The sequence below is a fragment of the Dactylosporangium sp. NPDC051541 genome, assembly GCF_044454505.1.
Classification (GTDB): Bacteria; Actinomycetota; Actinomycetes; order Mycobacteriales; family Micromonosporaceae; genus Dactylosporangium.
On record NZ_JBITDU010000006.1, the window covers coordinates 1 to 57,010 of the forward strand.

The window sequence follows — 57,010 nt, forward strand, 5'->3', positions numbered from 1 at the left end:
TGCGTGCGCAGCGCGGGAGGTCGGATACCGGGGTTGTATCCGGCCTTTCGCGATGTGTGCGCAGGCGGGATCTGGGCCCGCCGCAGCCCTGCCTCGTTTCTGAAACAGGGCCTAAGGCGTGCGGACCGCCGCCATCTGCTTGTTGTAGGAGCGCCGGCCGACCGTCTTCCACAGCAGCCGGACCGGGAACGGCAGCCGGGCCATGAACCGGGCCGTCTCCTCCGGTGTGGCATCCTCCAGCAGCGCACCCAGCATGAGCAGCTGCTTCTCCTTCGGGGTCTTCGAGCGCGCGTGCTCGCCGAGGGCGTTCCACTCCGCGACCGTCAGGTGCTCCTCGATCAGCGGCAGGACGTGCCGCTCCTCCTCGTCGAGGTGCTCCAGCAGGTCGCGGCGGTGCTGGGCGAGCGCGCCGACGAGGGCGTCGCGCTGCGGCTCGGCCGGCGTCCCCGCCCACGCGGCCAGGAGCCGCTCGAGCTCCCGCAGGCCGGCGTCGACCACCTGGTGCTGCTGCTCCATCCGCAGTACCAGCTCGGCGTCGAGGTCGACCCGGGCCAGCAGCTTCGGCCAGAGCAGCTCGTCCTCGCTGGTGTGATGGTTGTGCAGGCCCTCGATGTACTCGCGGGCCAGCCCGGCCAGCAGCCCGGCCCGCGCCGTGTCACCGGGCCGGACGGCGCCGATGAGGTCGTGCAGGTGCCGCGACTCCCGGCGGAAGATGCGGTGCACGACCACCATCTCCTGGACCCAGGGCCGCTCGGTGGTGACGGTGCCGGTCATATCGGTGACTCCTTCGCGTGTTCGTGTCGGTGCACACACGGTCGCCGGACTGTCTTGTAGCGGTCTTGGAGAGCGCTTGGTGGCGATTACCATGGCGCCGTCATGCTGCTGCGGGTGCTCGGCCCCTTCGCGGTCGAAACAGGAACGGCCGTCGACCTCGGCGGTCCCCGCCAGCGCGCCGTCCTGGCGAGGCTGCTCTCGGCCCGCGGCGACGTCGTCTCCGTCGACCGGATGATCGAGGACCTGTGGCGCGGCGAGGCCCCGCCCCGGGCCATCGCGTCCCTGCAGGCCTACATCTCCAACCTCCGCCGCCTCCTCGAGCCCGCCCGCGAGCGCCGCACGCCGGCCCGCCTCCTGGTGAGCGCTCCACCCGGCTACGCGATCCGCCTCCCACCCGACGCCGTCGACGCCTGGCGGTTCGAGTGCCGCTTCACCGAGGCCCGCGCGCTCCCGGACGACCCGCACCGGGCCCGGCGGCTGCTGCGCGAGGGCCTCGACCTGTGGCAGGGCGACGCCTACGCCGAGTTCGCCGGCGAGTCCTGGGCCGAGCCGGAGGCGGCCCGCCTCGAAGAGCTCCGCCTGGCCGCCCGGGAGCTGCTCCTCGACGCGACCTTGCGCACGGGGGCCACGGCCGAGGCGGCGGCCGAGGCCGAACTGCTGACCCGGCAGGCGCCCCTGCGCGAGGAGGCCTGGCGGCTGCTGGCCCTGGCCCTGTGGCGGAGCGGCCGCCAGGCGGACGCGCTGGCCGCCCTCCGGCGAGCGCGCACGGTGCTCGCGGACGAGCTGGGCCTGGACCCGGGCCGCCCGTTGCTGGACCTGGAGTCGGCGATCCTGACCGGCACGGTTGACGACAGCGCCAGCGCGAGCGCGTTTGGCGCCGGCGTTGGGGCTGGCAATGGCTCTGAGCAGGCCGAACGTGGAGAGCTGTCCGTCGGGCGGGATGGGGAGCTGTTCGTCGGGCGGGAGGGGGAGCTGCGCTCGCTCCTGGAGGCGGCGGATGGGGCGCCCAAGGTGGTGTTGGTCAGCGGGGAGGCCGGGGTCGGGAAGAGCAGCATCCTTGGGCGGTATCGGCACGAGCTCACCCAGCGTGGCTGGCTCGTCGTTGTCGGGCGGTGTCCGGAGGTTGAGGGGGCGCCGCCGGCCTGGGCCTGGGTTGAAGCCCTGCGGCAGCTGGCCGCGGTCGAGGCGCCCGGGGAGTTGAGTGCCGAGCTGCGGCCATTGCTCAACGAGGACGCCGGTGGGATCTCGTCCGGGGAAGACGTCGCGGCGGGGCGGTTTCGGCTGCATCGGGCCGTCTCGCGGTGGCTGGCGTCGGTGGCGGCGGCGCGGCCCGTGGCCGTGGTGCTCGACGATCTGCACGCGGCCGACCAGGAGACGCTCATGCTGCTCGCCGGCGTCGCCGAGCTCGTCGGGCCCGGTGGGCCGCGGCTGTTGCTCGTGGGGGCGCTGCGGCCGGCCGACAATCGGGAGCGGCTGGCCGGGACGATGGCCGTGCTGGCGCGGCGGTCGCCTGTGCGGGTACCGCTGCAAGGGCTTGGCCGTGGTGACGTCGCGCGGCTGGTCGAAGCGTTCGCGCGCACCCCGGTGGACGCGGGGACGCTCGCCGCGCTGGCCGAGCGGACCGGCGGGAATCCGTTCTACGTGCGGGAGTCGGCGCAGCTGCTCGCGTCCGAAGGGGCCCTCGTCGCCACGTCCGAGGTGCCGGAAGGGGTGCGCGACGTGCTGCGGCGGCGGCTGTCGCGGCTGCCACCGGCGGCGGTCGCGGTGCTGCGGCTCGCGGCCGTGGTCGGGCGGGAGGCCGACGTGGAGACGCTGGTCGAGGCGGCCGACGCCGACGAAGGAGCCGTGCTCGACGCCCTTGAGGCGGGGCTCATCGCGGGGCTGCTGACCGAGCCGGCGCCGGGGCGGGTGCGGTTCGTGCACGGGCTCGTGCGGGACACGATGTACACCGACCTCTCCCGGCTGCGCCGGGCCCGGATGCACGCGCGGGTGGCGGCGGCCACGCGGCGGGACGACTATCCGGCGCTCGCCCACCACTACGCCCGGGCCGCGTCCTCCGACACCGCCGCGCTCGCCGTGGACTTCGCGATCCGGGCGGCGGAGCTGGCCGAGCGGCGCTACGCGTACGACGCGGCGGCCGAAGTGCTGGGCGGGGCGCTCGATGCCGCCGCCACCGCCCCCGGCGACCGGGACGCGTGCCTGGTCGACCTGCTCGGGCGGCTCCTGCGGGCCCAGGCCAGCGCGGGCGCGGTGGCGGCGGCCCGGCAGACGCGGCACCGGGCGGTCGACGTGGCCGTCGCGTCCGGGCGGGAGGAGCTGCTGGTCGCCGCGTTCACGGCGTGGACGGTGGCGACGCCGTGGCAGATCCACGAGTACGGCGTGGTCGACGACCGGCTGGTCGACGTACTTACCCGGCTGCTGCGCCGCGACGACCTCGATCCGGCCGACCGCTGCCGGCTGCTCGACGCGCTCACCAACGAGCTCGACGGTGAGGGCGACGAGCGCGGGGTGGCGGCCGGTCGCGAGGCCCTCGCGATCGCCCGCGGACTCGACGACCCGTGGCTGCTCGCGCTCGGGCTGGCCGCGCGGGGGCGCACGATGCCCTACGACAAGGACGTGCCGGCCCGCCGCGCGGTCGCGCTGGAGCTGCGGGCCCTCGCCGCCGAGAACGGGTTCGTGGCTCACCACTGGCTCGGCGAGCAGCAGCTGGGCAACTGTGCGGCGGCGCTGAACGAGCCCGAAGCGCTGCGGGCCGCGATCGACCGGCAGGGCGCCATCGCCGCGGCGTACCACCTGGCCGAGCCGCACGCGATCCACCTGGCCGCCCGGGCCACGTTCGCGCACATCGCGGGCGATCTGGTCGGGGCGTTCGCCCTCTACGACGAGTGCCACGAGCACATGCGCCGCCAAGGGTCGCTGCACGGCGACGCGTTCCACTTCTTCGCCACGTTCAGCGTGCTGATGAGTGCGGGGCGCACCGCCGAGTTCGTCGAGCCGACCCGGATCGTCTGCGAGCAGCTCGGGGCGATCGGCAACGACGCCTACGCGCTCGCCCTCGTCGCGGCCGGGCGGGTCGACGAGGCGCGGGCGGTCCGGATCTGCGAGCACCCGATCCGCCCCGACTACTTCGCCTCCGCGTTCTACACGGTGCGGGCCCTGGCGATCGTCGCGCTCGGCCGGGCCGACCTGGCCCAGCCCGTCATCGAGGCCCTCCGGCCGGTCCGTTCGCAGCTCGCCGGGGTGTCGAGCACCTCGATCGCCATGCAGCCCGTCGCGCTCAGCCTCGGTGAGCTGTACCGCCTCCAGGACCGCCCGCAGGAGGCGTCGGACTGTTTCCAGCTGGCCGCGGAGGTGGCCGCTCGCTGGAGCTCGCCGCACTGGCTGGCCCGGGCGAAGTCCTGCCTCTGAGCGCGCACGCCGCGACCAGCAGGACGGCCCCGGCCGCGAACCCGGCGTTGCCCTGCCACCGCACCGGGTCGTGCGGCTCCATCAGCGCGGTCAGCGCGAAGCCGCCCCAGGCGTAGGTCAGGAGCGCCCCGGCCGCCAGCGCCATGACGTGCCGAGGGGTCCACCGGGTCCGCAGCAGCCACACCGATGCGGCGGCCAGCCAGGCGACCCCGAACCAGAAGCCGGGCCACGTCTCCGGCCGCGCGAAGAACACGGAGCTCACCACGAACGCGATGACCCCGGTGAGCCAGACCTTCGGCGGCTTTTGCGAGGCGGTCGGCCACTTCGCGGCAAACGCCAGGCCGATGAGGAGGACCGCGGCGGCCGCCGCACCGGCGCGCTGGGCCGGAGTCGCGACGAACTGCTCGCTGTCCCTGATGTCGCTGTAGACGATCCAGCAGCCCAGGCAGTACACCAGGAGGAAAGCGGTTGATCCCTTCCACCCGAGCCACGGCTCGCGGTCGCCGGCCAGGTGCTCGACCAGGACGATCGGGACGGTGATGCTCCAGATCGCGTGGCCGGCCACGAAGGACAGGGTGCTCGCCGCGCTCAGGCCCCCGAGCGCCGGGACGGGGGTGACGGCCAGGAAGTCGTGGCCCTCGAACGTGGGGTTGAACAGCGACTGGTCGACCAGGCCGGCCTCGAGCACCCCGTAGGCGGCGCCCAGCAGCAGGATCGCCGGCCAGCCGCGGCCGCTGCGGCGGGCGATCTCGCGGATGAGCAGGGCGCCGCCGCCGTACATGGGGACCAGGAACGGCAGGGCCGGGAGGATCCGGACGCTCAGGTTGCCGAGCAGGAACTCGCCGACGAGCGGGGCGAGCAGCAGCAGGCCGGTGACGGCCAGGAATCGGCGCATACCTCAGTGCACCGGCTGCGTCACCGGTCGCTCTAGCGGCGAAAGTCGACGGCCGGGGTCGCTGTTAGTGGACTCCAAGTCGGCTGAAAGCGGTACGGGGGAGCGTGTCGGCATGTCTCGCTTGCTTGGCCGAATCGGCGGTGCGGCCGCCGCTCACCCCTGGCGCACGATCGGCGCCTGGCTCATAGTCCTGGTCGGTTTCACGGCGCTCTCCGCCGGCTTCGGCGGCACCCCGCACGACGACTACAACGTGCCCGGCACCGAGTCGCAGGCCGGCACCGAGTTCCTCCGCGCCAACTTCCCGCAGATGTCCGGCGCCGACGCCCGCGTGATCGTCCACGACGGCCGGCGGCTCGACCCGGCCGTCCTGGAGTCGCTGCGGACGCGGCTGGCGGCGATGCCGTCGGCCGGGATCGTCGCCCCGGCCCGGCTGTCCGCGGACGGCGACACGGCGCTGATCGGCGTGCAGTACGACATCCCGGTCACCGACTTCGCGGGCACCTCGGCCATGGACGCCCTGCGCGCCGCGGCCGAACCGCTCGAGCGCGAGGGCCTGCAGGTCGAGTTCGGCGGCCAGGTCGCCGAGAACATCTCGGCCCCGAGCGGCACCGCGGAGGCGGTCGGCATCGTCGCCGCCCTGCTGATCCTCGTCCTCGGCCTCGCCTCGGTCGTCGCCGCCGGCCTGCCCCTGGTCGTGGCCATCGCCGGCCTGGGCGTCGCGACCGCGGTCATCGCCCTGCTGGAGAAGGCCACCGACATCAGCAACACCGCGCCGACGGTCGCCACGATGGTCGGCCTCGGCGTCGGCATCGACTACGCCCTGCTGCTCGTGGCCCGGCACGTCGAGGGTCTGCGCCGCGGGCTGTCGCCCCGCGCGGCGGCCGCGGAGGCGAACGCGACGGCCGGAGCGTCGGTCGTGGTGGCCGGGCTCACGGTGCTCGTCTCGCTGTTCGGCCTCCGCCTGGCTTCTTTGCCGGTGTACTCCTCGTTCGGCTACGCCACCTTCGCCGCCGTCGTCGCCGTGATGGCCGCGGCGCTGACGCTCGTGCCCGCGCTCTGCGGCCTGGCCGGCCACCGCGTCCTGCCCCGCAAGGTCCGCCAGGGCCGGCCGGTCGCGTCGGCGTCGGGCTTCACCGCCCGCTGGGCCACCCGCGTCGGCCGCCGCCCGGTCGTCGCCGCGCTCGCCTCGCTCATCGTCCTGGCCGCGCTGGCCGCGCCGATGCTGGGGATGCGGACCTGGCCGCAGGACGCCGGGAGCCAGCCGACGTCGAACACCACCCGGCTCGCCTACGACCTGACGTCGGCCGAGTTCGGCCCCGGCGCCAACGGCCCGCTGCTGCTCGCCGTCGACACCACCAAGGTGTCCGATGTGGACGGTCTGGTGGCCCGCCTGCGCACGGTGCCCGGCGTCGCCGCGGTCGCCCCGCCGGTCGTCAACGGGACGGCCGCGGTCATCTCGATCGAGCCCACGACCGGGCCGCAGGACGAGGCGACCAGCGAACTGCTCACCCGCCTGCGCGGCTCCGTGCTGCCGGACGGGGTGCGGGTCACCGGCCTGGTCGCGGTGTTCTCGGACATCTCCGACCGCCTCGCCGACCGGCTGTGGATCGTGGTCGCGTTCGTCGTCGCGCTGTCGTTGATTTTGTTGACGGTACTGTTCCGGGCTCCGGTCGTCGCGATGAAGGCGGCGGTGATGAACCTGCTGTCAGTGGCTGCGGCGTATGGCGTGATGACCGCCATCTTCCAGACCGACTTCGGTGCGCGGCTGGTCGGCCTGCCGCACGCGGTGCCGGTGTCGAGCTGGGTCCCGATCCTGCTCTTCACCGTCCTCTTCGGACTGTCGATGGACTACGAGGTGTTCCTGCTGTCCCGGGTCCGCGAGGACTGGCTGGCCACCGGCGACGCCCGCGGTTCCGTGGTCCGCGGTCTGGCCGCCACCGGCCGGGTGATCAGCAGCGCGGCCGCCATCATGGTCGCGGTCTTCATCGGCTTCGCCCTCGACCCGGACGTGACCGTGAAGATGATCGGCGTCGGCATGGCGGTCGCGGTCTTCGTCGACGCGACGCTGGTCCGCCTGGTCCTGGTCCCGGCCACGATGGCGCTGCTGGGCCGGGTCAACTGGTGGCTGCCCGGCTGGCTGGACCGCCTCCTGCCGCACGTCGAGGTGGAGCGCCCGGCTCCGGCCCCGGCCGATCCACGGCCCGCCCCGGTCGCCTGACCGGCGCCGCGGCCGCCCGGTTACCCGCCGGGCGGCCGCGTGTTGCCGCGCTTCTACCCTATTGGCGTCAGTCGATCAAGTCATTGACGTTTATCGCATTGATCGGAGATCATGAAGCTCCGCATGCAATGCCTTGACGGGGAGGGCAACGATCGATGCTGGGTAAGTTGTTCACGCGCGCCAAAAACGCCAGGCGGGTAATGCTGGCGATAACCGCGGCCGCGGCCGGTGTGATGGCACCGCTGGGCCTTCCGGCCGGAATGGCACACGCCGCCGCGCCGAGTGCGCCGGTCAATGTGCGAGCGTTCACCGGCGGCAACAGTATCGCACTGACCTGGAACTACGCTACCGGTCAAGTGCCAACGCAATATGACATCTACCGAAACAATGCGTTGTTCACCACGGTTGCGGCGCAGGCCGGATTCGCATCCGGCGACGTCACGCAGCGCTGGCTCGACACCGGTGTCGCCAATGGCACCGCGTATTCCTACAAGGTCGTCGCGAAGAATGCCGCGAATGAGGCCTCGGCGGCCAGCGCATCGGTCTCGGTGACGCAGCCGGCCAGCCCGTTCCCGGTGCCGACGATCACCATCAACCCCGCCGTGACGGGAAACTACCTGCAGTATCTGACGGCGCTCAAGGGGCTGCTGGAGAAGTGGTACCCCAAGATCGTCACGTTCCTCGGGTCGCAGGCGAACGCGCCGACGACCATCACGCTCAACACCGACCCCAACACCGGCGCCGCGTATGTGAGCGGCAACGGCATGTTCGTCGGCACGTCCTGGATCGACGCGCACCTCAACGACCCGGACCTGTCGATCGCCATCCATGAGGTCACGCACATCGCGACCACCGGCATGAACGGGGGCTTCACCCCCAGCTGGGTCACCGAGGGCTTCGCGGACTACGTGCGCTACTGGATGTACAGCAGCAACATGCCGGTCGCCAACCCGGCCACGTTCACGTATCTGCACGGCTACGAGCACGCCGGCTACCTCTACAACTACATCGCGACCACGTTCAACAAGCCGAACTTCGCCCGCGACCTCTATGCCAACCAGGTCGCGGCCGGCGACCTCAACGCCTTCATCAAGGCCCAGACCGGCAACGCCAACGGGTACCTCACGCTCGGCGAGTCCTGGTACAACATGACCAGCAAGAAGGTCAGCTCGATCCTGACGCTGAAGAACGGCACCACCAGCTCCTGCGCCGACGTGCTCAACTACGCCGACACCGACAACAACACGGTGCAGATCGTCGGCTGCACGGGCAACATCGCGCAATGGTGGACGTTCACCCCCATCAACGACAACAGCGTCAACGGCACGATCCGAGCGAACGTCGGCGGCTCGGTGGCCGGTAGCCCGCTCGGCGACGGCAGTGAGCGCTGCCTCTACCCGAAGAACGGCGGCGCGACGAGCACCACCCCGGTCGTGATCTTCAACTGCGACCCGAGCAACACCAGCATGCAGTGGTACTTCCAGACCAACGGCCTGGTCCGCAACGCCGGCTCGGGCCTCTGCCTGGCCCCGGCCGGCGCCAGCACCGCCAACAACACCCCGCTGCAGGTCGTGACCTGCAACAGCGCCGCGGCCACGCAGAACTGGAACGTCCGCCCCCTCGACATCATGCAGAGCAAGGGCAGCACCACCACCGCGATCAACTACTGCCTGGGCTCGTCGACCGACGGCACCGTCCCGGCGACCACCAGCTACCTGCAGGACCGCACCTGCAACTACAACAACGGCCAGCGCCTGGTCTTCGTCCCGTCCGGCTCGGCCGGCACCTCCGGCTACTACAAGGTCTACGCCGACACGGGCAACGCGGCCGACACCCGCTGCCTGGACCTGGAGAGCGGCAGCACCGCCGCCAACACCCGGGTCATCCTGGCCGTCTGCAACGGCAGCACCAAGCAGCAGTGGATGCGCTACCCGAGCGAACGCCTGGCCAACGTGGGCGCCGGCGGCCTGTGCCTGCAGCTCGAGGGCAACTCGACGGCCGTCAACGCCTACACGGTGATCAACACCTGCAACAGCACCGACTTCCAGAAGTTCAAGTTCGCCACCATGTGATACCCGCACCACAGGAGTACCCGAGAGCCGGCGCGCCTCCGCGTCGGCTCTCGGGCGTTTGCAGTGCCAGTGCGGGGTCAGCGCAGGCCGAGGGTGGCCAGGACGCGGCGGGTGGTGTCGGCGATCGGGCGGAGGACCCAGGTGTGGACCCAGCGGGCCGGGGGGACCACGCAGTAGCGCCACACGAAGGCGACCGGGATGACCACCAGGTAGCGCCAGAGCAGGACGACGGAGTGGTTCCAGGCCCACGCGATCGCCTGGCCGATCGGGATGACGACCCAGCGCCAGACGAAGGCGATGGCCCGGCCGATCGGGGTCAGGAGGTAGCGGTACAGCATGGTCATCGCCCAGCCGACGGCCTTGCCGACCTCCAGGAGGATGCGGGCCAGCAGGTGCCAGAACGGGGCGGTGGCCTTCAGGAGCCAGACGAAGCCGTCCCACAGCGGGGCCAGGACGTGCTTCGCGAACCAGACCAGCGGGCGCCACAGGATGTGGACCGTGATCCACGCCAGGGGGCGCCAGAGGATGTAGATCGCGATCCAGCGCAGGGGCACCCAGATCACGTAGTAGAAGAACGGGGCCAGGACGTACTCGGTGAGGGGCGAGCCCACGTACTTCCACAGGGCGCGGGTCAGCCAGACCAGGGCGTCCCAGGCCAGGCGGAACGGGACCACGAAGATGACGGCCAGGACCCGGATCGGCCAGGCCAGCCACGGTGGAAGGGGCTGGACCTGGCTGTTGCGGGCGGTCACGCGCCCGCGGCCAGGTCGTGGCGGGCCCGCATGAGGGCGAAGCCGAGCAGGTTGAGGCCGCGCCACCGGTCCGGGTTGGCCGCGGCCTCGTCGTCGGCGGCCAGGCCGATGCCCCAGACGCGGTCGAGGGGGCTGGCCTCGACCAGGACGCGGGTGCCGGTGCCGAGCAGGTAGGTGCGCAGCTCGTCGGTGGAGGAGAACTTGGCCCGGCTCACGTCCGTGACGATCGCGAAGCGCTCGCGTTCCCAGACGGCGTCGTCGAAGCCCTTGACGATCCGGCCGAGGGCCTTGGCCTGGTTCGGGTGGCCGACGGAGAGCACCCGGTCGGCGGTCGCGGTGTCGCCGAAGAGCCGGGCCTTGCGCCACATCATGTAGTGCTCGGCGGTCGGGTAGTGGACGCCGTCGACGTCGAACGGGGACGGCCACCACTGGCTGAGGCAGCTGGGGCCGAGCGTGCCGTCGAGGCGGGGCTGGTTGCCCCAGAAGTACAGATATTTGACGCGCGACCCGGCGTTCACCAGGCGGCGGAGATCTTCCAGGTTGGTGGGCGGTGCGGACATGACCCCGAGTGTGCCGGATCTCCGCTCGTTGTCATGTCGGATATTCGCTGCTCGCGGCGGTGGGCAGGATCACGGTCACGGTGAGGCCGCCGCCGTCCCGGGGGTCGGCGAAGACCTTGCCACCGTGTGCACCGGCAACCGCGCGGACGATCGACAGGCCCAGGCCGGCGCCGGAACCGGCGGCGCGCTCCGGGCCCAGGCGGCGGAACGGTTCGAAGAGGTTCGGGATTTCGTACCGCGGGACCACCGGCCCGGTGTTGCTGACGGTCACGAACACGCCGTCGGGGCGGGTGCCGGACTCGGCGCGGACCCAGCCGCCGGCCGGCACGTTGTATCGCACGCCGTTCTCGACGAGGTTGTGCACCAGCCGCTCCAGGAGCACCGCGTTGCCGGTCGTCGGGGCCTCGTCCGCCACAACGGTCAGCTTCACGTCCTCGCCCGGCTGCTGCGCGGTGACGTGCGTGACGATGTCGGCCAGGTCCACGTAGGAGGCGTCGCCGATCGCGCGCTCGGAGCGGGCCAGGAGCAGCAGGCCGTCGATGAGGCGTTCGTGGCGGTCGTTGACGGCCAGGAGCGTCCGGCCCAGCTGTCGCAGTTCGGGGGAGGCGGCCGGGTCGTCGGTGGTGACCTCGAGCAGGGTGCGGTTGAGGGTCAGGGGGGTGCGCAGTTCGTGGGATGCGTTGGCGATGAACCGGCGCTGGACGTCGAACGACTTGTCGAGCCGGGCGATCATCTGGTCGAAGGTGTCGGCCAGCTCCTTGACCTCGTCGTAAGGGCCGGTCAGGGCGATCCGCTCGTGCAGCCCGCGGTCGGGGGCGCCGGCGATCCGCCGGGCCGTCTCGGTGACCTGGTGCAGGGGCTGCAGGAGGCGGCCGGCGATGAGCCAGCTGAACGCCAGGCCGAGCAGGACGACCGCGGCCAGCGCGACCCCACCCTGGGTGAGCAGGACGTTCAACGCGTCGGAGCGGATCTCGCCGGAGATGCGGTTGAGGGTGCCGGGGCCCGCTTCGCCGCCGACGGCCAGGTCCGGCGGCGGCGCGCCCTGCTCGGACTTGAACGCGTAGAGCTTGTCGCCCAGCCGCTGGGAGACCAGCGCGTAGGTGATGCCGATGAGCAGCAGGCCACCGGCGAGGAGCAGGCCGCCGTAGACCAGCGTCAGCCGAGTGCGGATGGTCATCTTCTTCACGGGATTCGGTACCCCACCCCGGGCTCGGTCAGCACCACGGCCGGCTCGCCCAGCTTCCGCCGCAGCTTCAGGATCGTCATCCGCACGGTATGCGTGAACGGGTCGGCGTGCTCGTCCCAGGCCTTCTCGAGGAGCTGCTCGGCCGAGACGGCCGCGCCCGCCGCCCGCAGCAGCTCGGCCAGGACCGCGAACTCCTTGCGTGACAGCGGCACGTAGCGGCCCTCCCGGTACACCTCGCGGCGGTGCGGGTCGAGCCGGATCCCGGCCCGCTCCAGCACCGGCGGGGCGGCCGGCCGGGCCCGGCGGCCGAGCGCGGCCACCCGGGCCGCGAGCTCGCGGAACGCGAACGGCTTGGGCAGGTAGTCGTCGGCACCGAGGGCGAGGCCCTCGACCCGGTCGTCGACGTCGGCGGCCGCGGTCAGCATGAGCACCCGGGCGTCGGACTCGCGGCGGGCCAGCTCGCGGCACACCTCGTCGCCGTGCAGCACCGGCAGGTCGCGGTCGAGGACCACGACGTCGTAGTCGTTGACGTCGAGCCGCTCGAGGGCGGCGGCGCCGTCGTGGACCACGTCGACGGCGTGCGCGTCGCGGCGCAGGCCCTGCGCGACCGTCTCGGCGAGCAGCCGCTCGTCCTCGACCACCAGAATCCGCATGCCTCCATCGTCCCGCGCCCCGGTGTCAACTCGGCGTCAACGTTTTCGCTAACGGTCAGTTGACGGGCGGCTGGCTTGACTGCACAGGCAGTACACCTAAGGAGGCATTATGCGTTTCAGGACGAGCCTCGCGGTCGGCCTGCTGCTCGTGCTCACGGCCGGCGGCTGCGCCAAGGGAACCGGCGCGGACGATGGCGTGGCTTCGGCGGGCGATGGCAAGGCGTCCCCGACGGCGAGCGCCAGCAGCGGCACCGGCAGCCGGGACCCGAAGGACGACCAGGAGGCGTTCCTCAAGTTCGCCCAGTGCATGCGCGACCACGGCGTGCCGATGGAGGACCCGAACTTCGACAGCGGCGGCGGCGGAGTCGGGCTGACGATCACCGGCGACGTCGACAAGAACAAGGTCGACGCGGCCCAGGCCGAGTGCAAGTCGCTCATGCCCAACAACGGTCAGCCGCCCAAGCTCGACGCGGCGCAGCTGGAGCAGATGCGCAAGTACGCCCAGTGCATGCGCGAGCACGGCATCCCCAACTTCCCGGACCCGCAGGAGGAGGGCGGCTTCATGATCGACGGCAACGAGCTCGGCATCGACCTGCAGAGCGAGCAGATGAAGAGCGCTCAGGCGGCGTGCGAGCAGTACGACCTCGGGCCCAAGGGCGGCGACGGCGGCCCCGGGACGCATACCGAGAACCACAACGACGGGGGCGGGGCGTGAGCAACCGCCGCCGGCGCGGGGGCGCCGGAAAGGTGATCTTCGGGGTGGCCGCGGTCGCCGCCGTCGGAGCCGCCGCCGCGGCCGGGCTCGGGCTGCCCCAGACCGGCAGCCAGGCCGAGGCGGCGAAGAGCTCCGGGCCGGCCAAGACGGTGACGGTCACGAAGCAGACCCTGGTCGACACCCAGAACGAGGACGGCAAGCTCGGCCACGGCGACAGTCGCACGCTCAACGGCCGCGGCGGCGGCACGCTCACCGAGGTGCCCGCCGTCGGCACCACCGTCCAGCGCGGGCAGGCGCTGTATCGGACCGACAACACGCCGGTGGTGCTGCTCTACGGCGCGATGCCGTCGTACCGCAACCTGACCGTCGGCGACGAGGGGCCCGACGTCAAGCAGCTGGAGGAGAACCTGGCCGCGCTCGGGTACACCGGGTTCACCGTCGACGACACCTACTCCTCGTCGACGGCGAGCGCGGTGAAGAAGTGGCAGGGCGACCTCGGCATCACGAAGACGGGCACGGTGGAGGCCGGGCGGATCGTCTACGCCACCGGCGCCGTCCGCGTCGACGAGCACAAGGCCGAGGCCGGTGACCCGAGCGGCGGCGCGATCCTGGCCTACACCAGCACGACCCCGGTCGTGACGATCGACCTGGACACGTCGGACCAGCGGCTGGCCAAGACCGGGGCGGCGGTGAGCGTCAAGCTGCCCGACGGCAAGGGCGTGGCCGGGAAGATCTCGGTGGTGCAGACGGTCATCCAGCCGGCCCAGGGCAACACGGCGGCCACGACCAAGTACCGCGTGACGATCACCCCGGACGACGCCAAGGCCTTCGACGGGCTGGACCAGGTGACGGTCACGGTCACGTTCACGGCCGGCAAGCGGGAGAACGTGCTGGCAGTACCGGTGCAGGCGCTTCTGGCTCTGGCCGAGGGCGGCTATGGAGTGCAGGTCGTCGCCGATGGCACGACGAAGATCGTGGCGGTCAAGCTCGGGCTGTTCGCCGCGGGCAAGGTGGAGATCACCGGCGACGGGATCAGCGCCGGCACCGTGGTCGGGATGCCGGCATGACGGCGGTCGTCTCGCTCTCCGGGGTGTCCAAGGAGTATCCCGGCGGCGTCATCGCCGTTCGCGACGTCTCCCTGACCGTGTCCGCCGGGGAGTTCGTGGCCATCGTCGGTCCTTCGGGTTCTGGCAAAAGCACAATGCTGCATCTCATCGGTACTCTCGATCGCCCGTCGTCGGGCACCGTGAGCATCGACGGGCATGAGGTCGCACGGCTTCGGGACCGCCAGCTGGCGGCGCTGCGGGCCCGCCGCATCGGCTTCGTGTTTCAGCAGTTCCACCTGGCCGTCGGGCAGCCCGCGCTGGACAACGTCGCCGACGGGCTGCTCTACACCGGCGCCTCCCGGGCCGAACGCCGCCGCCGGGCCGAGGACGCCCTCGTGCGGGTGGGCCTGGCCGACCGGCTCGACCACCTGCCGCACGAACTCTCCGGCGGCGAGAAACAGCGGGTCGCGATCGCCCGCGCGGTCGTCGGCGAGCCGGCCATCCTGCTCGCCGACGAGCCCACCGGGAACCTCGACTCGACCTCCGGGGCCGGCGTGATGCAGCTGCTCGGGGAGCTGCATCACGCCGGCACCACCATCCTCGTCATCACCCACGACCGGCAGATCGCGGCCAGCCTGCCGCGCCAGGTGGCCATGCGCGACGGGGAGGTGGTCTCGGATGACGACGTCGCTGGCGCCCTCGCGGCTGGCCCCCGCTGACGTGGTCCGGGTCGGCGGGGCCGGCCTGCGGACCCGGCCGATGCGTGCGTTCCTGTCCGCGCTGGGCATCGCGATCGGCATCGCCGCGATGATCTCGGTCGTCGGGATCTCCTCGTCGAGCCGGGCCGAGCTCGACCGGCAACTGGCCGCGCTCGGCACCAACCTGCTCACCGTCGCACCCGGCAACGACATCTTCGGCGACGGCGTCTCCCTGCCGGACGAGTCGGTGGCGATGATCGGCCGGATCGGCCCGGTCACCGAAGTGTCGGCGACCGGCAAAATCTCGGGCATCCACGTGTACCGCAACGACCGCATCCCGGCCGCGCAGACCGGCGCGATCGCGCTGCGGGCCGCGGAGCTCTCACTGCTGCGCACCGTGGGTGGCTCGGTCGCGTCGGGCGTGTGGCTGAACGCGGCCACCGGCCAGTTCCCATCGGTGGTCCTGGGCGCCGCGACGGCCAAGCGCCTCGGGATCTCGGCGGCCGGGGACGGGGTGCAGGTGTACATCGGCAACCGCTGGTTCACCGTGATCGGCATCCTGGACGCAATACCGTTGGCCCCTGAGCTGGACTCGTCGGCGCTGATCGGGTGGGAGGCGGCCTCGACGTACCTGGCCTTCGACGGCCACCCGACAACCGTCTACACCCGCACCAAGGACACCCAGGTCGAGGCCGTCCAGGCGGTGCTCGCCCGCACCGCCAACCCGGAAAACCCGAGCCAGGTCAAGGTCTCCCGCCCGTCCGACGCCCTCACCGCCCGGCAGGCCACCGACAAGACCTTCAACGGGCTGCTGCTGGGGCTGGGCGCGGTCGCACTGCTGGTCGGCGGCGTCGGGGTGGCCAACACCATGGTGATCTCGGTGTTGGAGCGGCGCTCTGAGATCGGACTCCGCCGGGCTCTCGGTGCTACGCGGGCCCAGATTCTGGTGCAGTTCCTGGCGGAGTCGCTGCTGCTGTCCGCCCTCGGCGGTCTCGGGGGCGTGACCATCGGCCTCGGGGTGACCGCCTTGTACGCGACCACCCGCGACTGGCCGACCGTCGTCCCACCGTGGGCAACGGCCGGCGGCGTCGCGGCGACACTGGTCATCGGGGCGATCGCGGGCCTCTACCCCGCGGTGCGCGCGGCCCGCCTGGCGCCGACGGAGGCCTTGGCGGCGCCCTGAGTGTGTGCTGCGTGCACCGCCAGCCCGCCAATGCCATGAGAGCCGGCTCTCGTCATGAGGGTCGGCTCTCGTGACGCGGGCGCGGCTCGCCAGTTCACCGCTATCGGCGCCAGTGGATACCGACGGTTCTGCCCGGCCGGACGTTGTCCGGCTGGGTCACGTATGAGCCCGAGACCTTCGGTACGAGCAGTTCGTTGGCACCGGGTTCGGGGCCGATCGCCTGCTCAGTAGGCTGGTTGATGGTCCATGCGCGCGCCGGCTGATCGCCGATCGGGAAGTCGACGCTGACCTCGACCTCCTCGGCCGGGACCCGGAAGCGCACCCAGCGTCCGGGATCCTCCTCACCGGTCAGGCCATACGCGTAATCCGCCGTGAACGAGCCTGATTCGCCAGGGTCGATCGGTTTGTGGAGCTGCAGCAGGAACACATAGCTATTGCGGCGGGCCTGGATGACCTCGACCGCGGTGACGTCGCCGCAGAGCTGGACGCGCAGATACTCCAGCTCGACCTCGGCTTGCATGCCCACGGTCCAATACAGCCGGTCAAGGCTCGTATCGGTCGCTCGGATCTTGCGGGTGGATGTGCCGGCCATTGTCCGACGGTCCGCCCCGATCCGATACCGGTCGACCGCCCGTTCGATGATATGTGGAATCAGGTACACATTTCGCGGGTCATCCGGCTCCGGTAAAGCCCGCGCAAATGCGCCGTCCGCGGAAATCACCTCGATGTATGGTACTTTCCGGCCGGTCGGCCGAGCCAGCTCACTCGGTGGATAAGGAGCGAGTGCGGCGCTCTGCCGGCGGAGCTTGGCCAGGTTTTCGTCATCGCGGGCGCGGCGCATGAGAAATGCGGTCCGCTCAAGGTCGGCGCCGACCGCTCGGGCGATCTCCATAACAATGTCCGAGCCCGGCAGGCGGAGGCCGCGCTCCAGATCGGAGACCACGGTCCGGCCGACATGACGGATGTCGCTGCGCTGGAGCCCCGCTATCTCGCGGGATGCCTGCATCAGCGTTCCGAGCCGCCGGAGTGGGGAATCTCCGGTATCGGGCTCACCTATGCTGATCATATGCGCCTTTCGGACAATTTCCTCAATACCAGCGCACCATAGCCGTATGGCCGCAGCGGTGAAACTGGGCGCGTGTCGGATACACCCAAGAGGGCTTCCGCGGTAACTGCGGCGCGAACATGTGCGCGTTCGGACCGTTCAGCCGGTGGGGCGGTGCCTCAATGGAGGACGACGCCGGAGGGGTCGTCGACATGGCCAAGGGGAAGGCGTCGATGCTGAACGATTTCGACCGCCGACGGGACGGTGCTGACGGGGTCTTCGGGCAGATCCGGTCCGTGCGGGGCCGCGAGGCGCTGCGCCGGTGGTCGGACCAGGTGTCCGCAAACCTGCTGCCGTCCGGGTGGGTCGGAGCCGGCTTCACAGATGCCCAGCTGCTGGGTGTCTACGTCGAGGGCTACGGCGAGCATCTGCGCGGGGTGATTTTGAAAATCACCGACCGCGAGGATTCCGACCGGGAGTACATTCTCCATAATCGGGCGCTCCATGACGCGCCACGCCTGTTCGCCGAAGCGCATCTGACCAGACTGATCGGGTCGCCGATCTCGATTCCCGATGGCGGATCGATCGTGATGCAGAGCATCGCCGGCGGTGGCTTCGACGAGCTGGTCGAGGTCGATCGTCTGCCGCCGCACCTGGTGAAAGACGCCTGCCGCCGACTCGTCGGCGAGCTGTTGACCGAATGGAACACTCGATCGACATCGAAAAAGGTTGACATGGGCATCGTGTTGGAGGAGCTCCTCGGCGAACGTCTCGCCGCGGGCGGATCCATCGATGCCTGGGCCGGTCGGCATCCGGGCCTGCTGACGGATTCCCGGCCCTGGCTCAGCCGCGGCGGCGAGTGTCTGGTCAATCCGTTCGCGTTGGTCGGTCGTGAGCCGGCGCTCCGGTTGATGCCGGTCATTCTTACGTACGGCCTGAGTCATCGCGATCTTCACCCGGGAAACGTGCTGTTCGACCGCCGGGGGGAGCGATACTTCCTCGTCGACCTCTCCCGGTACACCGCTTCGGGTCTTCTGGCCTGGGACTCCACGTATCTCGCACTCACCACCGTCGCGAAGTACCTCGACCGGGTGGATTTCCGCGATCGTGACGCGTTGCTGCAATGGATGCTGAGCCCTACCGATCAGCTGTCGGTGACGGTGCCGCCGGAGCTGTCCCAGCCGGTTGCCGGCATACATGAAGCCGCCACGGAATACGCGCGGAACCAGGGCCAGTGGTCCGCCTGGCGGCCGCAGCACCTCCTCTGCATCGTCGCGATTGCGCTGATGATCACCGGGCGGGGTCGTTTGTTGGCGCCTGACCTGCGCACCTGGTTCTTCTGGCTCGCGGCGCGGGCGGCCACCGAGCTGTTGCCGCGCGACACGAAGCCGGCCGACGATCCACTCGGCCTGCCCGATCCGCTCATTCTCGGCGAGCTGATCGGCCTGGACGCCCACCGGCCGGCGGCAGCGGCGGAACCGGAGCCGGATGAGCGCGTCGGCAACGCGGTGCCAGAGTGGGGCCGGTTCGTGTGCCGGTTGCGCGCCGCTCGACTCGATGCGCTGGACCGGGCGACGCTGGCGATACGCGTCGAACCGCTGCGGGCCGAGCTCGCGAACCTGCGGGATCGCGCCGCCGCGCACGAGAACGCCACGATCGGCCGGTGCGTCGACGAACTGGCCACCGTCCTCGACGCGGCGCTGCGACCCGGCACGACGAGCGCCGAGATCCAGGCCGCGACCGCCCACGCCGACCTGCTGCGAGCATGGCTGCTCGATCTGCTTTCTTGATACCCGGTCGGTGATGGATCCACCGGCCCGGGTCGCCGCGAAAGCCCGCTACCGACTCGATCGGGCCCACCGCCAGGTCGGCCTGGGTATCGACTCGCTCGAGCGGCACTTCGCGGACATCATCACGACGGCCGATGAATTGCGTGGCTCGGTCGATGCGCTCGCCGGTGACGCATCGCCCGAGCTGATCGGTGAGATGGCCAGACACCTGCGCGCGGTGCGTTGGGCCGCGGACGCCGTCGGCGTGCACGTGCGGAGCAAACTCAGGAATAAGCCGGACGAATATCTAATGGCGCTCATCAGCCTGGCCGAGAACCTGGAGGAGAAGATCGACGCGGCCGCGCATTACTTCGGCGAGGTGGAGGGCGGCCCGTCCACACTGCGCAGCGTGTCAGGCTGAGCCGCATCGACGATAAGATGCTCCAGTGCGGCCAGGGCGGCTTGCGTGGAATGCACAAACTCCGTGCGGAAGCGCTTGGACTCTTCGTACGGTCCGACGAAGTCGGCCAGTTCGGGCAGCATACGCAGCTCGACCTCGGCCCGGTCGGCCTGTGGCATGACGTTCTCGTACTCCGTCACCAACGCCCGCAGATACGACTCGGCCCTGATCAGCGCGGCGATGAGATCGTGGTCCGTCGCGAACAGGCTTCCTTCGACGCGCATGGTGCGCGACATGGTCTCGAATGTCAGCTGTGCGTCCAACACCGACTGCAACAGCTCGTCGTATCTGGCGACGCGGACTCGCCGGTTGGCGCGGTCCGGGTCATGCGTGAGCGCCTTCGCCCTCAGCAGGCGGCGGGCCCGCTTGACGCGGTTGTAGTGGCCGATCAGCTCGGAGAGGTACCGCTGCCGGGTTTCCTGAACCGCATCAGCTCGGTGCTCATCCTGTCGCTTCACCTCGGCCTGCCGGTCCACCTGCCGGTTGTACGCCTGATAGAGCAACGACACCGCACCGCCCAGGACGACCACGAGACAGAACTGCAACAGATTCTTGTACGCCTCGATGCCGACCACCCTGGTCATCACCTCGTGCCAAACAGCCAGCACGGCGGCGAGACTCAGGCTCACCACCACAACGGCCGAGATGACGATCGAAAGCCCACGCATGGGGACGCTCCTCGCTGGTGCCTACCCTCCTCAAGTTCTGACGGACCGACCGTTATGAGCGCTGGGGGAGTCGGTCTTCGTGACGGAGGTGTAGACGGCCATCAGGTGGGCCAGGTAGTGCTTTGCTGAGTAGGCGTCGGCGGCGGCTCGGCCGGCCTCCGATACCTCGGTGTGGAGTTTGGGGTCGGTCAGGATTTTGGTCAGGGCGGTGGCCATCGAGTCGGCGTCGGGGGCGGTGCTCAGGCGGCCGGACGTGGTGCCCGGGCGGGTGGCCAAGGCGGCGTCGGCCAAAACGACCGGGAGGCCCGCGGCCTCTGCTTCGATCATGGCCAGGCCCTGGGTGTCGGTGGTGGAGGCGAAGGCCAGGACGTCGGCCATGCGGTAGTACGCGGCCATGCGGGTGTGGGGGACGGGGCGGACCAGGCTCAGGGCGTGGGCGACGCGGGCCTGGCGGGCCTGGCGTTGGACGCTGATGCGGTTTTGTTTCACGCCGACCATCACCAGCCTGGCCGTCGGGACGTGGCGGAGCAGGCGGGCGAAGGCGGACAGCAGAAGGGTCGGGTCCTTTTCCTTCGTCGCGCGGCCTACAGCCAGTACCACCGGAGCGGTTTCTGGAATTCGCAACGAGCGGCGCAGCTCGGCTCGGCCCAGGGGGCAGTCGGCCAGCTGGATCGCGGTCGGGACCGTCCAGACCGGGGGCAGGCGCTCGAACTCGGCCAGGCCGGCGGCGGTCTTCGCGGACGGGGCGATCAGGACCGACGTGCGGTCCATGAACTCCTGGCCCAGCCGCAGCAGCTGGGCCCGCCGTTCGGTGCCGGAGCGGGCCAGGCGCAGGTAGTCGCGCATGGTCCAGCCCAGCGCCAGGCGCTGGGCGGCGTGGGCGGCGCCGAACTGGATCTCCATGAAGTGGGCCGAGTAGGCCAGGAGGTCGGTGTGCCAGGTCATGACCACCGGGAGGTCGTGGGCCCGGGCGTAGCGCAGGCCGCCGATGCCGACCGGGCCGGGGGTGTGGACGTGCACGACGTGCGGTACCGGACGCATGCCCGAGAAGCGCGGCACGCCCACTCGGATGTTGCGCAGCGGCACGGGGACCGAGCGGACTCCGCAGGGCTCGGCCCGGCCGCGCAGCAGCGGCGCCGGCTGGTAGAGCTGGACCTCGTGACCGGCCGAGCGCAGCAGGGACACCGTGGCCGCCACCGAGGTCGCCACGCCGTCGGAGCGGCCCGGGTGGCTGTCGCAGAAGTGCGCGATTCTCACCCCGCACATGGTGCGATACGGCCCCCGGACCAGACGAGAACGAGCGTCTGTTGTACGCCATCTGTTCATGCTTTTGCCAGCGGCGGCAGCCGGAGGCCGGGCTCCGGTGGCGCGTAGATCCGCAGGACGAGGTGGAACTCGCCGTCGGGGGCGTGGACCCGGGTCGGGCTCTCGGGCTCGATCGGGATCGTGGTGATCGGGTGCTGGTCCGCCGCCGTGTACGCGGCCAGCGTGGCGTTGGGCAGCGGGGGCAGCGGCAGCGTGTAGGTGCGCGCACCGGTCAGGCGGTCGCCGTCGGCGTCCTTGTGCAGGGCCGCCTCCACGGTCTCGTACGCGTGGCTGCCCCACAGCCGCGTGCGCGCCGCGACCGCGCGGGCCAGGTGGGCCGCGTCCCGGTCCGGAATCGTCCACTGTGGAGCGTCGATGGTGCCGACCTCGAAGTAGTCGAGGTTGTAGTCGAAGGCGTGCACGTCGTTGGTCCAGCCGTTGACCGGGGCGGCGTGCGCGGTCGTCGCCGCCTCCTCCAGGCCGTCGCGGCCGCGGTCGAGACCCTCCCGGAGGGCGAGCCGCTGCTCCCGCGGCAGCGTGGTGTAGGGCGAGTTGCCGTCCGCGAACACCCCGAGCGGGGTGAACCGGCGCTGGTAGCGGCGTTCGGCCGGGGAGGGCGGGAACGCGGCCAGGCTGCGGCGCAGCTCCTCCAGGAAGCGCACGTCGTCCGGTACCCCGGGCTGGGGGGACGGCAGGCCGTCGAGTGCGACCTGGGGGTACATCCGCTGCAGTGTGATGTCGCTCTTCTGCGGGAAGCGGGCGATCAGCGTCGCGATCATCGTGGGCACGCGGATGACCTCGGCCGCGGGCTCCTCCCGGCCGGCCCACCCGGGCGGGACGAGGAGGTACTCGCGGGGCTCATCGCGGGTGGTACGGCTGCCGACGTAGGCGAAGTTGTGCGTCCACGCGTCGATGAACTGGATCACGTGGTATCGGCCGCCGGTGGCGGGGACGCGCAGCCACAGCGGGCCGCCGGACAGGTCGAGCTGGGCGGTGGACGTGACCAGGTCGGGGTTGGGGCCGGGGGTGTCCACGAACGTGTTGAACGTGGGCGCGCGCCCGACCGCGTGCAGGTCCTGGAGCAGGGGATAGCCGTAGGTGTAGGCCTCGGCGGCCAGCGTGGGCAGGTCGTCTCGCATCGGCAGCCTCCCTCGTCGTGCCTCCAAGCGTCCGGGGTGGCGCCGCGCCGATCGGGTGAGGGGCCGGGTGAGTCACTTCCGGGGCTTGGCCCGGCGGGTCGGTGGCGCGGCCGCCGGGTCCTCCGGCCACGGGTGGCGCGGGTAGCGGCCCCGCAGCTCGGCCCGAACCTGCCGATAGCCGTTGCGCCAGAACGACGCCAGATCCCGGGTCACGGCCACCGGCCGCCCGGCCGGGGAGAGCAGGTGCAGCAGCACCGGGCGGCCCCCGACCTCAGGGGTGGCCGCCAGCCCGAACATTTCTTGTACCTTCACCGCCAGCACCGGCCCCTCGGGATCGCTGTAGTCGAGGCGGACCGTCGACCCGCTCGGCACCGTGAGCCGCTCGGGCGCCAGGGTGTCGAAGTCCTTCGCGGCCGGCCACGGGAAGAGGGCGCGCAGGTCGGCCGGCCCGTCGGCGAGCGCCGCGTCGCTGACGTCCGGCCAGGGGCTCCCCTGGGTACGGTGCAGAAACGCGAGCCGGTGCCGCAGCGCCGTCCACGGGATCTCCCGCACCCGCGGCTTCTCCCGGCGCTCGGTGTAGCTCGGCGGCAGCGTGTCGGTGACCTCCCGGGCGATGTCCTCGTCGATCGCCGCGGCCAGCCGGATCCGCGCGTTGACCCGCCCCGCCGGCCGGTCGGCCACCGCGATCGCCAGCCACGGATGCCCCTGCAGCGACGAGCCGGGCGCGAGCTCGGCCTCGGTCCCGTTGGCCATGAGGTAGCCGTCGCCGTTGCGGCGGCGCCGGGCCACCCGCTCCGGGTAGGCGAGGCCCGCGATGACCCCCGCGGCCCGGTCGGCGCTCGTCTCGCGCTCCTTCGGGTTTTCGATCATTCGGTACAGCAGCGACGCCTCCCGCCGCCAGCCGTCAGTGGTCCGCTTGACGACCGTCACGTCGTCGGACGGATAGGAGTCCTGCGCGAGGACGGCCACCATCTCGGCCGCGTTGCGCGCCCCGACGATCGGCGCACCGTCCAGCAGCGCCCGGGCCAGCCGCGGATGGGCCCCGACCTTCGCGATCCGGCGCCCGCGCGCGGTGACCCTCTCGTGCTCGTCGAGCGCGCCGAGCGCCCGCAGCGTCTGCACCGCCACCGTCATGGCGGCCTCCGGCGGCGGGTCGGGCAGGTTGCCGCGGCTGCCCCAGCAGGCGAGGGCCAGGGCGAAGCCGGTCAGCTCGGCCGTGCGCACCTCGGGCTCCGGATGCGCCGGGAGCCGCTCGTCGTCGGCCTCGGACCAGCACTTGTACACCACGCCCACACCCTCGCGGGCCGACCGCCCGGCCCGCTGCACCGTGCTCGCCTTCGCCGCCCGGACCGTCTGCAGCGACCCGAGCCCGCGGGCCAGGTCGATCCGCGGCACCCGGGCCAGGCCGGAGTCGACGACGACCCGCACGCCGGGGACGGTGAGGCTGCTCTCGGCGACCGCGGTGGCGACGATGATGCGGCGCTGCGGCGGCTGCGTGATGGCCCGGGTCTGCGCCTCCGCCGGCAGCCGGCCGTGCAGCGGGACGGACGGAATGCCGCCGAGGCCCCGCCGCACCTGCTCGATCTCGGCGACCCCCGGGACGAACACGAGGATGTCGTGCTCCGTCTCGTGCCAGGCCTGACGGGTCACCTGGGCGACGTGGTCCATGGTGAGGGGCGGGCGTTTCGGCGGTACCCACCGGACGTCGATCGGGAACAGGGGACTCTCGACCTCGATGACCCGGGCGCCCGGAAGCGTGTGCCCGGGGGTCGCGGTCGCCGCCAGCAGCCCCAGGCCGGGCCGGATCGCCTCGCGCACCTCCAGGAGGAACGCGGTCGCCAGGTCGGTGTCGAGGTGCCGCTCGTGACACTCGTCGAGCATCACCGCGGCCACCCCCGGCAGCTCCGGATCGGCGAGCAGCCGCTGCACGAGCAGCCCGGTCGTCACCACCTCGACCACCGTCCGGCGGCTCGTGCGCCGCTCGCCGCGCACGGAGTACCCGATCGCCTCTCCGACCTCACCCCCGGCCAGCTGCGCCATCCGCTGCGCCGCCGCCCGCGCCGCGATCCGCCGCGGCTCCGCCACGATCACTTTGCCGTCGAGCTTGTCCGCCAGCGCCGTCGGCACCAGCGTGGTCTTCCCGGTCCCGGGCGGCGCGACGAGCACCGTCGGCCCCTCCTGGGTCGCGGCGACGATCTGGTCGAGCACTCGGCCCACCGGCAGGTTCTCCACAGAGGTCATCTTGTACCGTCGGCGGAGTGCCTGAGCTGCCAGAGGTCGAGTCGGCGCGGACCGTCGTCGCGCAATACGCCCTCGACCGGGTCATCACCGACGTCGACGACACCGACACGTGGGTCTGCCGCCCACACGCCCCCGGCTCCATCCGGGCCGCGCTCCTGGGTTCGCGCCTGATCACCGCCAACCGCCGCGGCAAGTCCATGTGGTGCGAAACCGCCGCCGGCCCCACTCTGGGAATCCACCTCGGCATGTCCGGCAAACTGGTCTTCATCGACGAGTCCGGCGACGAACACGACGGCGGCGACTACTGGCAGCGGGGCCGAGCACCCGGCGACCACCGTTTCACGCGCTTCGCATTAAAATTCGCCGATGGTACTGAACTGATGCTGGTCGACCCCCGCCGCCTGGGCCGCGTCCGCCTCGACCCGCCGGTCGAAAAGCTCGGCCCCGACGCGCTGACGGTGACGTTGAAGGCCTTTCGCGCTGCGTTCGCCAAGGGCACGGCACCGGTGAAGGCCCGCCTGCTCGACCAGGAAGCCGTGGCCGGCGTCGGCAACCTCCTCGCCGACCAGGCACTGTGGCTGGCCAAACTCGACCCGGCCCGGCCGGTGCTCGACCTCTCACCCGCCGATGTCGCCCGGCTCCATCGGGCCGTCCGGGCGGCGGTCGCGGCCGCGGTCGAGGGCGGCGGCGTCCACACGCTGTCGGTGATCCCGGCCCGGCACGAGGGCGGCACCTGCCCCCGCTGCCGCACCCTGATGCACCACGCCACCGTAGGCGGCCGCACAACCTGGTGGTGCCCCCGCGAACAGCGCTAGGCCGGCCGCCCGTTCCAGTTGCGGAACTTCGGGCGAACGCACGGTACGACTCGGCATAGACATCGTCCTTATCGGCAACCCGCGCGACCTCGTCAGCCACGATCCGGGCAGCTCGCCGCGTCGCCCCGTCCAGAGCCGCCACGATCGGCAGCAGCACGTACCGCTCGTGTTTCAGGAGCAGTCCCGAGTGCTTGATGCCGGCCGTAAATGTCGAGCGCCTTCTCGACAGGCAGGTGACGAACCCCGATCACCGGGTTGACATGGAGCGTCTCCGGCAGTGACCAGGTCGCCAGGTTCAGTCCGAGCCAGCCGGTGACTCCCGGGTCGGGCCGGGGATGGATGAGCAGCCTGCGGCGCTTGGCGACGAAGCCGCGCCGGCGGAGGGCGGCGGCACAGGCGTCCTGGCTCGCCGCGGTCAGACTTTTCGACATCCGCCCACCTCCGTTGCGACCTTATGGGCCGGCAAGCTCTGGATCCGGGCGCGTCGTCGACTCACGAGACCTGCATGTGACCTCGCTGGTGGAACGGCCCGATTTTTCTTGAGCTCATCCGACTGGGATGTCGTCGAGTGTGGATGGGTCGGCAGATACGTTGTTCGGTCCAATCGGGACGCGCGGACACCGCTAGAAACGATGAAATGACTCGGTGCCGGTGGTCGGTGCGGCCGCACACTTTCAGGTTAGGTCGATCGGATGCGCTGGCAGTCGACCGGAGGTTCGGTGCCACTGACGGGCTGGTGTGGCGCCTTGCAAAGTCCAATCAATCTGACTCGGCAGCGGATCGGCGTCAGCACGAGATTCGGTATTTTTCATCTGTGCTCAATCGAAGCGGGCGTCGCCCGCGGTGGCGCACTCGTCGTCAATGCGACTGATCAGACCTCCGAAAGAGTCAAATGTGAAAAGATTTTCACGATCTAGAATCCCGGTGCGTGCGTTTCTGCTCGCCAGCCTCATCGCCGGAGCACTTGGGGGGCAGATCTCGCCGAGCGACGCTCGGGCGGCGACGGAAACCCACGTCACGAGCAGCGACCTCAAGGTGGTCCGAACGCTCCGGTCGGTTGACCTGACTACGTGTATCAATCAGATCATGGGTTTGTCTCCTGTTCCGGGCCGTACGCTGGCGCAGCGACAGGCTGCGGCGACGGCGAGTTGTGCTGCGCTCAACAGTTCTTCCAACGAATTCCCGCCGAGTTCATTCAACGGGGAAGGCGGGTGGCAACGTTTCGTCGGGACCAAGGAATATCGCGGGTATGCGACCCTGCCAAGATACGACTTGAAATGCCTTGACGGGGCCGTGGCGACCATCGCTACGGCGGGATCTGCCACAAACAGCCCCGGATATACGAAGGACGCCGTTCCCGGAGTAGCGACAGCCTATGCCGCGGCCGAGTCACCGACGAGTGACATCGCGTGGAGCGGCCTGTTCGCGACAGCTCAACCTGTCTACATCGAGGCGTCGGATCATAAGTCGGTGGTCGTGAGCGTGCGAACTGCGGCCCGGATCGCGTATGTTGACCGGATCGGCCAATACGGGGCACTGGGTTATGACGCGCCCTTCATCTGGTTTGCGTTGCACGAAAAATTGAGCTGTGACGGCACGAAACGTGCGACGGTCACGTATTCCGATTTCCCGGGAATCACGGTCTACGCCAACAACAACCAGGTGGACAGGGATCAGCAATCCGTCGAGCTCGGGCGGTTCATCTCCAACGGCGGGCGGCTGCCGACCGCGCTGACTCCGGGTATCGGCCGGTTCGATCCGATCTGCCGGACGTATGCGGTGAACGCCTCGGGCTACACCGTTCCGGCCATTCCGTCGCGGCCCCTGAAGGCGGACTGCACTGTGGGCAAGGAGACCGGTTGGCTCCTCGACCGGCGCGACTACGCCGTCTCCGTGTATCCAAATCAGGGCCTCGCCTCGAGCGGCAACATCACACCGGTAGCGCTGGAACCGCCGCCCCCACCGCCGACGGCAATACCGGCGCCGACGACGCCGACGCCTAAGCCCGCTGCCCCTACGCTGCGCTCCTCCGGCAAGACTTCGACCACGGCGAGTTTGAGCTGGTCGAAGGTTGGCGGCGCAACGTCGTACACCGTGTACGACGGCACCACTTCGGTGGGGACGACGACCGATCCGACGGTCACGAAGACCATCACAGGACTGGCGCCGGCCAGCACGCACCGATACACAGTGCGAGCCAGGAATAGTGCCGGGGAATCCGCATCGAGCAACACCGTCCAGGTGAAGACGCTCGACAGCTACACCTATTCCTTCGTATCGCAGTCTGCGTCCGGTGACCTCGCCCATGCCCGGCCCGGGCAGGAGTTCACCGTCACGCTGAAAGTGAAGAACACGGGGACCGCGACATGGTCGCCAAGCGGCGCCGCCCCGGTTTTCCTGGGCACAACGCGACCGAATGACCGGGCCAGTGCGATGCAGGCCTCCGGATGGATCACGCCGACCCGACCGGCACGGCTGCTGGAAACCAGCGTGACGCCCGGTGGCACAGGCACGTTTGTCTTCCCGGTCCGGACGCCGGACCGGGCCGGAGCGCTGACCGAGTACTTCACGCTTGTCGCAGAGAACACCTCATGGTTCAACGACACCGGCGTCAGCGTCACCATCACCACAATCCCGATCGTCGGAGCGGCCGCGCGGCCCGGGACCAACGGCCAGTGGAACGTCGCCGCCGACGGAGGCGTGTTCGCCGAGGGCGGTGCGCCGTTCTTCGGGTCACACGGCGGTTCGGCACTGAACGCGCCGATCGTAGGAATCGCGGCGACCAGGTCAGGCAACGGCTACTGGCTAGTGGGCGCGGACGGCGGGGTGTTCGCCTACGGCGACGCGTCCTTCCTCGGCTCGATGGCCGGCAAGCCACTCAACCGGCCGATCGTCGGGATAGCCGCTACGCCCTCAGGCCAGGGGTACTGGCTGGTCGGTGGCGACGGTGGGGTGTTCGCCTACGGTGACGCAGTCTTCCTCGGTTCGATGGGCGGCAAGGCCCTGAACGCCGCGGTCGTCGGAATAGCGGCAACTCCTTCGGGCCGGGGGTACTGGCTGGTCGGTGGCGACGGCGGGGTGTTCGCCTACGGTGACGCCCAGTTCGCCGGATCCATGGTGGATAGACCGCTGAACAAGCCCATCGTGGGCATCGCCTCCGACGGCACTGACGGCGGCTACTTCCTCGTGGGAGGGGACGGAGGGATGTTCGCCTTCGGTTCGGCCCAGTTCCTCGGCTCGGCCGGGAGCAGCCCAACGACCCGACCCACCGTCGGCATGTCGGTCCGGGCCGCGGGATACCTGACGATCGACGCTGCCGGTGCGAGCCGCTTCTACAACGGAACCGTATCGGCACCCGCGCCGCCGCCACCGCCTCCGGCGCCCCCGGCCGCTCAGGCCGAGCCGACTGCCTTGTACGCGAACCAGACGCTTGATGCCGGCACGCGACTGGTCTCCGGCAACCAGCAATACGCACTGGTCATGCAAGGCGACGGCAATCTCGTGGAGTACGCGCCCGGCGGACGCCCGGTCTGGGCCTCAGGCACCAATGTGCCGGGCACCGTGCTCGTCAACCAGGGTGACGGGAACATCGTGCTCGTCGCACCGGGCAACCGGGCTATCTGGGCCACCGGCACCAACGGCAACCCGAATTCCGTGCTCGTCGTCCAGGACGACGCGAACGTGGTCGTCTACGCCCCTGGCAACCGCCCGATCTGGGCCAGCGGAACCCACCCCTGACCCTAGCCGCCGGAATGACAGAGGCGGCCTCCCGCAAATCGGGAGACCGCCTCTCTGCCGGCAACCGCAAACGGCTGACCGCCGCTGTCAGGCTCGACAGCGGAGCGAAGATCGGCTCTCCGGGTGAGAGCGGCTGCGCGGGGCTGGTGCACAGGTCTGACCGGGCTGGCCTCGAAGGCCGCGGTGTCGGGCCGGAACCCGAGCATGACGTCGACGATCGGGACGCCGGCGGGTCTGTGCGGCGGCGATTGCCGAGCGCGGGCGGGGTGCGGCCGACCGCAGTGTGGCGCGCGTCCGGGCCGGCTCGGGCCCGAACGCGCGTGAACGGTCCGCACCCGGCGAACCCGATCGGGGTCGCCGGAACGGCCTGGGGTGGGTCAGTCGAGGGTGCGGGCGGCCGGCTTGCAGGAGACCCAGAAGACGTAGTCGGCGCCGTAGGTGACTGAGACCGGGGTGTCGGTGGTGGGGGAGCAGGCGCCGGTCGGGCCTACGCCGCCGGTGGTGTTGACGCGGCTGATGAAGCTGACGCGGTCGAGTTCGCCTGGCTTGGTGTTTTCGTGGGCGGCCACGTGCAGGAGGAGCCAGGCGATCGTGCCGGTTTTCGGGACGGTCTGGTCCACGGCGCCCAGGACGATCGAGTGGTCCGTGTCCGACTCCCAGCGTGGGCCGGCGTAGTGGTGGATCGTGGTCGCCGGGCGGCCGTAGCGCTGCAGGTGTGCCTCGGGGGTCGACTTCGTCGCCCAGGTGCCCGTGCCGTCGGCGTTGGCGGTGCAGGCGTACGTCTGGGTGCCGGTGACCACGCGGTAGGCCGCGCCGATGCGGAAGCCCGCGCCGGGTGTGGGGGCACCGGCCGGGAGGCGGAAGTGGCTGCCGGCGGTGGCGTCGACGGCGGCGGCGTCGGTGGAGGCGGACGCCGTGCCGGTGCCGACGGCGGCGGCGAGGACGGTTGCGGCGAGCACGGCCGACGTCACGCGGTGCCGGCCGACCCATTGCCGGACTGCTGAATACATCACGGCACCCATTCACGCACGCGGGTACACGAATCAGGGGCTTGATCGGCGGTGACAAATGTCAACGCGATTTTATCGATCCAGGTCGGCCTCCGGGCCGTACACGGAGAAAGGCGAGATTCCGCAGACCGGGCACTGCTCGTTGCGGGCCAGGCCGATGCCGTACCAGCGTAGGATGCTCAGCTCGTCCACGCCCGTGGTCATCGGCGTGAGTGTCGCATATTCGGTGCCGGGCTCCCGCCGGTTGAGCCACAGATACAGCGGTGCGACGAGATCCTCATGCAAAGATCCAAGCGTCGTGGGTACTCCCTGGAGCAGTTCGAGCAGCGCCAGTTTCGCGACCTGCAGCGACACCGGCACGATGTCACTGGAGAGTCCGGGCTCGACGGCCACGGGGCGGTCCGAGTAGGCGATCTGGGCGGCGTCGGCGTCGCTGCTGACCTCGCGGTCGCCGGCCATGCCGGGCAGGGCGCTGACGAAGCACTGGTAGCACGGCGACAGGCCGGGCACGACCCGCAGCACCTGCCCGCCGTACGCGCGGCGGAACACACCCGCGTAGATCGCGGGGAGGCCGGCGAGCACGCAGATGCGGTTCACCAGCAGCCGGCTGGCGCGGTTGTCGGTCGCGCAGACGACGACGTCCGGTGCGAACTCGGCGAGCCGGTCGGTCAGGGCGTCGATGGTGGTGTTGCCGATGCGCAGCGGGCTGGTCGTGATCTCGGCGGCGGGGTGGCGGTCGAGGACCATGTCCCGCACGGCGTTCGTCTTCAGCCGGCCCACGTCGGACAGGCCGCACTCGTGCCGGCAGACGTTGCTGATCTCCAGCCGGTCGTCGTCGACGAGCAGGAACCGGCCGACGCCGGAGCGGGCCAGTTCGCGGACGATGAAGCTGCCGCCGGAGCCGAGGCCGAGCACCGCGACCGCCTTGCCGGCCAGGACGTCGGTCTCGAAGATGCCGCGGACCCGGTCGAAGACGTCGGCCCGCTCCGGCACGACGGTCGCGGGTAGGGGCTCGCCGTCGGCGAACCACTCCGGCCGGCCGTCGACGACCCGGCAGACGACACCTGGCCCGGTTTCGTCGCCTCGGGTCACCCGCAGCGCGTCGCCCGGCTCGCCTCCGGGCTCGTCCAGCGCCTCGGCCAGGTCGCCGTCGTCGCGGTACCGAAGCCGCAGCATTGAAATGTGCTCATCGAGCAGCCGCTGGACGGTGGCGGCGCCGATCACGAGGTGGCCCGGGCGGTCAGGCACGGCACAGTCCGGCGAACGACCGCATGTCCTCGGCGGTGATCTCGGCGGCGTCGGGGCCGGTGTTCTCCCACGACGACGCCACCTCGAACTTGCCGGTCTTCGGGTTCAGGACCATCTTCTTGCCGGGGTTGCCGACCCCCTTGGACTCGCGCTCGAGGTAGCTGCGGATCTCATCGTGGTCGTTGGTGCTCATGGTGTCCTCTCTCGGGGGCGCGGCGTCAGCCGTCGATCAGGAACTCGCGGATCATGCGGCCGTCGTCGAGATGGCACTCGTACGCGGTGATCCACAGCATGGATTTGCGCAGGACCTTGACGATGGAGAAGTCGGCGCTCCAGTGCTCCGGCCGCACGATGCAGATCCGGGTCCAGCCGGGCCGGTCGCTTTCCCACGTGTGCATGACGTGGCTGGTGCGCCAGCTCTCGATGGTGCGCAGGCTGCGGTAGCCCAGCAGCGGCGTCGGATAGCTCACGTAGGTGTCCGGCGGCGCGTCCGGATAGGACTCCGGCAGGTGTACCCGGATCTCGTACTGCCGCCGCAGGTTGCTGGTCCACCACCCGCTGACGTACGTGTCCGCCAAGGGATTGAAGAACTCGAACCCGGGCAGGTACTGCCGCAGGTACGCCTTCTCCTGCGCCAGGCGTGTCTGCTGGTACGGTCGCCAGCCCATCGGTCACCGCCTCCTCGACTGGGTCAGAATCTGGTAGCCGGCCTCCACGGCCTCGCTGAGGTTGCGCGGGCCGTCGAGCAGCTCCTGCCGCGGCGCATGCCCCCGTACCGTCGCGACGAGGCTGAACGCGACCGGGGTCTGCCCGTCCCAGCCGAGGTGCACCTCGACCGCCTCCCGGGACGGCGAGCGCATGGTGAGCCGCACCCACTTGCCGCCGTTCGTGGTCGCCATCTCGCAGCGCACGCCGGTCGGAGCCGAGGCCAGCGCCGGCTCCAGGTACGTGTGCAGGTACGACTCCAGATCGGGGATCTCCATCCGGCTCGCCGGTATCTCCGCCGGCTTCTCCTTCCGCCCGAGGAACCGCTGGAGCAGGCCCGGCGCGTCTTCGGAGCGGCCCGACAGGTGGCCCGTCGACTGCTCGTGCTTGAGCGGCGGCGCCGCGCCTGATGGGGCCGCGGTCAGCGCGCCCGGCATCGGCCCGGACCCGGCCTGCAGCGCGGTCCGCACCGGGCTGACGCCGGGCAGCACGACCAGCTGCGTCGGGACGTGCTCGCCCTGCGGCGCGTCGACGTACACGTAGGGCTTGACGGCCACCTCCCGGCCGCCGTCGGTGAAGTAGCACAGCAGGTCGCAGAACCACGGGCGGTTGTTGCGCTCGGCGAAGCGCATCGTGCGCTTCAGGTCGCCGCCGCTGAGCTCGTGCAGGCCGATGCCGTGGTGGGAGTGCCACAGCCCGATGCCCTGGATGCCGTGCAGCTCCAGCAGCCGGTGGTCGAGGTCCCGGTGCAGCTGCAGATCCTGCTCGAACTGGTACTGCTGGCGGATCGCGCCGGGCCCGGGCCGGGTCGCCAGCATGATGGTCGGGTTGCCGCCGACGGTCCACAGCCCGTAGAGGCTGCCGCCCGTTTCGATGCTCAGGTGCGTCGAGGTCTCGTGCCCGATCAGGTCGAGCTCCGATTGGAAGATTCGCACGGATGCCGGGTTCACAGCAGCGCCTCCACGATGTCGGCCAGCGTGCACTCGGGCGTCCAGTCCGCCGCGCCGAGCTCGATGCGGCTGCCGCCGGCGATGATGGTTACGGGCGGAGTGTCGGGATAGTCCGCGTCGACCACGAAGACGACGTCGCCGCTCGGGCCCTCGACGTGCAGGCCGATGTAGTCGTCGGCGATCTCCTCGGCGGTGACGGTGTAGCCGGCCGCCGCCAGCACCGCCGCCTCCCGCTCCAGCCGGGCCGTCCGCTCGGCCGCGGACTCGCCGCGGGTCTGGGCCAGCAGCCCCGGGTCGACGCCGAACTTGACCTGCCAGTAGGAGTCGACGAGGGCCAGCAGGAACCACGTCACCGTGTAGGCGACGACGTCTTCGGCGCTGCGCTCGGGCACCGCGGCCAGGTTGATGTGCCGGTGGGCCGGGCCGCGGCCGTTGTCGTCCCAGCTGTACCGCGCGATCAGGGCGGCCTGCGCGGGTGCCTTGCCGGCCGCGGCGAACCCGGTCGACAGGTGGGCGAGCGCGGTCGTGGTGGCGCCGTTGACGGTCAGGTAGACGACGACGGCCGGCTGCGGCGCGAACCGCTCGGCGGCGGCCCGGGCCCCGGCCAGGCTGCGCACCGGCCCGCCGGCCGTCCGCTCGACCGGCACGACGTCGGCGCGGGCGCCGATCCCGTCGATCTCGCCGAGCAGCCGCCGGACGGTGTCCGGCACCCCGGCCAGCGACGGGTCGGCCTGCGTCGGAACCGCCGCGACCACGATGGCCGGCCGGGCGTCGGTCTGCGACCGTTGCTGCGGCACGGTCGGCCGCTCCGCCTGCTTGAGGCGGAGCGACCGCTCGAAGCCGCGCTGCTCGTGTCGCTCGGCGAGGTCGGCCCGCAGCTGCTCCACCCGCAGGCGGCTGCGGGTCTCCACCCAGGTCAGCACGATCTTGGGCACGACGCTGACCAGGCCGAACACGAATGCGGTCAGAGGGTCCACGGGCCGGTCAATTGACGGGCTGAGCGAAGGACGCCCGCCAGGTGATCGGGCCCACGATGCCGTCGGCCTCCAGGCCGTGCTGCTGCTGGAACCGGACCGCCACGGCCTTCGACTTCGGGCCGTAGATGCCGTCCGCCTCGAGCGTGAAGCCCAGGGCGATCATGCGGGTCTGCCACTGCCGCACGTCATCGCCCCGCATCCGGGGCTGGCCCTCGGTGAACTTGAACCGGCGGCCCGGGAACCCCGGCGCCGCGGACACGCCCTGGGCGCGGCCGAAGAAGCCGCGCAGCAGCGGGCTGTGGTCGGTGTCCGCGGTGTCGCGGAACACGCTGATGTGGGTGTGGTCGACGTGGTTGTCGCCGTCGTAGCGCTCGGCCGGGTACCCCTTCAGCCCGGAGAATTTCTGCTTGTGCACGCCGTCCAGGGAACCGATGATCTCGCGGACCTGGGGGAACGCGCCGTTGCGGCACTGGTTGACGAGCCAGGCCAGCCAGGCCCGGGACGAGGACCAGCTCATGCCCATGTCGTATGCGCAGGCCGCGGTCGGGAACCGGTGGGCGCCGGCTATGTCGCGGGGCTGCTGCATGGAGTAGTCGTCGTCATCGACGATCCGGTCGGGGCCGAGATGGTAGCCCGACCGGTGCGCGGCGTCGCCGACGATGCCGAGGAAGTGCTCCTTGCCGATCTTCTCGTCGGCGAACTGGCGCAGCTGGGTGAGGCCCGGGGCGTTGACGCTCATGGCTCACGCCTCCCCGGTGCGGAAGCCGGCGGTGGTCAGGAGGTCCTGGAGCAGGCGCTCCGCCTCCGGGTCGGGTTCGCCCTGGAGGTCGGCGCTCACCGGTTGACTGTCGCGGGGCGTGGTCTCATCGGCCACGAGCTCAATGGGTTCGGTCATGCCTCTCAGATGCGCCGGTGCGGGCTCTGATACAGCCGATCACGCGGAAATCCATTGCGTCACAACGACTTCGGCGTCGGACACCCGACACTTGAGCCGGAACGGGCCGGGCGCCGGGACCGGCACCGCGAACCGGCCCAGCGCGTCGGACGTCCCGGTCGCGCGGGCGTCGCCGGCCTCCACCTCGTAGCGCACCACAGCGGCCGGCTCGACCCGCACCACCAGCCGGCGGCCGGGCGCGACCTCGATGTCGATCGTCAGCGGCCCGCCCTCGAACGTGAGCAGCCGCGGGCCGCCGGCCGCCCGCGCACCCGTGGCCACCAGGGAGTCGAAGACCAGCCGCGCGAGCTCGGCGTCGACCCGGCGGTCGAAGGCGGCTATCGCGGCCGGCGCGAGGTGTGGGGGTACCGGATCAAACCGGTCCAAAGCCCGCTCGAGGTCGTCCTCGATGTCCCCCATCAGCCGGCCACCTGCGCCCGCAGCCGGTCGAGGCAGCGCGCGCGGTTGGGCCCGATGCTGCCGATCGGGATGCTCAGCAGCTCGGCGATCTCGGCGTAGCTGGGCCGCGGCGCGGTGACGAGCAGGCGGAGCAGCTGCTGGCAGCGGTCGGGCAGGTGGCGGAACGCGGCCCACATGCGCTCCAGGAGCCGCTCGTCGTCGGCCGCCTGCTCGGCGTCGAGGACGGCCCGCTCGGGGGAGCCGTCCTCGACGCCGCGGTCGAGCAGCCACGGGTCGCTCGTGACGGTGAGGCGGCCACCGGCCCGGATCACCATCAGCGACTCGTTGCGGGCGGTGGTGGCCAGCCAGGCCGCGACCCGGTCGGGCTGCTTCAGCCGGTCGATGTGCTCGGTGAGGCGGAGCCAGGTCATCTGGTACACCTCTTCGGCATCGGCCTTCTCGAGTTGATGGGACCGGGCGACCGCCCACACGAGCCGGCCGAAGCGGTCCACGAGCGCGGCCCAGGCCTCGCGGTCCCCGCCCGCGGCCGCGGTCACCAACGTCGCGGTCTCCTCGTTCTGCATTACGGCTGGCGGTCTTCCTCGAACAGTACCGGCAACGGCCGGCCGTCGGCGCCGTCCCGGATCGTGTGCGTGCGGCGGCTCAGCAGGTATTGCGCCGCCTCCCGCGACGTGCGCTTCACCCCGTCGAGGTCCATGCAGCGGGCGATCCGCCCGGCCACGATCGGGGTGGCGAACGAGGTGCCGCTCCAGCGGGCGTACCCGTCGAAGTCGACCGCCGCCCCCTGCACGCCCGCGGTCACGCACGTGCAGCCGGGGTACAGCGGGTTGTAGCCGACGTGATAGCGGCAGTCGCGGGTCACGTCGTGCACGTTCTCGTATCGCCCGGTCGCGAAGATGTTCACGAGCCGCTCGCCGGCCGCGTAGACGCTGACCCACTCGCCGCAGTTGCTGAAGCAGGCCCGGCCCGCCTCGTCCTCACGGAGCGCGCCCACGGCCACGATGGCCCGCGAGTCCGCGTATCGCGGAGCCAGGGCCGCGGGCCAGAACGGCTGACTCGGCTCTCCATCGTTGCCGGCGGCGGCTACCAGTACCGTCTCCGGATGCTCGTCCACGAGCTTGCGCACGAACTCCTCGAGCCCGACCAGCGGTTGATCGTCGACGGTGGGCGCGCCGGCCGACAGGCTGATGATCGCCGGCCACGGCCCGTCCGCCGGCAGCTCGTCCAGCAGGATCCGGCCGAGGTCGAACTCGCTCAGCGAGCCCGCGTGCTGCAGCGCCCCGGACACCCGCAGGTTGACGCCGGGCGCCACGTTGCGCAGGACACCGGCAATGAAAGTGCCGTGGCCGTAGTACTGGGTGATGGTGCCGGGCGGCGGCTGGTCCCGCAGGTCGCCGACGATGTCGGAGATCGGCCCGAACTCCCGGTACTCCGACAGCAGCCCGGTGTCCACCACGAGCACGTCGACGCCCTGGCCGGCTTCGGCGTCGTGGTATGCCGGGGGTGTGACGAGCTCGACGGGGTCGCGCTTCGACCGGGGCGGGAGGGTCGGCTCGTCGGCCGGGCAGCTGTTCACCGGGGTGATCGTGACCAGGTGGTTGTGGAACACGTCGGGGTCCTGGCCGGCCTTCGCGTCCGTCGGCAGGCGAGCCACCCCGGGCGCCCGCTTGATCTCCTCGTCGCCGCGCAGCGTCAGCCGCGACCGCACCGCCGGCAGGTCGGCCTCGCGGACCAGGACGAAGCCCGGCTCCACGAGGTATCGGGGTGTGGCCCGGCGGTCCTGCTCGGTGCCGGGCGGACCGACCTCGACCTGGAAGTCGGCGGCGCGGATGCCTTCGACCTGTTCGTAGAACCGCTGTTGCGGATCGTGCAAGGGACGTGCCATCGGCGAGCCTTTCTCGCGATTGCGTTGGGGTTCGGGTTCGGGTTTTCATCCTCGCGAGTGCGTTTGGGTCTTCAGAGGAGTGATGGCTCAGGTGTCCGTCTGATACACGCCTTGCGGTCCTAGCTTTAGCATCGGCGAATGCCGGATCGCATCGGGCGAGCGGCCGGGATTGCCAGTCCGGCGCTCTTGTTGCCGATGGTCTTCGCGCGCCCGCGGGAGGCGGTGGCCGGGGCGCGGCGCGTGCTGGCCGCGGACCCGTCACCGTTCGACGCCTCGATCGCCCAGCAGGTCCTCGGCCTGGTCGAACGCGACTTCGGCGATGCCGCCGCCGCGGTCGGGTCCCTGCACCTCGCCGTGCGCCTGGCCCGCCGGTCCGGCTCCGCCGAACGGGAGGCCGACGCCCTCGCCGCATACGGCGTCGCATTGATCCACTCTGGACGGACCCGAGCCGGCCTGACCCGCCTCGACCGCGCCGTCCGGCTGGCGGCGGGGGCGGAGGCGGCGAGGGTACGCTTCCGCCGCGCCCGCATCCTGTGGGTCCTCGGCCTCCACGCCGCCGCCCTGGACGACCTCCGCCGCGCCCTGCCCGCCCTGCGCCGCGCCGGCGACACGATCTGGACCGCCCGCGCCCTGACGCTGCGCGCGCTGCTCCGCCTGGCCTCGGGCGCGGCCGCGGCGGCCGAGGACGACCTGGGCCTGGCCGAGCGCCTCTTCGCCACCACCGACCAGGCCCACGACGTCGCCGTGGCCGTGCACAACCGGGGCCTGGTCGCCTTCCGCGCGGGCGACCTGCCGGCCGCGCTGGCCCACCTCGACGACGCTGCCCGCCGGTACCGCCGCCTGGGCACCCCCGCACCGGACCTCACCATCGACCGCTGCGCCGTGCTGCTGACGGCGGGCCTGGCGCGGGAAGCTCTGGACGTCGCCGACGCGGGGGTGCTGGAACTCGAGTCGCTGCGCGGCCAGGCGACCCGCAAGGCCGAACTGCTCCTGGCCGCGGGCCGGGCCGCGCTCGCCGCCGCCGACCCGGTGACCGCCTCGTCCCGGGCCGCCGCGGCCGGCCGGCTCTTCACAGCCCAGCGGCGGGACTGGTGGGCTGTTCATGCTCGGCTGGTACTGCTGCAGAGCCGGCCTTTCTCGCCTGTGCTGGTGCGGCAGGCGGCGGCGGTGGCGGCGCGGCTGGAGGAGCTGCACTCACCGGAGGCCGGCCAGGCCCACCTCCTCGCCGGCCGGGCCGCCCTCGCGCTCGGCCGCACGGCTTCTCCGCTTGGCCGTGCGGGTCCTTCGCTTGGTGGCACGGCGTCTTCGCTTGGCCGTGCGGATTCTTCGCTCGGTGGCATGGGTTCTTCGCTTGGTCGGACGGCTTCTTCGCTCCGGCGCGCCGGTTGGCTTACCGTTGCTGATCGGCACCTCGCGTTCGCGGCTCGCGACCGGGTGCGGGGGTCGGCTCTGGTTCGTGCGACGGGGTGGCTCGCGGAGGCCCTTCGGTGCGAGGCGGCCGGCGACTCCCAACGGACACTGCAGGCGTGCCGGCGCGGGCTTGATGTGCTGCGGCGGTACCAGAGCAGCCTGGGCGGTTCGGAACTGCGCACCCAGTCGACCGCTCGGGGGGCCGAGTTGGCGGCGGCCGCTTTGCGCACTTGCTTGCGGTCCGGCGGGGCGCGGAGCTTGCTGGAGTGGTGCGAACGCTGGCGGGCGATCGCTTTGGCGGTCCCGCCCGCAAGGTCCGACGCGGACCGTGCCGACTCCGACCGTGCCGACTCCGACCGTGCCGACGCTGACTTCGGTCGTGTGGACGCTGACTTCGTTCGTGCGGACTCAGACCGTGCCGACGCTGACTTCGTTCGTGCGGACGCTGACTTTGATCGTGCCGACTCTGACCGTGCCGACGCTGACTTTGATCGTGCCGACTCTGACCGTGCCGACGCTGACTTTGATCGTACCGACTCTGACCGCGCCGACTCGGACCGGACTCCCGCTGATCCGGCCGACGGTGACTTTGATCGGGCCGATTTTGACCGGGTCGATGCCGATCGCGGAATGCGCTCGGAGTTGGTGCGGTATCGAGAAATCACCGCACGATTGGCCGAGGCGCAGTCCGCCGGACAGGCCGCTCCACACTTGCAACGTGCGCAACTCGCCCTGGAACGACGCATTCGCGCAAGATCCTTGCAGCGCCCAGGCGACGGCGGCGGTTTCGTGCAACTGCGCCCCGTCGTCCCGTCGCTGCTGACAAGCCTCGGCGCAACCCAGCTGCTCGAACTTGTCGATATCGAGGGCCGGCTGCACGTTCTGTTGTGCTCCGACGGCCATGTGCGTCGCTTTGTGGCCGGCCCGACCGCCGACGTGGCCGCGGAGCTCGAATTCGCACGGTCCGGCCTGCAGCGTCTCGCGTTCGGCGGCGGCCGCGGTGGTGAGGACGTCCGCGGTGGTGAGGACATCCGTGGTGGCGAGGACGTCCGCGGTGGTGGCGGCGGCGGAATGGAAGGCGGTGGCGGCGGCCGCGGTGGTGAGGAAGGCCGCGGTGGTGGCGGAGGCGGAACGAGAGGCGGCGGAATCGGAGGCGGCGGCGGACGGCGCGCGGCCGCGACGATGGCGGCGCTGGATGCAAACGGCGTGCGGTTACAAGAGCTGCTGCTGGGTGATGCCGCAACGTTGTTGCGCGGCGGCCCGGTCGTGCTGGTGCCGCCCGCGTGGATGCAGGGCCTGCCGTGGGCTTTACTGCCAGTCCTACGCCCCCTGGCCTTCTCCGTAGCCCCCTCGGCCAGGGCGTGGCTGCGCGCGCGCTCGGTCCCTGAGCCCACCCAGCGCGATGTAGTCCTGGTGTCCGGCCCCAACCTGGCCGGCGGACCACTCGAGGTGGCGGCGATCGCGAAACTGTACGAACAGCCAACCGTGCTGGACGGTGTCCAGGCAACCGCGGGCCGGGTGCTCGACGCGCTGGGCGGCACGTGGCTAGCACATATCGCCGCGCACGGAACGTTCCGCGCGGACAGCCCCCTGTTCTCGGCACTGCACATGCACGACGGCCCGCTGACGGTGCACGACTTCGAACGCCTGCGAACCGCGCCCTACCGTCTCGTCCTCTCCAGCTGCGACTCCGCCCGCCTGGCCCCGTCCGGCGCCGACGAACTGCTAGGCCTGGCGGCAGCCCTGCTACCCCTGGGTACCGCCGCGATCGTAGCCAGCGTCGTCCCAGTAGACGACGCCGCGACGGCCGGCCTGATGCAAACCCTGCACCGAGGCCTGACCTACGGCCTGACCACAGCCGCGTCCCTGGCCGCGATGCGCGCAGAGGCCGCCGATGACCCGCTGGCAACCGCCACAGCCTGCGCGTTCACAGCAATCGGCGCCGGCTGACGAGGCCCCTTGCCGTCCGTAGCACGGGTCTCGGCTTCGGCGTTGCCGCTCAAGGTCGCCGGGCGCTTGTGCGGGTCGTTGATGCTTGAGGCATGTTGGTCGATCAGATTCCCGCGCTCGTCGGCGTTGTTCTGGGTGCGGCCGGGGCCATGGCCTCCAGCGCTCTTACTGATCGGCTTCGCTGGCGGCGGGAGCAAGGGGTTCGGTGGGATCAGCGGCGGCTTGACGCCTTCATCGCGTTCGCGGCCACGTTGAAGGAGATCAGTACGATCGCCTTTCGGATGTCGTCCGCCTACAGGCCGCGGTCGGGGGCTTTGCCGTTGAGCCGGGAGGCGGGGCTGGAGCTGCTTGTCGAGGCCAACATCCGGCGCACGCAGGATTGGGAGTCGCTGCTGTTGCTCGGCGATGAGGCGACGGTCCGGGCGGGTGCGCGGTGGCGGGATGCCGTTCGCGACCTGGAAATGCTGGCCCGGGCGGAGACCTGGGATGCCGCCACGTGGCGGCCCGCCGTCGATGTGATGAATGAGGCCCGGGACGCGTTCCATGTGGCGGCCCGGCACGGGTTGGGCATTCACTCCGGCAGCGTGGCTCAGGCCGCCTCGCTGGTCGAGCGGGTCGCCGACGAAGAGGGGACGGTCTGATGTCGATGCGGGCGGTCGTCTATGACCGGTACGGTTCTCCGGACGTTTTGCGTATTGAAGAAATCCCCGTCCCGTCACCGGCCGCCGGACAGGTGCTGGTCAAAGTCGCAGCCACCTCGGTCAATCTGAGTGACTGGGAAACGCTCGTCGGCCGACCGCTGTATGCGCGGATCGGCGGCCTGCGGACGCCCGCCCGGAAGACGCTCGGATCGGATATCGCCGGTTGGGTGGAAGCGGTCGGAGCGAATGTCACGCGCTTCCGGGCCGGCGATGAGGTATACGGCGACAATCTCGCGCTCAAAGGCGGCTTCGCCGAGTTCGCGATCGCGCCCGAGTCGGCGCTGGCCCGCAAACCGCCGGAGTTGACGTTCGCGGAGGCGTCGACAATTCCACAATCAGGAGCCATTTCCTTCGCGGGTACTGCCGGCACCCGCACCGATCACCGCGTGCTGATCAACGGAGCCGGTGGCGGTACCGGGGCCTTCGCGATCCAGTTGGCGAAGCGGCTCGGGGCGCACGTGACCGGGGTCGACAATGCCGGGAAGCTGGACTTCATGCGGGCGGTCGGCGCGGACGACGTCATCGACTACCGGAGCCAGGACTTCACCCGCAGCGGCCCCTACGATCTCATCCTCGACCTGGTAGCACACCGTTCTGTGTTCGCATACCGGCGCGCGCTGGCACCCGGCGGCCGCTATCGGTGCGTCGGCGGCTCCGTGGCCACCCTGCTGCGCGTGCTCACCGCCGGCACGGTCGTCGGAGCACTCACGGGCCGCCGGTTGGGGCGTGCTCGCCGTCAAGGAAGGCCCGTCCCACTTCGCACCTCTGGCCGAACTTTGCGCGGCCGGCGAAGTGCGCATCCACATCGACCGCCGGTTCCCGCTCGAGGAAGTACCCGCAGCGCTGGCGTTTGTCGGTGCGGGACGTGCTCTCGGCAAGGTCGTCGTCACTTGAGAGTGGTCTCAAGGTTCACCACCAGTTTCGACGCTGGCGGGGACCCGCTAGGCGTTGCTTGACGGCGCGGATGATCGCGACGCGATATTCTCTGCGGCATCCACCCTCGGGTGGTTTTGTCAAAGCCTCAAGCGATCTGGCGCAGGTCGTCGCCGTAATCGAAAATGATCCGAAGGCGTGCGCCAAGCGCTTGGGCGTATCGGCTCAGGGTGGCGACCTCGTTCACATCGAGATCTCCGTTCTCGATCTGGCTCACCCGGCCCGGCGTGACGCCCATGATGTCTGCAACCTGCTTCTGCGTCATCCCGAGCCGCTTGCGCTCTTCGGTCAGGTGGAAGGCGCTGACCCAGGCCTCGGTTCGTGCGCGCTCCTCGGCGAGCGCCTCGTCGTCACCGTCGTGCAGTTCAGCTCGGATATCCTGCCAGTCGTGGAACTCGGTCATGAGTCCTCCCTCCGCTTCCTCTCGAACGCCAGCCAGCTCGTACGCGATTTCGGCGGTCGGGATCGCTGATCTGTACCACCCGTCCCAGTCGCCGGCCTTGTTGCCACCGACTAGCAGTATCGCCTGTGACCAGGGATCGAAGACGAACAGGATCCGGATAGACACGTCCCGTCCGGACCTCGGCCGAAGTTCCTTCAGGTTGCCAATGCTCGATCCTCGTAAGGTGTCAACTAGCGGACGGCCAAGCCCGGGTCCGCGTTCGGCCAGGATGTCCACTGCGGTGTTGATCGACCGAAAGGTGTCTGGCTCCGACCTGCGTAGCTCTCGCAGCCACGTCCGGACCTCGTCGGTCGTCTTGATCGCCCAGCGATCGGCAGGTCCTGCGGGCATGAGCCAACTATAGCTCGGGCTAAACTGTGGTCCGCAAGGGCTGGCGTAGACCGCTCAACCGGCGACAAGTCCGGCGATGGCAGACGTTGGTACACCAAGCGAAGGCGCTCGCCGACGAGCGCTTCGATGAGCACCTGAGGGCGTTGAAAGAGGAGGACGGGTCATGATCGGAGCGGCTAATTGGCGAGACGTCAAAGCCAAGGCCCGTGCTGCCGACCCGAGCTGGGACAGCGCTGAGTGGGTCGCTCGTCGCCGTGAGATGCGTGAGCAGATGCTGGCTGCGGTCAGTTGGCCGAAATCCGGCAATCGTAGCCAAGAATGCATTTGACTCGCCGAACTTGAACGAGATGCGGGAGCGAAACTCGGCGCCGGCTAAGAAGCATCTCGCGAAGATTTAACGCACATTTACGCTGGGACTGGTGCGCAGTGTCGCTGCCGGTGCGTTGAGAAGTGAACTATTGGTACGGCGCGCCTCAGTAAAGCGCACCCCTTTGAGGCCGCGACTGGAGGCGCAGATTGTGGGGGCGCGGGTGGAGCGAAGCTCCCCTGCTGGGGAGCGAGCCTGCGAGCGCGAAGAATGACGCGATGCACAACGGCGAACGGCCCCTGCGTGAGCAGAGGCCGCCGATTGAATCTCGTACGCCGCGTAGGACTTGAACCTACAACCCGCAGATTAAGAGTCTGCTGCTCTGCCAGTTGAGCTAGCGGCGCCCGGCTGAACGGTGGTAACCCTAGCACGCACCCCCGGGCGTGCAAAAACGAGATACCCCCGTCCAGCGCGTGATGCCCGCTACTCCTCGTCGTCCTCCCAGAAGAAGTCGGTCTCCGCGGTCTGGGTCGGGTCTTCGGGGAGGAGTTCGGTTTCGTCCAGCTCCTCGTCGGGCTGGTCCCAGGTTGTGGGCGGATTCGGCATCTCGGCTGTCATGTGAGCACCCCCGTGGGAAAGGCCCCGTCGAACAAGGCCCCGTGAACAAGGACAGCGCGCGAGCTACCCGGCGTCTGCCGTCCTAACCGCGGTGGGCCAGGTGGATGCGCGCAGGACCAAGGTGGTGGGCATCAGGAGTTCTTCCGGGGTCCACGAGCCGGCGTTCATGGCCCGCTGGAGCATGCCGGCGGCCAGGACGCCCTGTTCGAAGACGCGCTGGCGGACGGTGGTCAGGTCGAGCAGTGCGCTCAGTTCGTGGTCGTCGAAGCCGATGACTGAAACGTGACGGCCGGTGCGGCGGAGGGCGCTGAGGGCGCCGAACGCGAGCTCGTCGGACTCGGCGAAGACCGCTGTGGGTGGGTCGGGGAGGGTGAGCAGGCGGCGCATGGCCTGTTCGCCGCCGTCGAGGCCGTGGGGGACCGACATGACCAGTTCCTCGTCGACCGGAATGCCGGCCGACGACAGGACGGAAACGTAGGCGTGGCGGCGGGCGTGGGCGACCGGCAGGAACATGCTCTGGTCGTTGTAGGTCGAGATCATGCCGATGCGGCGGTGGCCGAGGGCGAGCAGGTGCTGGACGGCGGAGCCGGCGGCGGCCACGTCGTCGATGCGGACGCAGCCGGCGCCGGGGACGTCGTGGCCGACGGCGACGATGGGGACGCCGAGGGAGAGCAGGGCCGTGGTTTCGGCGTCGGTGAACTGCATGGCGACGGTGAGGACGGCGTCGACGCGGCGGCGCAGGGGGAGGGCGCCGAAGAAGCGTTGCCGGGACGGGATGTCGCCGATGTTGTACAGCAGCAGGTCCAGCGAGTGCGCGCGCAGGACGGACTCGGCGCCGGCGACGATCTGGCCGAAGAACCAGCGGGAGGCGTACGGGACGATCACGCCCACCGTGTGGGTGCGGCCGCTGGCCAGACGGGAGGCGATCGGCGAGACGACATACGACAGCGACGCCGCGGCGTGCAGCACGCGGTCGCGCGTCTCATCGGAGACGTTGGGCAGCCCGCGGAGCGTTCGCGACACGGTCGCGGTCGAGACTCCCGCGAGCCGGGCCACGTCCTCCATGCTGACGGGCGGTGGAACGTCAGCCACACGCGGAAGGCTAGGCAACGGGACGGGTCCACGGCAATATGTCCGGCACGTTGCTAACTCGTTATCGATGAAAGCGGTTTTGGGGCTCGACAACCGACCTTGCAAACGCTTACATCCGAGGAACGCAAGGCACACACCCCAGCACACCGGGTACGCGGGCCAGCTCCGCCGCGGACCGGAAATAGCCAAAGGAGGCTACCCATGGCCGTCCTCTCGAGGCGGCGTCGGGCGTTCATGCTCGCCGGTGCGGCCACGATGGCCCTCGCCGCGTCCGCCTGTGGCGGCTCGGGCGACACCGGCTCCAACAACGCCGACAAGCCCGAGTGCGCGCCGTACGCTCAGTACCGCGTTGACAAGACCAAGCACGTCTCGATCTACGCCACCATCCGTGACGTCGAGGCCGACAAGCTCGAGCAGTCGTGGAAGCAGTTCGAGGACTGCACCAATATCAAGATCGACTACGAGGGCTCGGGCGAGTTCGAGACCCAGATCAAGGTGCGCGCCGACGGCGGTCAGCCGCCGGACATCGCGGTCTTCCCGCAGCCGGGTCTGCTCGCCTCGTTCGCCAAGGCCAACCAGCTCAAGGAGCTGCCGGCGCCGGTGAAGGCCAACCTCGACAAGAACTGGTCGAAGGACTGGGCCAAGTACGCCACCGTCAACGGCAAGGTCTACGGCGTGCCGATGGGCGCCAACGTGAAGTCGCTGGTGTGGTATTCGCCCAGCCTCTTCAAGGAGAAGGGCTACAAGGTCCCGACCACGTGGGACGAGATGATCAAGCTGTCCGACACGATCGCGGGCAGCGGCATCCAGGCCTGGTGCGCGGGCATCGAGTCCGGTGACGCGACCGGCTGGCCGGCCACGGACTGGATCGAGGACATCGTCCTGCGCGACCAGGGTCCGGACGTCTACGACCAGTGGGTCAACCACACGATCCCGTTCAACGACCCGAAGATCTTCTCGGCCGCCGAGCGCGCCGCGTCGATCCTCAAGAACCCGAAGTACGTCGGCAACCCCAAGACCATCGTGACCACCTCCTTCCAGGAGGCCGGCCTGCCGGTCAAGGACAAGAAGTGCGGCCTGCACCGCCAGGCGAACTTCTACTCCAACCAGTGGGCGAAGGGCACGAACGTCGGCCCGGACGGTGACGTCTACGCGTTCTACTTCCCGCCGGTGGACCCGGCCAAGGGCAAGCCGGTGCTGGTCGGTGGCGAGTTCGTCTCCGCGTTCTCGGACCGCGAAGAGGTCGTCAAGGTCCAGACCTACCTCGCCTCCGGCGAGTGGGCCAACAGCAAGGCCAAGCTCGGCGACTGGATCTCGGCCAACAAGAGCCTCGACGTGAGCGCCGTGACCGGCACGATCGACAAGCTCTCGGTGCAGATCCTGCAGGACCCGGCCACCGTGGCCCGGTTCGACGGCTCGGACCTGATGCCCGCGCAGGTCGGCTCGAAGTCCTTCTGGACCGGTATGACCGACTGGATCAACGGCACCAAGGACACCAAGGCGACGCTGGACTACATCGAAAGCACCTGGCCTAAATAACCTGAACTGAGGTCCGGGTCCGGCGTCACGCACCACGGCGCCGGACCCGGCTGGTCGGAGGACACCCCATGGATTACGACTTCTCCGAGGACGTCGCCAAGATTTGGCCGGCGCTCATGTTCATGGCCGGTTTCGTCATCGTCGTCGGCGCGCTGCTGTTCGTGCTCGACATCCTGCCCCGCTGGGGCCGGGGCAAGGAACGGCTGCAGATGGCGGGCTTTCTCGGGCCCGCGCTGATCCTGCTCGCGATCGGCCTGGTGTACCCGCTGATCCGCACGGTGTACCAGTCGTTCCTCGACGCCAGCAGTGACTCGTTCATCGGCTTCGACAACTACAGCTGGATCTTCACCAACGACGACACCCTCATCATGCTGCGCAACACACTGCTCTGGGTGGTGTTCGTCCCGCTGCTCGCCACGGGCTTCGGCCTGCTCTACGCGGTGCTGGTGGACAAGGCCCGCGGCGAAGGCATCGCCAAGTCCCTGATCTTCATGCCGATGGCCATCTCCCTCGTCGGCGCGTCGATCATCTGGAAGTTCATCTACGCCTACCGCGACCCGGGCGTGGAGCAGATCGGCCTGCTCAACCAGATCCTGGTGTGGTTCGGCGGCGAGCCCAAGCAGTTCCTGAGCACCGCACCGGGCAACACCTTCTACATGATCGCGATCCTGATCTGGATCCAGGCCGGGTTCGCGATGGTCATCCTCTCCGCCGCGATCAAGGCCATCCCGGCCGAGATCGTCGAGGCCGCCCGCCTCGACGGTGCGAACCCGTGGCAGATGTTCTGGCGGGTGACGATGCCGAGCATCCGCCCGGCCGTCATCGTCGTCACGGTGACCATCACGATCGCCACCCTGAAGGTCTTCGACATCGTCCGGACCATGACCGGTGGCCAGTTCCGCAGCAGCGTGCTCGCCGTGGAGATGTACAACCAGGCCTTCCGCTCCTACGACGCCGGCAAGGGCTCGGCGCTCGCCGTCCTGCTCTTCGTGCTGGTCCTGCCGATCGTCGTCTACCAGGCCCGGCAACTGCGGCAACGAACGGAGACGCGATGAGCACCGACGCCAGCAGCAAGGGCGACGCCGCCGTCAGCAAGGACGACGCCGCTGTCAGCACGGACGCGGCCGACGTCCCCGAGGCGAGCCCGCTCTACCGGCCCGACACGGGCGGCGAGACGGTGGCCGGCCGGGTGCGCCGCAAGCTCACGTCCCGGGCCGCCAGCGTCATCTCGATCATCATCGCCCTGGTCTGGACGATCCCGACCTTCGGCCTGCTCGTCTCGTCGGTGCGGCCCGAGGGCGACATCAAGACGACCGGCTGGTGGACGTTCTTCAAGCACCCCAGCCTGACCCTGGACAACTACAACGAAGTCGTCTTCGGCACCTCGGCCAGCTCCGGCCGGCTGGCCAGCTACTTCGTCAACTCGCTGGTCATCACCGTCCCCGCGGTGCTGTTCTCGGTGACGTTGGCGGCGATGGCGGCCTACGCGCTGTCCTGGCTCAACTTCCGGGGCCGCGACTGGATCTTCATCGGCGTGTTCGCGCTGCAGATCGTGCCCCTGCAGATGGCGCTCATCCCGATGTTGCAGCTCGTCAAGGACTACACGGGCTGGGGCGGTGGCTTTTTCGCGGTGTGGTTCGCACACACCTGCTTCGGCCTCCCGCTCGGCGTGTTCCTGCTGCACAACTTCATGTCCGAGCTGCCGAAGGATCTCTTCGAGGCGGCCCGGGTGGACGGCGCCGGCCCGGCGATGACCTTCCGGCGGATCGTGCTGCCGCTGATCACGCCGGCCCTGGCCTCCCTGACGATCTTCCAGTTCCTGTGGATCTGGAATGATCTGCTGGTGGCGCTGGTCTTCACCTCCGGGCAGGGCAACCGCCCGCTGACCGCGCGGCTCGCCGAGCTCGCGGGCACCAGGGGCAACGACTGGCAGCGGCTGACCTCCGGCGCGTTCGTGTCGATGATCATCCCGCTGATCGTGTTCCTGTCGTTGCAACGCTATTTCGTACGCGGCCTGCTGGCCGGTGGAGTCAAGGGGTGAGTTCGCTGCTCTGGTGGCGTGATGCCGTGATCTATCAGGTCTACCCGCGCTCGTTCGCCGACGCGGACGGCGATGGAATGGGGGACCTGCGCGGCATCACGTCGCGCCTCGACCACCTGGTCGAGCTGGGCGTCGACGCCCTCTGGATGTCGCCGTTCTACCCGTCGCCGCAGCACGACGCGGGGTACGACGTCGCCGACTATCGCGACGTCGACCCCCGCTTCGGGTCGCTGGCCGACTTCGACGCGCTCGTCGCCGCGGCCAAGGAGCGCGGCCTGCGGGTGATCGTCGATCTCGTGCCCAACCACACGTCGAGCGATCACGTGTGGTTTCAGCAGGCCCTCGCGGGCGGCCCGGGAAGTCGCGCGCGGGACCGGTACCACTTCCGCAAAGGTCTTGGTGTCGACGGCGAACTGCCGCCCAACGGCTGGCAGAGCGTGTTCGGCGGCCCGGCCTGGACCAGGGTGCCGGACGGCGAGTGGTACCTGCACCTGTTCGACACGAGCCAGCCCGACCTCAACTGGGATCTCCCCGAGGTCCGGGCCATGTTCGAGGACGTGTTGCGCTTCTGGCTCGACCGCGGCGTCGACGGCTTCCGGGTCGACGTGGCGCACGGCCTGATCAAGGAGAGCGGCCTGCCGGACTGGACCGAGGCGCAGGTGCCGATCACCTCGCCCGGGGCCGAGCACCGCACGCCACCGATGTGGGACCAGGACGGCGTGCACGAGGTGTACCGCCAGTGGCGCCACATCCTCGACAGCTACCCCGGCGACCGCATGATGGTGGGCGAGGCCTGGGTCGCGCCGGCTGAGCGGCTCGCGCGTTACGTGCGCCCGGACGAGATGCACCAGGCGTTCAACTTCAACTACCTGATGGCCCCGTGGACGGCGGCGGCCCAGCGCGAGGCGATCGAGTCGAGCCTGGCCGGGGTCGAGCCCGTCGGTGCGATCTGCACGTGGGTCCTTTCAAACCATGATGTGGTACGCCACGCGAGCCGCCTCGGCTTCGAGCCGGGGCACTCCACGCAGGGCGGCATCGGCGTGGGCGACCCGCAGCCGGACGAGGCCCTCGGCCTGCGCCGCGCCCGGGCGGCCACGCTGCTGATGCTCTCGCTGCCCGGCTCGGCCTACGTCTACCAGGGCGAGGAGCTCGGCCTGCCGGAGCACACCACCCTGCCGGACGAGGTGCGTCAGGACCCGACGTGGTTCCGCTCCCAGCACGAGGTCCGCGGCCGCGACGGCTGCCGGGTGCCGATCCCGTGGGAGGCCGACGCCCCCGCATACGGCTTCGGCCCGAGCGACAAGGCGTGGCTGCCGCAGCCGGGGGACTGGGCCCGCTTCGCCGCCGATCGTGAGCGCGGCGTGCCCGGATCGACCCTGTCGCTCTACACCGAGGCGCTGCGCCTTCGGCGAACCTACGGGCTCGGCGGCGGTACCGTCGCATGGAACGATGCTCTTGACTTTGTCAACGGCGCGGTCCGGGTCATCACCAACTTCGGACCGGCCCCGGCGCCCCTGCCGCCGGGTGAGGTCCTGCTGGCCAGCGGTGACCTGGCCGCCGACGGCAGCCTGCCCCCGGACACGACGGCCTGGCTGCGGGCGTGACAACGGCGGCTACCGTCGAGACATGACGGCTTTGATCGCATACGTGTACAGCCACCTCAGCCCGGCCTTCCTCAACACCCTGGACACCGGGCTGGAGATCGAGAGGAGCCGCCGCAGCTACGGCCGCGGCGGCATCTTCGGCGGTTGCTGCTGTGCGGTGGTCGTGATCATCGCCATCGTGGTGGCAGTGATCGTCATGCGTCGCCGCCGCCCGCGGGCTTAGTTCCGGCCCTTCCCGGCCGATGGGGGGATTGCAAACCCTCGGGAAGGGAAACATCCGGTAATGGCGCGAGTCCTGCTCATCGACGACGACGCGGAGATCCGCGAGACCACCGCCATCCGGCTGCAGATCGGCGGCCACCACGTCATCTCCGCGGCGAGCCCGCAGGAGGCGCTCACGGTGGCCGCCGGCCAGCCGCGCTTCGACGTGGCCGTGCTCGACCTGCACCTGCCCCGGGTGAACGGCGACGAGCTGCTCGACCTGCTGCGCGAGAACTCCGCCACGGCCGACCTGCCGGTGGTCTTCTACAGCGCCAACGCCCCGCACGCCACGTCGGTGCACGGCCTGTCGCTGGCCGACACCCGGCTCACCAAGGGCCGCCCGCTCAACAGCCTCCTCGCCACGATCAGCTGCCTCTCCGGCTAGGACAGGCCTTGGGTGCGAACCGGGTGCAAGGCCGGGTGATCCGAGTTTTAGCAGCTCAGTGAGGGGTAGTGTTTCGGCTCGGGCGCGGCGCCGCGGCATAGCGGCGACAGGGATGGGGCGCAGTTCGGCTCCGGAACACCGCGCCGACCGAAGGGGGTGTCCGCTTGATGCGGATCGTGTGCGATGCCCAGCGAGGAGCCGACTATGTGGCCGCCTGAGGAAGAGCGATTCGCGGACCGTACGGCCGCAGGACGCGTGCTCGGCGCTGCGATCGCCGAGCACCTGCGTCAGCCCGCAACCGCCAAGACCACCAGGAAGCCGCTGGTGCTGGCCCTGCCCAAGGGCGGCGTGCCGGTCGCGATGGCCGTGGCCGACGTGATCGGGGCCGAGTTCGACCTCGTCATCTCCCGCAAGATCGGGCTGCCCTGGCAGTCGGACCACGGGGTGGGCGCGATCGCCGAGAACGGGCCGGCCGTCTTCGACCTCAGCGCGGTCGCGGCCGTCGGGCTCACCGTCCACGACCTCTCGCCCGCTGTGCAGCGGGAGCGGGTCGAGCTGCGGCGGCGCCAGGAGCGCTACCGCGGATCGCGCCCCGCGCCCGACGTCACCGGCCGCGTGGTCGTGGTCGTCGACGACGGGCTCGCGACGGGGGTGACGGCCCGAGCCGCGGTGCGCGCGCTGCAGGCCGGCCGCCCCGAACATCTGATCTTCGCCGCGCCGGTGTGCGCGGCCGAGTCGGTCGACCTGCTGGCCGCCGACGTCGACACGGTCATCGACATCCACAGCCCCCGCGAGTTCCACGCACTCGGGCTGTACTACCACGATTTCGCGCCGCTGACCGACGCGCACGTCCTGGAGATGTGCTCGCAGATGTGGAGCGACAAACGGATTCCAGCGACCGTCTAAACATTCTGGAATGATTCGCGATCCCGGTGCCGAAAATGACGGTACCGGGATCGCGGTGTTTATAACGTGAGCACCGGGTAGAGCATCACCCCATGAGGGTGGAAGAAGACCAGGTGGCATCGGTGACTCTGCCGCCGCTGCTCGATGCGACGGCGGCGGCCCGGCATCTGGTCGGGCGCGCGTGCTGCCGGTGGGGCTTCGAGCCGGTCCGCGACGTCGCCGAACTCATCGTCACCGAGCTCGTGAGCAATGTGCTGCGGCATGCCGGGACCGAGATGGAGATATCGGTCTCCCGGGACGGCCGGCGTCTGCTCATCTCGGTGTACGACGGCGGGTCGGGAATGCCGCGGCTTGGTGGCCGGGCCGCCCGCGAAATGCTCCCCGAGGACGGCCGCGGCCTGCTCGTGGTGAGCGCGCTGGCCCGGGCCTGGGGCTGCATTCCGGTGCCCGGCGGCAAGGTGGTCTGGGTGACCGTCGGTATTTAAAAAGCGTTCGAAAGGTAATGCCAAAGGCGGCAGAACCTCACCCGCCAACTCATCCTTTCGCTTTGAAAATTGGCCGTGATTGGTGCGTACAGTGATCCGGAAAGCAAATCCGCCTGAGCAGATTAGGGGGAGTCTCCGCCATGGAGACAATGCCTACGGATTCGGTACTCGCACTGGACACCTGGCGGAATGGCGACGACGAGGTTCTGCGTCCGTCCGGCGTCCTCGACTATTCGGCCAGTCTCGGCCTGCGGGTCGCGTTGACCCGGCGCCTGGACGCGGGCCGCCTGAGCCTGACCGTGGACCTGTCGCGGCTGCGCCTGCTCGACTGCGCGGCCGCCGACACCCTGCTGCACGCCCAGGCGGAGGCGGCCGAGCGCGGCGGCGCGCTCCGGGCTCCGGGCGCGTCGGACCTGGTGCTGGACGTCCTCGAGATCATCGGGGCGGCGAAGCAGCTGCGGGCCTACGACGACCCGCCGCCCGGTGCGCCGCCCTCCTTCGCGCCGGAGGAGCCGGCCGACGCGGAGCCGCCGAGCCAGTGGACCACGGTCAACGAGCTGCTGCGCCAGGCCGCGGCCCTAGACCGGGCCGACCCGCGCCGCGGCGCCCTGCGCGACCGCGCGGTGGCCCACAGCCTCCCCCTGGCCGACCGCCTGGCCCGCCGCTTCCACGGCATGGGGGAGTCCCCGGCCGACCTGAGCCAGGTGGCGGCGCTGGGCCTGATGAAGGCGGTCGAGGGCTTCGACCCCGACTACGGCACCGACTTCGGCGGCTACGCGACGCCCACGATCGTGGGGGAGTTGAAGCGGTACTTCCGCGACAAGGGCTGGGGCGTCCACGTCCCCCGCCGCCTCCAGGAGCTGCGGATCGAGATCAACCGGGTCCGGGACGCGCTCGGCCAGCGACTCGGCCGCTCGCCGACCCCGAAGGACGTCGCCGAGCACCTCGGGATCGACGAGGAGCAGGTCCTCGAGGCGTTGGTGGCGTCGTCGGCGTACCGGCCGGTCTCGCTCTTCGCCCCGCTCGGCGGCGACGACGACGCCGGGACCCTCGCGGACGTGCTCGGCGACGACGACCGCGACATCGACGGCGTCGAGTTTCGCCAGGCCGTGCGCCCGCTGATCGCCCGCCTCCCGGAGCGCGAGCGCCGCATTCTGTCGCTGCGCTTCTACGGCAACCGGACCCAGGCCCAGATCGCGGCCGACCTGGGAATTTCCCAGATGCACGTGTCCCGGCTGCTCAGTCGCACCCTCGAGGGCCTGCGCCGGGCACTCCTGGACGGTTGAGAGCGTCGAACGTCGGGTAGTACGCCCCCCGGTTCGACGAAGGGGGAGCCGTGACAGACCTCCACACCGTGGAGTTCGCCGCCGTGCTGCGCCAGCTGACCGCGAGGCTGATCGCCAGCGACGATCTCGACGAGGCACTGGAGGACCTCGTCGAGACCGCCGCCGATCTCGTGGCGGGTGCCTGCTGGTGCGCGGTGACGCTGGTCCGATCGGGCGGCCCGGTCACGGCGGCGGCCTCGCCGGGCCTGCCGGACACGCTGCTGGACACCGGTGCCGGCCCCTCCATGGAAGCCATCCGCGCGCGTGACCTGATTCTCGCCGATGACCTGGCGCTCGACGACCGCTGGCCCTCCTGGCGCCCGCAGGCCCTCGCCGCCGGGGTGAAGGCGGTGCTCGCGGTGCCGGTGGACATCGACTCGCACGCGTTGGGGGCGCTGACGGTGTACGCCGCCGAGTCCGGGCGGTTCACCACCGACGTGGGGCTCACCACGATGCTGGTGGCCGAGCACGCCGGCCTCCTGTTGTCCGCCGTCCTCGACCGCGGCCGCCGCGCCAGCGTGCACGAGGAGCTGACGTCGGCTCTGACCGAGGCCCTGACCGACGGCGAGACGGTGAACCGCGCGGTCGGCATCATGATGGTCCAGCGCGGCTGCTCCGCGGAGGCCGCTCTGGACGTCCTTCGCGGCACGGCCGCCCGCCTCGGCCTTCCGCTGACGACCGTCGCCGAGCGCCTGGTGGAGACCGTCGAGCAGCGGGTCAGCCCTTGACGGTGAGGAGGGGGCGCAGCTCGGCGACCGGTTCGGCCACGCCGGCCGTGCGCAGGCTGTCCACCACCGGGCGGACCTCCTTGTAGGCCCACGGCGCCTCCTGCTTCAGGTCGCGCCGCCACGCGGAGATGATGTCGCGGCGGGTCGCGATCGCCGGGTCGCGGTGGTTGAGCGGGGTGACCACGCGGAACTCGCGCAGGAACGCGTCGAGCTCCTCGTCGCCGCCCTTCGACGCGGTGCCGCGGGGGATGCTGCGGCCGGCCCCGTGGCAGGCGCTGGTCAGCGCGCGTTCGTTGCCGAGGCCGCGGAGCAGGTAGCTGGGGGCGCCCATCGAGCCCGGCACGATGACCGGCTCGCCCCAGCCGTCGGCCGACAGGCCGGCCGGTGTCGCGCCCTTGCGGTGCAGGACCGTGTCGCCCGTCGGCCACAGGAGGTTGTGCGGTGCGTCGTAGACCAGGCGGGCGTCCAGCTCGCCCACGGCGTCGGTCAGGCCGGTGCGCATCATCTGGCTCAGGAAGTATCGATTGCCGAGGGCGAAGTTGGCGGCGTTGGCGAAGCTGGTGCGGTATCGCTGCCACGGCCGGTCCAGCGGGATCGGCAGGATGCCGTTGGCGGGCTGCGGGACGCCGGCCGGCCACAGCTTGCGGGCCAGGTCGCGGCCGGTCGCGCCGGCCTGGTGACCGAGGGCGAGGGAGCCGGTGTGCACCATCGTGACCACCCGGCCCGGGGTGAGGCCCCACGCGTAGGCGGTCGGGCCGTCGTGGACCGCGGCCACATACTGCAGCTCCGCGAAGTGGTTGCCCCCGCCGACGCTGCCGATCAGCGAGTCGTAGCTGGTGCCGCCGCCGCTGGTGACCCAGTCGCGGAACTCGTCGGCGCTGTCCGCCGGGAGGCCGTTGACGTGCAGCCGGTCGGCGCCGTCCTCCAGCCCGGGCAGGCCGAAGCGGAGCAGGCCTTCGCGCTGGGCCGGGGTGAGACCGATGCGCCGGCCGCCCTCGAAGAACAGGTGGCGCAGGCGGCGCTCGAGGTCGTCGAGGCGGGGGCGGACCTGGTCCACCGTGAGGGTGGTCGCCTCCACGCGCATGCCGCAGTTGATGTCGTTGCCGACTGCTTGCGGTACCAATGCGGAACGGGTTTGCAAAACGGTGCCGATCGGAATGCCCGCACCCTTGTGGAAATCGGGAGTGCAGACCACGCGCTCGATGCGCGCGTCCGGGGACAGGGACTCCAGGGTGCGCTGGGTCTGCAGGACCGTCAGGAGCTCGTCGACGGCGGCCGGCTCGATCGGGACGTCCGGCCCGGCGCAGATCTCGACCGGGATGTCGTAGGGGTTGGGCAGCGTCGTCCAGGACTCGTCGAGCCGGACGAGACGGGGATCGGTCCGTTTATGCATCGTGCCCCGAGGCTAAGCCCCGGGGCACGTCGCGATAAACCGAATATCAAACGGTCAAGGTCCAGCTGTCGAGGGTGCCCGCGCCGCCCTTGGCGGTGTCGCGGACCCGGACCTTCCAGACACCATTGCGGTTGTACTTGCTGAGGTTCACCGTGTACAGCACGTTCAGGTTCGCGGCCTTGTCGCGCTTGTTGGCGCTCTTGAGCTTCTTCACCTGACCGTTCGGGGCGATCAGCTCCACGGTCAGGTCGCCGCGCTTCGGGTACACCACGTGCAGCTCGAGCTTCGCGGTCTTCGACGCCTTGCCGCCGCAGCCGGCGATGGCCACGGCCGAGACGGCGGTGCCGCGGTCGCGCAGGATCACGTCATTGCCGTTCGAGGCCACGTTGCACGGCTGGGCCGGCGCGGTGACCGGGGCGGGGGCCGGCGTGACCACCGGGGCCGGCGTGACCGGCGCGCTCTCCGGCGTCTGGTTGACCGGCGTGGCGGCGGTGTCGAGGAGGCGGTTCGGGGAGCCCGAGCCGGTGTTGGCGACGACTCCGGTGACCGAGCCGGCCACCAGCGCGTCGCGGACCTGCCCCGGAGTCGCCGCCGGGTGGGCCGAGAGGTACAGGGCCGCCGCGCCCGTCACGTGCGGGGTGGCCATCGAGGTGCCGCTCATCACCGTGGTCGCCGTGTCGCCGGCGTTGCTGCTGCTGGTGATGCTCACGCCGGGGGCGAAGAGGTCGAGGCAGGAGCCCCAGTTGGAGAACGAGGCGCGGGTGTCGGACTGGTCGGTGGCGCCGACGGTGATGGCCTCGGCGGTGCGGGCCGGGGACACGGTGCAGGCGTCGATGTTCGAGTTGCCGGCGGCGACCGCGTAGGTGATGCCGGCCGCGATCGAGTTGCGCACGGCCTGGTCGACGGAGCCGTCCGCGGCACCGCCGAGGCTCATGTTCACCACGGCCGGCTTCTGCGCGTTGGCGGTGATCCAGTCGATGCCGGCGATGATGCCGGAGTAGCTGCCGGAGCCGTCGCAGCCGAGCACCCGCACGGCGACCAGGTTGACGCCCTTGGCCACGCCGTAGGTG

At 70.5% G+C, this 57,010-nt stretch carries 51 protein-coding genes, 1 tRNA gene and 1 pseudogene (1 of these 53 cut by a window edge); 25 read left to right on the top strand and 28 right to left on the bottom strand.

Annotation, left to right across the window (positions count from 1 at the left end; all coding sequences use genetic code 11):
* Positions 1-111: 111 nt before the first annotated feature.
* Positions 112-774 carry a hemerythrin domain-containing protein gene (locus tag ACIA8L_RS26575; RefSeq protein ID WP_395909054.1) on the bottom strand — a complete coding sequence of 221 codons (663 nt, stop codon included), beginning with the start codon at positions 772-774 and terminating at the stop codon, positions 112-114.
* A gap of 102 nt (positions 775-876) precedes the next feature.
* Between ACIA8L_RS26575 and ACIA8L_RS26580 the strand changes: the two genes are divergently transcribed.
* The 3 genes from ACIA8L_RS26580 to ACIA8L_RS26590 all read left to right on the top strand — a co-directional run bounded on the left by ACIA8L_RS26580 (position 877) and on the right by ACIA8L_RS26590 (position 9,367).
* Positions 877-4,182, top strand: a complete 3,306-nt coding sequence (locus ACIA8L_RS26580; protein ID WP_395909055.1) for a BTAD domain-containing putative transcriptional regulator — start codon at positions 877-879, stop codon at positions 4,180-4,182.
* Positions 4,183-5,189: 1,007 nt separating this feature from the next.
* Positions 5,190-7,295 (top strand): MMPL family transporter, encoded by a 2,106-nt coding sequence (locus ACIA8L_RS26585; RefSeq protein ID WP_395909056.1) that lies wholly within the window; start codon positions 5,190-5,192, stop codon positions 7,293-7,295.
* A 356-nt stretch (positions 7,296-7,651) separates the two neighbouring features.
* A complete protein-coding gene (locus ACIA8L_RS26590; protein WP_395909058.1) occupies positions 7,652-9,367 on the top strand; it encodes a ricin-type beta-trefoil lectin domain protein in 1,716 nt (571 codons plus the stop codon).
* A gap of 77 nt (positions 9,368-9,444) precedes the next feature.
* On the opposite strand, the gene ACIA8L_RS26595 is transcribed toward ACIA8L_RS26590, so the two are convergent.
* Genes ACIA8L_RS26595 through ACIA8L_RS26610 form a run of 4 tightly spaced genes read right to left on the bottom strand, consistent with a single transcriptional unit; the run spans position 9,445 to position 12,518 of the window.
* Complete coding sequence (locus ACIA8L_RS26595; RefSeq protein ID WP_395909060.1) at positions 9,445-10,119, bottom strand: hypothetical protein; 675 nt, start codon at positions 10,117-10,119, stop codon at positions 9,445-9,447.
* Complete coding sequence (locus ACIA8L_RS26600; RefSeq protein ID WP_395909061.1) at positions 10,116-10,679, bottom strand: NADAR family protein; 564 nt, start codon at positions 10,677-10,679, stop codon at positions 10,116-10,118. Before ACIA8L_RS26600 ends, ACIA8L_RS26595 begins: the two co-directional genes overlap by 4 nt.
* A gap of 31 nt (positions 10,680-10,710) precedes the next feature.
* On the bottom strand, positions 10,711-11,856 hold the full coding sequence (locus ACIA8L_RS26605) for a sensor histidine kinase (protein WP_395909062.1): 1,146 nt from the start codon (positions 11,854-11,856) through the stop codon (positions 10,711-10,713).
* Positions 11,857-11,861: 5 nt separating this feature from the next.
* Positions 11,862-12,518 carry a response regulator transcription factor gene (locus ACIA8L_RS26610; RefSeq protein ID WP_395909063.1) on the bottom strand — a complete coding sequence of 219 codons (657 nt, stop codon included), beginning with the start codon at positions 12,516-12,518 and terminating at the stop codon, positions 11,862-11,864.
* A 109-nt stretch (positions 12,519-12,627) separates the two neighbouring features.
* On the opposite strand from ACIA8L_RS26610, the gene ACIA8L_RS26615 reads away from it, so the two are divergent.
* From ACIA8L_RS26615 to ACIA8L_RS26630, 4 genes are read left to right on the top strand one after another with little or no spacing between them, the layout of a single operon-like run.
* Positions 12,628-13,233 (top strand): hypothetical protein, encoded by a 606-nt coding sequence (locus tag ACIA8L_RS26615; RefSeq protein WP_395909064.1) that lies wholly within the window; start codon positions 12,628-12,630, stop codon positions 13,231-13,233.
* Positions 13,230-14,300 (top strand): peptidoglycan-binding protein, encoded by a 1,071-nt coding sequence (locus tag ACIA8L_RS26620; RefSeq protein ID WP_395909066.1) that lies wholly within the window; start codon positions 13,230-13,232, stop codon positions 14,298-14,300. Before ACIA8L_RS26615 ends, ACIA8L_RS26620 begins: the two co-directional genes overlap by 4 nt.
* A complete protein-coding gene (locus tag ACIA8L_RS26625) occupies positions 14,297-14,998 on the top strand; it encodes an ABC transporter ATP-binding protein (RefSeq protein ID WP_395909068.1) in 702 nt (233 codons plus the stop codon). Before ACIA8L_RS26620 ends, ACIA8L_RS26625 begins: the two co-directional genes overlap by 4 nt.
* Complete coding sequence (locus ACIA8L_RS26630) at positions 14,958-16,160, top strand: ABC transporter permease (RefSeq protein WP_395909070.1); 1,203 nt, start codon at positions 14,958-14,960, stop codon at positions 16,158-16,160. Before ACIA8L_RS26625 ends, ACIA8L_RS26630 begins: the two co-directional genes overlap by 41 nt.
* A 100-nt stretch (positions 16,161-16,260) precedes the next feature.
* Here the strand turns inward: ACIA8L_RS26630 and ACIA8L_RS26635 are convergent, their stop codons facing one another.
* Positions 16,261-17,166: a hypothetical protein gene (locus ACIA8L_RS26635; protein ID WP_395909071.1), complete on the bottom strand. Its 906-nt coding sequence runs from the start codon at positions 17,164-17,166 to the stop codon at positions 16,261-16,263.
* A gap of 221 nt (positions 17,167-17,387) precedes the next feature.
* On the opposite strand from ACIA8L_RS26635, the gene ACIA8L_RS26640 reads away from it, so the two are divergent.
* Complete coding sequence (locus ACIA8L_RS26640; protein WP_395909072.1) at positions 17,388-18,995, top strand: hypothetical protein; 1,608 nt, start codon at positions 17,388-17,390, stop codon at positions 18,993-18,995.
* A gap of 13 nt (positions 18,996-19,008) precedes the next feature.
* Positions 19,009-19,395 carry a hypothetical protein gene (locus ACIA8L_RS26645; protein WP_395909074.1) on the top strand — a complete coding sequence of 129 codons (387 nt, stop codon included), beginning with the start codon at positions 19,009-19,011 and terminating at the stop codon, positions 19,393-19,395.
* On the opposite strand, the gene ACIA8L_RS26650 is transcribed toward ACIA8L_RS26645, so the two are convergent.
* The 4 genes from ACIA8L_RS26650 to ACIA8L_RS26665 form a co-directional block, all read right to left on the bottom strand.
* Positions 19,341-20,102, bottom strand: a complete 762-nt coding sequence (locus tag ACIA8L_RS26650) for a hypothetical protein (RefSeq protein ID WP_395909076.1) — start codon at positions 20,100-20,102, stop codon at positions 19,341-19,343. The two genes, ACIA8L_RS26645 and ACIA8L_RS26650, sit on opposite strands and share 55 nt — an antisense overlap.
* Before the next feature lie 30 nt (positions 20,103-20,132).
* Complete coding sequence (locus tag ACIA8L_RS26655) at positions 20,133-21,359, bottom strand: glycosyltransferase (protein ID WP_395909077.1); 1,227 nt, start codon at positions 21,357-21,359, stop codon at positions 20,133-20,135.
* Between the two features lie 65 nt (positions 21,360-21,424).
* A complete protein-coding gene (locus ACIA8L_RS26660; protein ID WP_395909078.1) occupies positions 21,425-22,546 on the bottom strand; it encodes a DUF1254 domain-containing protein in 1,122 nt (373 codons plus the stop codon).
* Between the two features lie 72 nt (positions 22,547-22,618).
* Positions 22,619-24,778, bottom strand: a complete 2,160-nt coding sequence (locus tag ACIA8L_RS26665; RefSeq protein WP_395909079.1) for an ATP-dependent RNA helicase — start codon at positions 24,776-24,778, stop codon at positions 22,619-22,621.
* Between the two features lie 26 nt (positions 24,779-24,804).
* Between ACIA8L_RS26665 and ACIA8L_RS26670 the strand changes: the two genes are divergently transcribed.
* Positions 24,805-25,602, top strand: a complete 798-nt coding sequence (locus tag ACIA8L_RS26670) for an Fpg/Nei family DNA glycosylase (RefSeq protein WP_395909080.1) — start codon at positions 24,805-24,807, stop codon at positions 25,600-25,602.
* Between the two features lie 92 nt (positions 25,603-25,694).
* On the opposite strand, the gene ACIA8L_RS26675 is transcribed toward ACIA8L_RS26670, so the two are convergent.
* On the bottom strand, positions 25,695-26,033 hold the full coding sequence (locus tag ACIA8L_RS26675) for a hypothetical protein (protein WP_395909082.1): 339 nt from the start codon (positions 26,031-26,033) through the stop codon (positions 25,695-25,697).
* Between the two features lie 493 nt (positions 26,034-26,526).
* Between ACIA8L_RS26675 and ACIA8L_RS26680 the strand changes: the two genes are divergently transcribed.
* Entirely contained in the window at positions 26,527-29,340 is a 2,814-nt protein-coding gene (locus tag ACIA8L_RS26680) for an NBR1-Ig-like domain-containing protein (RefSeq protein WP_395909084.1), read from the top strand.
* 377 nt (positions 29,341-29,717) lie between these two features.
* Here the strand turns inward: ACIA8L_RS26680 and ACIA8L_RS26685 are convergent, their stop codons facing one another.
* From ACIA8L_RS26685 to ACIA8L_RS26735, 11 genes are all read right to left on the bottom strand, one after another.
* Positions 29,718-30,350: a DUF3455 domain-containing protein gene (locus ACIA8L_RS26685; protein ID WP_395909085.1), complete on the bottom strand. Its 633-nt coding sequence runs from the start codon at positions 30,348-30,350 to the stop codon at positions 29,718-29,720.
* Positions 30,351-30,422: 72 nt separating this feature from the next.
* Positions 30,423-31,598 carry a HesA/MoeB/ThiF family protein gene (locus ACIA8L_RS26690; RefSeq protein WP_395909087.1) on the bottom strand — a complete coding sequence of 392 codons (1,176 nt, stop codon included), beginning with the start codon at positions 31,596-31,598 and terminating at the stop codon, positions 30,423-30,425.
* A complete protein-coding gene (locus ACIA8L_RS26695) occupies positions 31,591-31,791 on the bottom strand; it encodes a hypothetical protein (protein WP_395909088.1) in 201 nt (66 codons plus the stop codon). Before ACIA8L_RS26695 ends, ACIA8L_RS26690 begins: the two co-directional genes overlap by 8 nt.
* A 25-nt stretch (positions 31,792-31,816) precedes the next feature.
* Positions 31,817-32,266 carry a hypothetical protein gene (locus tag ACIA8L_RS26700; RefSeq protein ID WP_395909090.1) on the bottom strand — a complete coding sequence of 150 codons (450 nt, stop codon included), beginning with the start codon at positions 32,264-32,266 and terminating at the stop codon, positions 31,817-31,819.
* Between the two features lie 3 nt (positions 32,267-32,269).
* Positions 32,270-33,238: a hypothetical protein gene (locus ACIA8L_RS26705; RefSeq protein WP_395909091.1), complete on the bottom strand. Its 969-nt coding sequence runs from the start codon at positions 33,236-33,238 to the stop codon at positions 32,270-32,272.
* An 11-nt stretch (positions 33,239-33,249) separates the two neighbouring features.
* A complete protein-coding gene (locus tag ACIA8L_RS26710; RefSeq protein WP_395909092.1) occupies positions 33,250-34,230 on the bottom strand; it encodes a hypothetical protein in 981 nt (326 codons plus the stop codon).
* A 7-nt stretch (positions 34,231-34,237) separates the two neighbouring features.
* Entirely contained in the window at positions 34,238-34,969 is a 732-nt protein-coding gene (locus tag ACIA8L_RS26715) for a peptidoglycan-binding protein (protein ID WP_395909093.1), read from the bottom strand.
* Between the two features lie 3 nt (positions 34,970-34,972).
* Positions 34,973-35,125 carry a hypothetical protein gene (locus tag ACIA8L_RS26720; RefSeq protein WP_395909095.1) on the bottom strand — a complete coding sequence of 51 codons (153 nt, stop codon included), beginning with the start codon at positions 35,123-35,125 and terminating at the stop codon, positions 34,973-34,975.
* Between the two features lie 39 nt (positions 35,126-35,164).
* On the bottom strand, positions 35,165-35,584 hold the full coding sequence (locus ACIA8L_RS26725) for a hypothetical protein (protein ID WP_395909096.1): 420 nt from the start codon (positions 35,582-35,584) through the stop codon (positions 35,165-35,167).
* Entirely contained in the window at positions 35,584-36,147 is a 564-nt protein-coding gene (locus ACIA8L_RS26730; protein ID WP_395909098.1) for an RNA polymerase sigma factor, read from the bottom strand. Before ACIA8L_RS26730 ends, ACIA8L_RS26725 begins: the two co-directional genes overlap by 1 nt.
* Positions 36,147-37,469, bottom strand: coding sequence for a S8 family peptidase (locus tag ACIA8L_RS26735; RefSeq protein ID WP_395909099.1), 1,323 nt, complete (start codon positions 37,467-37,469; stop codon positions 36,147-36,149). Before ACIA8L_RS26735 ends, ACIA8L_RS26730 begins: the two co-directional genes overlap by 1 nt.
* A 138-nt stretch (positions 37,470-37,607) precedes the next feature.
* Between ACIA8L_RS26735 and ACIA8L_RS26740 the strand changes: the two genes are divergently transcribed.
* The 4 genes and pseudogenes from ACIA8L_RS26740 to ACIA8L_RS26755 all read left to right on the top strand — a co-directional run bounded on the left by ACIA8L_RS26740 (position 37,608) and on the right by ACIA8L_RS26755 (position 42,424).
* Positions 37,608-40,829 carry a CHAT domain-containing protein gene (locus ACIA8L_RS26740; protein WP_395909100.1) on the top strand — a complete coding sequence of 1,074 codons (3,222 nt, stop codon included), beginning with the start codon at positions 37,608-37,610 and terminating at the stop codon, positions 40,827-40,829.
* A 92-nt stretch (positions 40,830-40,921) separates the two neighbouring features.
* A complete protein-coding gene (locus ACIA8L_RS26745) occupies positions 40,922-41,470 on the top strand; it encodes a hypothetical protein (RefSeq protein ID WP_395909101.1) in 549 nt (182 codons plus the stop codon).
* 5 nt (positions 41,471-41,475) lie between these two features.
* A pseudogene (locus ACIA8L_RS26750) lies at positions 41,476-42,156 on the top strand (NAD(P)-dependent alcohol dehydrogenase); the annotation flags it as partial.
* Positions 42,157-42,256: 100 nt separating this feature from the next.
* Positions 42,257-42,424, top strand: coding sequence for a zinc-binding dehydrogenase (locus tag ACIA8L_RS26755; RefSeq protein ID WP_395909717.1), 168 nt, complete (start codon positions 42,257-42,259; stop codon positions 42,422-42,424).
* 127 nt (positions 42,425-42,551) lie between these two features.
* On the opposite strand, the gene ACIA8L_RS26760 is transcribed toward ACIA8L_RS26755, so the two are convergent.
* The 4 genes from ACIA8L_RS26760 to ACIA8L_RS26775 all read right to left on the bottom strand — a co-directional run bounded on the left by ACIA8L_RS26760 (position 42,552) and on the right by ACIA8L_RS26775 (position 45,273).
* A complete protein-coding gene (locus ACIA8L_RS26760; RefSeq protein WP_395909103.1) occupies positions 42,552-43,256 on the bottom strand; it encodes a type II toxin-antitoxin system RelE/ParE family toxin in 705 nt (234 codons plus the stop codon).
* A gap of 638 nt (positions 43,257-43,894) precedes the next feature.
* Positions 43,895-43,967, bottom strand: a tRNA-Lys gene (locus ACIA8L_RS26765).
* Between the two features lie 79 nt (positions 43,968-44,046).
* On the bottom strand, positions 44,047-44,181 hold the full coding sequence (locus tag ACIA8L_RS26770; protein ID WP_395909105.1) for a hypothetical protein: 135 nt from the start codon (positions 44,179-44,181) through the stop codon (positions 44,047-44,049).
* Positions 44,182-44,244: 63 nt separating this feature from the next.
* A complete protein-coding gene (locus tag ACIA8L_RS26775; protein WP_395909107.1) occupies positions 44,245-45,273 on the bottom strand; it encodes a LacI family DNA-binding transcriptional regulator in 1,029 nt (342 codons plus the stop codon).
* A gap of 201 nt (positions 45,274-45,474) precedes the next feature.
* Between ACIA8L_RS26775 and ACIA8L_RS26780 the strand changes: the two genes are divergently transcribed.
* The 10 genes from ACIA8L_RS26780 to ACIA8L_RS26825 all read left to right on the top strand — a co-directional run bounded on the left by ACIA8L_RS26780 (position 45,475) and on the right by ACIA8L_RS26825 (position 54,547).
* Positions 45,475-46,812 (top strand): ABC transporter substrate-binding protein, encoded by a 1,338-nt coding sequence (locus tag ACIA8L_RS26780; RefSeq protein WP_395909108.1) that lies wholly within the window; start codon positions 45,475-45,477, stop codon positions 46,810-46,812.
* A 68-nt stretch (positions 46,813-46,880) separates the two neighbouring features.
* On the top strand, positions 46,881-47,867 hold the full coding sequence (locus ACIA8L_RS26785; protein ID WP_395909109.1) for a carbohydrate ABC transporter permease: 987 nt from the start codon (positions 46,881-46,883) through the stop codon (positions 47,865-47,867).
* On the top strand, positions 47,864-48,853 hold the full coding sequence (locus ACIA8L_RS26790) for a carbohydrate ABC transporter permease (protein ID WP_395909110.1): 990 nt from the start codon (positions 47,864-47,866) through the stop codon (positions 48,851-48,853). The genes ACIA8L_RS26785 and ACIA8L_RS26790 overlap by 4 nt, the downstream gene beginning before the upstream one ends.
* Positions 48,850-50,457 (top strand): glycoside hydrolase family 13 protein, encoded by a 1,608-nt coding sequence (locus tag ACIA8L_RS26795; protein WP_395909112.1) that lies wholly within the window; start codon positions 48,850-48,852, stop codon positions 50,455-50,457. Before ACIA8L_RS26790 ends, ACIA8L_RS26795 begins: the two co-directional genes overlap by 4 nt.
* Before the next feature lie 22 nt (positions 50,458-50,479).
* Positions 50,480-50,680 (top strand): hypothetical protein, encoded by a 201-nt coding sequence (locus ACIA8L_RS26800; protein ID WP_395909113.1) that lies wholly within the window; start codon positions 50,480-50,482, stop codon positions 50,678-50,680.
* Between the two features lie 60 nt (positions 50,681-50,740).
* Positions 50,741-51,103, top strand: coding sequence for a response regulator (locus ACIA8L_RS26805; RefSeq protein ID WP_395909114.1), 363 nt, complete (start codon positions 50,741-50,743; stop codon positions 51,101-51,103).
* A gap of 255 nt (positions 51,104-51,358) precedes the next feature.
* The gene (locus ACIA8L_RS26810; RefSeq protein WP_395909116.1) at positions 51,359-52,009 is read left to right on the top strand and encodes a phosphoribosyltransferase; all 651 of its coding nucleotides are present in this window, start codon (positions 51,359-51,361) and stop codon (positions 52,007-52,009) included.
* Positions 52,010-52,101: 92 nt separating this feature from the next.
* A complete protein-coding gene (locus ACIA8L_RS26815; RefSeq protein WP_395909117.1) occupies positions 52,102-52,494 on the top strand; it encodes an ATP-binding protein in 393 nt (130 codons plus the stop codon).
* A 140-nt stretch (positions 52,495-52,634) separates the two neighbouring features.
* Entirely contained in the window at positions 52,635-53,780 is a 1,146-nt protein-coding gene (locus ACIA8L_RS26820) for a SigB/SigF/SigG family RNA polymerase sigma factor (protein ID WP_395909118.1), read from the top strand.
* Positions 53,781-53,830: 50 nt separating this feature from the next.
* On the top strand, positions 53,831-54,547 hold the full coding sequence (locus ACIA8L_RS26825) for an ANTAR domain-containing protein (RefSeq protein WP_395909119.1): 717 nt from the start codon (positions 53,831-53,833) through the stop codon (positions 54,545-54,547).
* On the opposite strand, the gene ACIA8L_RS26830 is transcribed toward ACIA8L_RS26825, so the two are convergent.
* On the bottom strand, positions 54,537-55,940 hold the full coding sequence (locus ACIA8L_RS26830; RefSeq protein ID WP_395909121.1) for an RtcB family protein: 1,404 nt from the start codon (positions 55,938-55,940) through the stop codon (positions 54,537-54,539). The two genes, ACIA8L_RS26825 and ACIA8L_RS26830, sit on opposite strands and share 11 nt — an antisense overlap.
* Before the next feature lie 46 nt (positions 55,941-55,986).
* Positions 55,987-57,010, bottom strand: partial view of a S8 family serine peptidase gene (locus ACIA8L_RS26835; protein ID WP_395909122.1) — the 3' portion only. Its footprint extends 593 nt past the window's final position; 1,024 of the gene's 1,617 nt are visible here — the last part of the coding sequence; its start codon lies beyond the right edge, outside the window — the gene reads right to left on this strand; its stop codon occupies positions 55,987-55,989.

Coding starts and splice junctions, on each gene's coding strand:
- ACIA8L_RS26575 (WP_395909054.1), bottom strand. CDS start 774: ATGACCGGCACCGTCACCACCGAGCGGCCCTGGGTCCAGGAGATGGTG.
- ACIA8L_RS26580 (WP_395909055.1), top strand. CDS start 877: ATGCTGCTGCGGGTGCTCGGCCCCTTCGCGGTCGAAACAGGAACGGCC.
- ACIA8L_RS26585 (WP_395909056.1), top strand. CDS start 5,190: ATGTCTCGCTTGCTTGGCCGAATCGGCGGTGCGGCCGCCGCTCACCCC.
- ACIA8L_RS26600 (WP_395909061.1), bottom strand. CDS start 10,679: ATGTCCGCACCGCCCACCAACCTGGAAGATCTCCGCCGCCTGGTGAAC.
- ACIA8L_RS26605 (WP_395909062.1), bottom strand. CDS start 11,856: ATGACCATCCGCACTCGGCTGACGCTGGTCTACGGCGGCCTGCTCCTC.
- ACIA8L_RS26610 (WP_395909063.1), bottom strand. CDS start 12,518: ATGCGGATTCTGGTGGTCGAGGACGAGCGGCTGCTCGCCGAGACGGTC.
- ACIA8L_RS26615 (WP_395909064.1), top strand. CDS start 12,628: ATGCGTTTCAGGACGAGCCTCGCGGTCGGCCTGCTGCTCGTGCTCACG.
- ACIA8L_RS26625 (WP_395909068.1), top strand. CDS start 14,297: ATGACGGCGGTCGTCTCGCTCTCCGGGGTGTCCAAGGAGTATCCCGGC.
- ACIA8L_RS26630 (WP_395909070.1), top strand. CDS start 14,958: ATGACGACGTCGCTGGCGCCCTCGCGGCTGGCCCCCGCTGACGTGGTC.
- ACIA8L_RS26635 (WP_395909071.1), bottom strand. CDS start 17,166: ATGCAGGCATCCCGCGAGATAGCGGGGCTCCAGCGCAGCGACATCCGT.
- ACIA8L_RS26640 (WP_395909072.1), top strand. CDS start 17,388: ATGGAGGACGACGCCGGAGGGGTCGTCGACATGGCCAAGGGGAAGGCG.
- ACIA8L_RS26645 (WP_395909074.1), top strand. CDS start 19,009: ATGGATCCACCGGCCCGGGTCGCCGCGAAAGCCCGCTACCGACTCGAT.
- ACIA8L_RS26650 (WP_395909076.1), bottom strand. CDS start 20,102: ATGCGTGGGCTTTCGATCGTCATCTCGGCCGTTGTGGTGGTGAGCCTG.
- ACIA8L_RS26660 (WP_395909078.1), bottom strand. CDS start 22,546: ATGCGAGACGACCTGCCCACGCTGGCCGCCGAGGCCTACACCTACGGC.
- ACIA8L_RS26675 (WP_395909082.1), bottom strand. CDS start 26,033: ATGTCGAAAAGTCTGACCGCGGCGAGCCAGGACGCCTGTGCCGCCGCC.
- ACIA8L_RS26685 (WP_395909085.1), bottom strand. CDS start 30,350: ATGTATTCAGCAGTCCGGCAATGGGTCGGCCGGCACCGCGTGACGTCG.
- ACIA8L_RS26695 (WP_395909088.1), bottom strand. CDS start 31,791: ATGAGCACCAACGACCACGATGAGATCCGCAGCTACCTCGAGCGCGAG.
- ACIA8L_RS26700 (WP_395909090.1), bottom strand. CDS start 32,266: ATGGGCTGGCGACCGTACCAGCAGACACGCCTGGCGCAGGAGAAGGCG.
- ACIA8L_RS26715 (WP_395909093.1), bottom strand. CDS start 34,969: ATGAGCGTCAACGCCCCGGGCCTCACCCAGCTGCGCCAGTTCGCCGAC.
- ACIA8L_RS26720 (WP_395909095.1), bottom strand. CDS start 35,125: ATGACCGAACCCATTGAGCTCGTGGCCGATGAGACCACGCCCCGCGAC.
- ACIA8L_RS26725 (WP_395909096.1), bottom strand. CDS start 35,584: ATGGGGGACATCGAGGACGACCTCGAGCGGGCTTTGGACCGGTTTGAT.
- ACIA8L_RS26730 (WP_395909098.1), bottom strand. CDS start 36,147: ATGCAGAACGAGGAGACCGCGACGTTGGTGACCGCGGCCGCGGGCGGG.
- ACIA8L_RS26735 (WP_395909099.1), bottom strand. CDS start 37,469: ATGGCACGTCCCTTGCACGATCCGCAACAGCGGTTCTACGAACAGGTC.
- ACIA8L_RS26740 (WP_395909100.1), top strand. CDS start 37,608: ATGCCGGATCGCATCGGGCGAGCGGCCGGGATTGCCAGTCCGGCGCTC.
- ACIA8L_RS26745 (WP_395909101.1), top strand. CDS start 40,922: ATGTTGGTCGATCAGATTCCCGCGCTCGTCGGCGTTGTTCTGGGTGCG.
- ACIA8L_RS26760 (WP_395909103.1), bottom strand. CDS start 43,256: ATGCCCGCAGGACCTGCCGATCGCTGGGCGATCAAGACGACCGACGAG.
- ACIA8L_RS26770 (WP_395909105.1), bottom strand. CDS start 44,181: ATGACAGCCGAGATGCCGAATCCGCCCACAACCTGGGACCAGCCCGAC.
- ACIA8L_RS26780 (WP_395909108.1), top strand. CDS start 45,475: ATGGCCGTCCTCTCGAGGCGGCGTCGGGCGTTCATGCTCGCCGGTGCG.
- ACIA8L_RS26785 (WP_395909109.1), top strand. CDS start 46,881: ATGGATTACGACTTCTCCGAGGACGTCGCCAAGATTTGGCCGGCGCTC.
- ACIA8L_RS26790 (WP_395909110.1), top strand. CDS start 47,864: ATGAGCACCGACGCCAGCAGCAAGGGCGACGCCGCCGTCAGCAAGGAC.
- ACIA8L_RS26800 (WP_395909113.1), top strand. CDS start 50,480: ATGACGGCTTTGATCGCATACGTGTACAGCCACCTCAGCCCGGCCTTC.
- ACIA8L_RS26805 (WP_395909114.1), top strand. CDS start 50,741: ATGGCGCGAGTCCTGCTCATCGACGACGACGCGGAGATCCGCGAGACC.
- ACIA8L_RS26815 (WP_395909117.1), top strand. CDS start 52,102: ATGAGGGTGGAAGAAGACCAGGTGGCATCGGTGACTCTGCCGCCGCTG.
- ACIA8L_RS26820 (WP_395909118.1), top strand. CDS start 52,635: ATGGAGACAATGCCTACGGATTCGGTACTCGCACTGGACACCTGGCGG.
- ACIA8L_RS26830 (WP_395909121.1), bottom strand. CDS start 55,940: ATGCATAAACGGACCGATCCCCGTCTCGTCCGGCTCGACGAGTCCTGG.